The sequence below is a fragment of the Niallia tiangongensis genome (assembly GCF_044704065.1).
In the GTDB taxonomy this organism is placed as follows: domain Bacteria; phylum Bacillota; class Bacilli; order Bacillales; family Cytobacillaceae; genus Niallia; species Niallia tiangongensis.
Window position 1 is genome coordinate 1,091,885 of record NZ_CP162613.1, and the last position, 57,671, is coordinate 1,149,555.

The 57,671-nt window shown below is 35.6% G+C and carries 49 protein-coding genes and 1 pseudogene (1 of these 50 cut by a window edge); 38 read left to right on the plus strand and 12 right to left on the minus strand.

The features are described from left to right. From AB3U99_RS05310 to AB3U99_RS05320, 3 genes are all read right to left on the minus strand, one after another. Positions 1–273, minus strand: partial view of an SDR family oxidoreductase gene (locus AB3U99_RS05310; RefSeq protein WP_400246074.1) — the 5' end (the start) only. 489 nt of this gene lie to the left of the window's left edge; 273 of the gene's 762 nt are visible here — the first part of the coding sequence; the start codon lies at positions 271–273; its stop codon lies beyond the left edge, outside the window. Positions 274–329: 56 nt separating this feature from the next. Next, a complete protein-coding gene (locus AB3U99_RS05315; RefSeq protein WP_312096141.1) occupies positions 330–701 on the minus strand; it encodes a MerR family transcriptional regulator in 372 nt (123 codons plus the stop codon). A 167-nt stretch (positions 702–868) separates the two neighbouring features. Next, entirely contained in the window at positions 869–2,527 is a 1,659-nt protein-coding gene (locus tag AB3U99_RS05320; RefSeq protein WP_400246076.1) for an ABC transporter ATP-binding protein, read from the minus strand. 249 nt (positions 2,528–2,776) lie between these two features. On the opposite strand from AB3U99_RS05320, the gene AB3U99_RS05325 reads away from it, so the two are divergent. From AB3U99_RS05325 to AB3U99_RS05335, 3 genes are all read left to right on the plus strand, one after another. Continuing rightward, a complete protein-coding gene (locus tag AB3U99_RS05325; protein WP_400246078.1) occupies positions 2,777–3,529 on the plus strand; it encodes a MurR/RpiR family transcriptional regulator in 753 nt (250 codons plus the stop codon). Between the two features lie 83 nt (positions 3,530–3,612). Then, positions 3,613–5,067: a glycoside hydrolase family 1 protein gene (locus AB3U99_RS05330; protein WP_400246080.1), complete on the plus strand. Its 1,455-nt coding sequence runs from the start codon at positions 3,613–3,615 to the stop codon at positions 5,065–5,067. Positions 5,068–5,427: 360 nt separating this feature from the next. Then, entirely contained in the window at positions 5,428–5,817 is a 390-nt protein-coding gene (locus tag AB3U99_RS05335) for a hypothetical protein (protein WP_400246082.1), read from the plus strand. 212 nt (positions 5,818–6,029) lie between these two features. On the opposite strand, the gene AB3U99_RS05340 is transcribed toward AB3U99_RS05335, so the two are convergent. The 3 genes from AB3U99_RS05340 to AB3U99_RS05350 all read right to left on the minus strand — a co-directional run bounded on the left by AB3U99_RS05340 (position 6,030) and on the right by AB3U99_RS05350 (position 7,545). Next, a complete protein-coding gene (locus AB3U99_RS05340; protein ID WP_048718056.1) occupies positions 6,030–6,275 on the minus strand; it encodes an indolepyruvate ferredoxin oxidoreductase subunit alpha in 246 nt (81 codons plus the stop codon). 32 nt (positions 6,276–6,307) lie between these two features. Further along, positions 6,308–6,724, minus strand: a complete 417-nt coding sequence (locus tag AB3U99_RS05345; RefSeq protein WP_400246084.1) for a hypothetical protein — start codon at positions 6,722–6,724, stop codon at positions 6,308–6,310. Positions 6,725–6,789: 65 nt separating this feature from the next. Next, positions 6,790–7,545: a helix-turn-helix domain-containing protein gene (locus AB3U99_RS05350; RefSeq protein WP_400246086.1), complete on the minus strand. Its 756-nt coding sequence runs from the start codon at positions 7,543–7,545 to the stop codon at positions 6,790–6,792. 120 nt (positions 7,546–7,665) lie between these two features. On the opposite strand from AB3U99_RS05350, the gene AB3U99_RS05355 reads away from it, so the two are divergent. Then, entirely contained in the window at positions 7,666–9,588 is a 1,923-nt protein-coding gene (locus AB3U99_RS05355) for a right-handed parallel beta-helix repeat-containing protein (protein WP_400246088.1), read from the plus strand. Between the two features lie 54 nt (positions 9,589–9,642). On the opposite strand, the gene AB3U99_RS05360 is transcribed toward AB3U99_RS05355, so the two are convergent. Next, entirely contained in the window at positions 9,643–10,278 is a 636-nt protein-coding gene (locus AB3U99_RS05360) for a pentapeptide repeat-containing protein (RefSeq protein ID WP_400246090.1), read from the minus strand. A 127-nt stretch (positions 10,279–10,405) separates the two neighbouring features. On the opposite strand from AB3U99_RS05360, the gene AB3U99_RS05365 reads away from it, so the two are divergent. Next, positions 10,406–10,546 (plus strand): hypothetical protein, encoded by a 141-nt coding sequence (locus AB3U99_RS05365; protein ID WP_400246092.1) that lies wholly within the window; start codon positions 10,406–10,408, stop codon positions 10,544–10,546. Positions 10,547–10,897: 351 nt separating this feature from the next. Here AB3U99_RS05365 and AB3U99_RS05370 read toward each other — a convergent pair whose 3' ends face one another. Continuing rightward, a complete protein-coding gene (locus AB3U99_RS05370) occupies positions 10,898–11,158 on the minus strand; it encodes a DUF4190 domain-containing protein (RefSeq protein WP_400246094.1) in 261 nt (86 codons plus the stop codon). Between the two features lie 248 nt (positions 11,159–11,406). Here AB3U99_RS05370 and AB3U99_RS05375 point away from each other — a divergent pair, with 248 nt between their 5' ends. After that, the gene (locus AB3U99_RS05375; RefSeq protein ID WP_400246095.1) at positions 11,407–11,538 is read left to right on the plus strand and encodes a YuzL family protein; all 132 of its coding nucleotides are present in this window, start codon (positions 11,407–11,409) and stop codon (positions 11,536–11,538) included. 140 nt (positions 11,539–11,678) lie between these two features. Here the strand turns inward: AB3U99_RS05375 and AB3U99_RS05380 are convergent, their stop codons facing one another. After that, positions 11,679–12,911, minus strand: coding sequence for a helix-turn-helix domain-containing protein (locus AB3U99_RS05380; protein ID WP_400246097.1), 1,233 nt, complete (start codon positions 12,909–12,911; stop codon positions 11,679–11,681). A 202-nt stretch (positions 12,912–13,113) separates the two neighbouring features. On the opposite strand from AB3U99_RS05380, the gene AB3U99_RS05385 reads away from it, so the two are divergent. The 3 genes from AB3U99_RS05385 (at position 13,114) to AB3U99_RS05395 (ending at position 19,843) form a co-directional block, all read left to right on the plus strand. Beyond that, the gene (locus tag AB3U99_RS05385) at positions 13,114–15,357 is read left to right on the plus strand and encodes a glycoside hydrolase family 3 C-terminal domain-containing protein (RefSeq protein WP_400247966.1); all 2,244 of its coding nucleotides are present in this window, start codon (positions 13,114–13,116) and stop codon (positions 15,355–15,357) included. Positions 15,358–15,473: 116 nt separating this feature from the next. Continuing rightward, entirely contained in the window at positions 15,474–16,868 is a 1,395-nt protein-coding gene (locus AB3U99_RS05390; protein ID WP_400246099.1) for an MFS transporter, read from the plus strand. A 77-nt stretch (positions 16,869–16,945) separates the two neighbouring features. Continuing rightward, positions 16,946–19,843, plus strand: coding sequence for a family 78 glycoside hydrolase catalytic domain (locus tag AB3U99_RS05395; RefSeq protein WP_400246101.1), 2,898 nt, complete (start codon positions 16,946–16,948; stop codon positions 19,841–19,843). 209 nt (positions 19,844–20,052) lie between these two features. On the opposite strand, the gene AB3U99_RS05400 is transcribed toward AB3U99_RS05395, so the two are convergent. Next, positions 20,053–21,177: an IS4 family transposase gene (locus AB3U99_RS05400; protein ID WP_400246103.1), complete on the minus strand. Its 1,125-nt coding sequence runs from the start codon at positions 21,175–21,177 to the stop codon at positions 20,053–20,055. Positions 21,178–21,416: 239 nt separating this feature from the next. On the opposite strand from AB3U99_RS05400, the gene AB3U99_RS05405 reads away from it, so the two are divergent. The 8 genes from AB3U99_RS05405 to AB3U99_RS05440 all read left to right on the plus strand — a co-directional run bounded on the left by AB3U99_RS05405 (position 21,417) and on the right by AB3U99_RS05440 (position 28,142). Further along, a complete protein-coding gene (locus AB3U99_RS05405) occupies positions 21,417–21,872 on the plus strand; it encodes a MarR family winged helix-turn-helix transcriptional regulator (RefSeq protein ID WP_400246105.1) in 456 nt (151 codons plus the stop codon). 144 nt (positions 21,873–22,016) lie between these two features. After that, complete coding sequence (locus tag AB3U99_RS05410; RefSeq protein ID WP_400246107.1) at positions 22,017–22,955, plus strand: ring-cleaving dioxygenase; 939 nt, start codon at positions 22,017–22,019, stop codon at positions 22,953–22,955. 19 nt (positions 22,956–22,974) lie between these two features. After that, complete coding sequence (locus tag AB3U99_RS05415; RefSeq protein WP_400246109.1) at positions 22,975–23,586, plus strand: flavin reductase family protein; 612 nt, start codon at positions 22,975–22,977, stop codon at positions 23,584–23,586. Between the two features lie 25 nt (positions 23,587–23,611). Beyond that, positions 23,612–24,559 (plus strand): ring-cleaving dioxygenase, encoded by a 948-nt coding sequence (locus AB3U99_RS05420; RefSeq protein WP_400246111.1) that lies wholly within the window; start codon positions 23,612–23,614, stop codon positions 24,557–24,559. Then, a complete protein-coding gene (locus AB3U99_RS05425; protein ID WP_400246112.1) occupies positions 24,556–25,161 on the plus strand; it encodes an alpha/beta hydrolase in 606 nt (201 codons plus the stop codon). Before AB3U99_RS05420 ends, AB3U99_RS05425 begins: the two co-directional genes overlap by 4 nt. A 187-nt stretch (positions 25,162–25,348) precedes the next feature. Continuing rightward, entirely contained in the window at positions 25,349–25,960 is a 612-nt protein-coding gene (gene wrbA, locus AB3U99_RS05430) for an NAD(P)H:quinone oxidoreductase (protein ID WP_400246114.1), read from the plus strand. 316 nt (positions 25,961–26,276) lie between these two features. Continuing rightward, positions 26,277–26,594 carry a hypothetical protein gene (locus tag AB3U99_RS05435; RefSeq protein WP_400246116.1) on the plus strand — a complete coding sequence of 106 codons (318 nt, stop codon included), beginning with the start codon at positions 26,277–26,279 and terminating at the stop codon, positions 26,592–26,594. Positions 26,595–26,885: 291 nt separating this feature from the next. Then, the gene (locus AB3U99_RS05440) at positions 26,886–28,142 is read left to right on the plus strand and encodes a YeeE/YedE family protein (protein WP_400246118.1); all 1,257 of its coding nucleotides are present in this window, start codon (positions 26,886–26,888) and stop codon (positions 28,140–28,142) included. Between the two features lie 119 nt (positions 28,143–28,261). Here the strand turns inward: AB3U99_RS05440 and AB3U99_RS05445 are convergent, their stop codons facing one another. Beyond that, entirely contained in the window at positions 28,262–29,494 is a 1,233-nt protein-coding gene (locus AB3U99_RS05445) for an AraC family transcriptional regulator (RefSeq protein ID WP_400246120.1), read from the minus strand. 265 nt (positions 29,495–29,759) lie between these two features. Here AB3U99_RS05445 and AB3U99_RS05450 point away from each other — a divergent pair, with 265 nt between their 5' ends. The 10 genes and pseudogenes from AB3U99_RS05450 (at position 29,760) to AB3U99_RS05495 (ending at position 44,616) form a co-directional block, all read left to right on the plus strand. Next, positions 29,760–31,853, plus strand: a complete 2,094-nt coding sequence (locus tag AB3U99_RS05450) for a beta-glucosidase (RefSeq protein WP_400246122.1) — start codon at positions 29,760–29,762, stop codon at positions 31,851–31,853. Positions 31,854–31,967: 114 nt separating this feature from the next. Beyond that, positions 31,968–33,380, plus strand: coding sequence for an MFS transporter (locus AB3U99_RS05455; protein WP_400246124.1), 1,413 nt, complete (start codon positions 31,968–31,970; stop codon positions 33,378–33,380). A gap of 463 nt (positions 33,381–33,843) precedes the next feature. Next, positions 33,844–35,907, plus strand: a complete 2,064-nt coding sequence (locus AB3U99_RS05460; RefSeq protein WP_400246126.1) for a 5'-nucleotidase C-terminal domain-containing protein — start codon at positions 33,844–33,846, stop codon at positions 35,905–35,907. 415 nt (positions 35,908–36,322) lie between these two features. Further along, on the plus strand, positions 36,323–37,348 hold the full coding sequence (locus tag AB3U99_RS05465; protein ID WP_400246128.1) for a glutathione S-transferase family protein: 1,026 nt from the start codon (positions 36,323–36,325) through the stop codon (positions 37,346–37,348). A 12-nt stretch (positions 37,349–37,360) separates the two neighbouring features. Then, the gene (locus tag AB3U99_RS05470; protein ID WP_400246130.1) at positions 37,361–37,861 is read left to right on the plus strand and encodes a GNAT family N-acetyltransferase; all 501 of its coding nucleotides are present in this window, start codon (positions 37,361–37,363) and stop codon (positions 37,859–37,861) included. 297 nt (positions 37,862–38,158) lie between these two features. Beyond that, positions 38,159–38,683 (plus strand): YceI family protein, encoded by a 525-nt coding sequence (locus AB3U99_RS05475; protein WP_400246132.1) that lies wholly within the window; start codon positions 38,159–38,161, stop codon positions 38,681–38,683. 373 nt (positions 38,684–39,056) lie between these two features. Then, positions 39,057–40,133, plus strand: a pseudogene (locus tag AB3U99_RS05480) (Gfo/Idh/MocA family protein); the annotation flags it as partial. Positions 40,134–40,186: 53 nt separating this feature from the next. Continuing rightward, positions 40,187–40,729, plus strand: a complete 543-nt coding sequence (locus tag AB3U99_RS05485; protein WP_400246134.1) for a D-lyxose/D-mannose family sugar isomerase — start codon at positions 40,187–40,189, stop codon at positions 40,727–40,729. Between the two features lie 154 nt (positions 40,730–40,883). Beyond that, positions 40,884–44,306: a glycoside hydrolase family 2 TIM barrel-domain containing protein gene (locus AB3U99_RS05490; RefSeq protein ID WP_400246136.1), complete on the plus strand. Its 3,423-nt coding sequence runs from the start codon at positions 40,884–40,886 to the stop codon at positions 44,304–44,306. Positions 44,307–44,412: 106 nt separating this feature from the next. Further along, on the plus strand, positions 44,413–44,616 hold the full coding sequence (locus AB3U99_RS05495) for a hypothetical protein (protein ID WP_400246138.1): 204 nt from the start codon (positions 44,413–44,415) through the stop codon (positions 44,614–44,616). Between the two features lie 220 nt (positions 44,617–44,836). Here the strand turns inward: AB3U99_RS05495 and AB3U99_RS05500 are convergent, their stop codons facing one another. Further along, positions 44,837–45,025 carry a hypothetical protein gene (locus AB3U99_RS05500; protein WP_400246140.1) on the minus strand — a complete coding sequence of 63 codons (189 nt, stop codon included), beginning with the start codon at positions 45,023–45,025 and terminating at the stop codon, positions 44,837–44,839. A gap of 366 nt (positions 45,026–45,391) precedes the next feature. Between AB3U99_RS05500 and AB3U99_RS05505 the strand changes: the two genes are divergently transcribed. From AB3U99_RS05505 to cysK, 11 genes are all read left to right on the plus strand, one after another. Beyond that, positions 45,392–45,934, plus strand: a complete 543-nt coding sequence (locus tag AB3U99_RS05505; RefSeq protein ID WP_400246142.1) for a YwhD family protein — start codon at positions 45,392–45,394, stop codon at positions 45,932–45,934. A gap of 19 nt (positions 45,935–45,953) precedes the next feature. Next, entirely contained in the window at positions 45,954–47,018 is a 1,065-nt protein-coding gene (locus AB3U99_RS05510) for an LLM class flavin-dependent oxidoreductase (protein WP_400246144.1), read from the plus strand. Between the two features lie 3 nt (positions 47,019–47,021). Next, positions 47,022–47,588 (plus strand): NADPH-dependent FMN reductase, encoded by a 567-nt coding sequence (locus AB3U99_RS05515; RefSeq protein ID WP_400246146.1) that lies wholly within the window; start codon positions 47,022–47,024, stop codon positions 47,586–47,588. A gap of 91 nt (positions 47,589–47,679) precedes the next feature. Next, complete coding sequence (locus tag AB3U99_RS05520; protein WP_400246147.1) at positions 47,680–47,997, plus strand: hypothetical protein; 318 nt, start codon at positions 47,680–47,682, stop codon at positions 47,995–47,997. Positions 47,998–48,192: 195 nt separating this feature from the next. Then, positions 48,193–49,200, plus strand: coding sequence for a sugar-binding protein (locus AB3U99_RS05525; RefSeq protein ID WP_400246149.1), 1,008 nt, complete (start codon positions 48,193–48,195; stop codon positions 49,198–49,200). Then, a complete protein-coding gene (locus tag AB3U99_RS05530; RefSeq protein ID WP_400246151.1) occupies positions 49,193–50,632 on the plus strand; it encodes a sensor histidine kinase in 1,440 nt (479 codons plus the stop codon). Before AB3U99_RS05525 ends, AB3U99_RS05530 begins: the two co-directional genes overlap by 8 nt. After that, positions 50,629–52,197, plus strand: coding sequence for a response regulator (locus AB3U99_RS05535; RefSeq protein WP_400246153.1), 1,569 nt, complete (start codon positions 50,629–50,631; stop codon positions 52,195–52,197). The genes AB3U99_RS05530 and AB3U99_RS05535 overlap by 4 nt, the downstream gene beginning before the upstream one ends. A 391-nt stretch (positions 52,198–52,588) precedes the next feature. Continuing rightward, entirely contained in the window at positions 52,589–54,004 is a 1,416-nt protein-coding gene (xylE, locus tag AB3U99_RS05540) for a D-xylose transporter XylE (RefSeq protein ID WP_400246155.1), read from the plus strand. 486 nt (positions 54,005–54,490) lie between these two features. Continuing rightward, positions 54,491–55,723 (plus strand): MFS transporter, encoded by a 1,233-nt coding sequence (locus AB3U99_RS05545; RefSeq protein WP_400246157.1) that lies wholly within the window; start codon positions 54,491–54,493, stop codon positions 55,721–55,723. 258 nt (positions 55,724–55,981) lie between these two features. Further along, complete coding sequence (locus AB3U99_RS05550) at positions 55,982–56,605, plus strand: lysozyme family protein (RefSeq protein ID WP_400246158.1); 624 nt, start codon at positions 55,982–55,984, stop codon at positions 56,603–56,605. A gap of 13 nt (positions 56,606–56,618) precedes the next feature. Further along, positions 56,619–57,539 carry a cysteine synthase A gene (gene cysK / locus AB3U99_RS05555; protein WP_400246160.1) on the plus strand — a complete coding sequence of 307 codons (921 nt, stop codon included), beginning with the start codon at positions 56,619–56,621 and terminating at the stop codon, positions 57,537–57,539. The last annotated feature ends 132 nt before the right edge of the window (positions 57,540–57,671 follow it).

Here is a 57,671-nt window from a genome sequence, read left to right on the forward strand (position 1 = left end):
ACGTTGTTGAATTCCTGCGTTGTTGACTAACACATTTATTTCTGGATAGTTCGCTGTTACCCAATCGAATAGTGCGATACGGTCAGCTTCTACTGCTAGATCGCTCACATATGTAATGAGGCTAGGAAATTTTTCTTTCACCTGTTGAAGTACATCTTCTCGGCGACCACAAACAATAACTGTATTTCCTGCTTTGATAAACCGTTCTGCAAAAGCTAATCCGATCCCGGCGCTTCCACCTGTAATTAGAATAGTATTGGTTGAGAGTTTCATTTGGATTCCTCTTTTCGAATTATTTTATACTCTTTATATAGCTACTAAATTTCTTCCTATATACTTTCCTCTATCTTTTTCGTATACCGTGCTATTTTTACATCAATTCCTTTTAGGGATTCCTCCATTAACGATATTTCAGCAACTACATCTTGCTTATGATTTTCCATCATTGCAAGTCGTAGCTGAATGGTGCTATCTCCTTCTATAATCCAATCAATATATTGTTTAATCTTTTTTATAGGCATATGCGTATTCTTTAAACAGATAACTGTTCCGAGGAGTTCCATTTGATTTTCTGAAAATAACCGCCTTCCAGCTTCATCACGTTCTATTAATGGAAGCAGTCCTTGCTTTTCATAATATCTTATCGTTGATTCAGGAATATTAAATTTAGCTGATGCATCACTGATATGACAAAATTTCATTCGGAGACCTCCATTCATTGTCGACAGAACTAGTATACGACTTAAACTACGGTTTAAGTCAAGTAGTCAAATGAGGGGGCTCGTAAAATCAATAAAAAAAGAGCAAATTATTGCCCTTTCTCTTTTTCCTTCATTAAATAAATATTTGTTTCTGATTTTCTTCCTAATCATGCTAAGAAATGCACATAGGAATGTGGTCTGTGCATAAGTTGTTCGAATGAGCCGAATTCTACTATATTCCCATCTATCAAAACAATAATTTCGTCATAAACAGATAAGTTTGCTTTTTCCAAATGATGAGAAACAGAAACAACAGTTAATTCTTTATCTAGTAAGATTATTTGCTCGATTTCCTTAGCAGTTTCCCTATCTAAAGAGGATGTCGCTTCATCCATAAGAAGGATTTCACGATTTCTTAAAAAGGCTCGAGCTATTTCAATGCGTTGTCTCTGTCCACCAGATAAATTCTTCCCATCTTCTCCAACTCTATAATCTAACCCTTTATCAAAAATCACTTCGGTTAGTCCAGCCCGATAACAGGCATTCAAAATATCTGCTTCACTGTATTTCTCTCCAAGTATTATATTATTTCGAAGCGTATCATCAAATAAGAACGGCTTTTGATTAATCATGGATACGGTTTTATAAAAAGAAATTGCATCAACATCTAGAAAGTTTACACCATCAAGTTTTATCGTACCTTGATAATTTTGAATTCTCTTTTGAAGTATTTTCAATAAGGTACTTTTCCCTGAACCAGAAGGACCAGTAATAAGAATTTTTTTCCCTTTTTTTATTTCAAGGTTTAAATCAGAAAGAATCATTTTATCTCCTATTTTGTAGGTAAGACTCTCGCATGTTAATGAATCTTTAAAAGGGATTGCTTGATGATTAGTAGTTATATCGGGTGTTTTCGTCATGAATTCTTGTATTCTATCGCAAATTTTTTTTGTATTTAATATCTTATTATACTCCTCCAATGAATCAAGTGCTGGAGCAATAACCGTATTAGAAAGCTGAATAATGGCAAGAACTGTTCCAATAGTGATATCTCCTCGAGTGGCGAGGATTATTCCATATAGATTAACAAAGAAAAAGCCACAAAGCCCAAAAAAACCTACAATATTATCTGAGAGTACACGCCAATTGTTTAATGCCGTAAAACTTCTTTCTACCGTTGAATTATATGTAAAATGATCATCAGTCATTCGCTTTTCCATACCGTATCCTCGAATAGTATCTATACCTGTAAAAGCATCCTTCACTTTTCCAGTATAAATTTCATTTTTATTTGTCCAGTCTTCTGTTTGGTCAACAATTCTTTTTTTTAATAATTGTGGTACTAGACTAGGAATGATAAATACTACTATTAATAGAATAGCCATCGTACTATTAAGAAAAAAAATAGCGCTAATAGATATTAAAAAAATAATTAGGTTTAAGATAATTTTTAATATGGAGTCATAATAGTTAGTTTGAACCAATTTTAAATCGTTTAATAAAAAGGAAACATAGGATGCAGTATTCTTTTCTTGAAGTAAATCATCTGAATGAATAAAAACTTTGAAAATTCTTTGTTTTAAGCCTGTAATATTCATAAAAATTATTTGATGTACAGTAAAGTTATATAATGTTTGACTAATCATAATCAAAAAATAGCCGCTAATGGTAAAGATGATTAAATTTACAAGAGGAAGTTTATTCGCTGCTTCAAAATAATCGAAAACTTCTTTAAAAACAAATGCTTTAAAGGTATTTTCAAATGCAGCAAATGGTAGTAGAAAGATAAATATGATTATCCATTTTTTATTTATATTTTTTAACAATTGAGTCACCTTCCAGTAGGAATATTTAAAGTTATGTCATTTTAATTCTTTCCATTTCTGTATGTTAGTGCTAATTTAGTACAATTAGAAAAAAAGTAAATAATATAACAAGAATATTCATAAAATATACACAAAATAAATTATTTTGAATTTTTATTAGAAGGTGGGAATCTAACAATTACTTATCAAACTTTCAAATCCCTAACCATCCCTACAAAAATATGATACGATCATCCTGAGGTGGAAATTTTGGAACAGTTAATTTATACACTTTTAGCGTACATAAATAATTCTCTGGAAAAGGATATCAATTATTCTATTGCCAATAGTTTTCTTGAAAATATCCATCAAATCGAAGGATATTCTTTAGAGATGGCTGCGGAAGTATGTAATGTTGCCCCTTCTACGATAAATCGTTTTTGTAAGCGAATAGGCTTTCGTAATTTTTCCAATCTGCGAAACAGTGTTGCTTTTCAAGGTGGAATGTACGAGGCGAGAGAAAAACAGTTGAATGCAGATTCATTTGAATCAAAACTTAAGGAAAATGTGGAGATTATTGAAAGTATCTCAAAGGAACAACTAGAACGGATTATCCAAAAAATTCATGAATCTAAAAGGATTGTTATTTTGGGCTTTGAAAAACATCAAATTCAAGCGATGGAGCTTCAAAAACAATTATTTCTTCTTGGAAAGCTATGTGAATGCAATACCAATTTCTTTAAACAGCTGGAGGCTTTGGCTCATTTAACAGAGGAGGATATGATTATCACGATTTCTATCCAAGGGAATATCCTCACAGAAGAGTTGGCTATAAATGATAAAATAAAGGAAGCAAACGGAAAGAAATTATTGATTACATTTTCGGATTCAGAGCGATATAAATATGTTTTTGATGAGGTCTTACGCTGTGGAGAAATCGAAAATAGTGAAGTTAGCAGCTATACGTTATTACGGTTATTTGATGTGCTCGTTTATCAATATCAAAAGCAATATCCTGCTTAAAACTGGTCTAAAAGAGACCAGTTTTTTCCCTTTTGTAAGCGTATCATTATCTATAGAGATTAGAAAAAGGGAGGATATTATAAATGAAGAAAAGTGGATTTCCAGAAGGGTTTTTATGGGGGGGAGCTACAGCTGCCAATCAATTAGAAGGTGCTTATAACGAAGGTGGGAAGGGCTTGTCTGTCTTTGATATGGTTACATTCGTTCCAAAAGAAGAACGTGGCAATGATATCGAAATGGATGTCAAAAGCAAAGCTGAATTAGAAGCACTATTAGCTGGTGAAGAGGGAGATAACTTTCCAAAACGTCGCGGGATTGATTTTTATCATCGCTACAAAGAAGACATCGCTCTTTTTGCAGAGATGGGCTTTAAAACTTTCCGTATGTCTATCTCTTGGCCACGTATTTTTCCAAATGGGGACGATTTAGAACCAAATGAAGAGGGATTAGCCTTTTATGATAAAGTATTTGACGAGTTAGCTAAATATGGAATTGAGCCATTAGTGACGCTATCACATTATGAAATTCCATTGAATCTTGTGCAAAAATACAATGGATGGCTGGATCGTCGTTTAGTTGATTTCTTTGTCCATTATGCCGAAACAGTCTTTAATCGTTATAAAGACAAGGTGAAATATTGGCTAACTTTTAATGAGATTAATATTTCGACTCTTTCTCCATATATCGGTAGTGGTATTTTAATTGAGGAAGTAGAGAATAAGGAACAAGCCATTTATCAAGCCTTGCATCATCAATTTGTAGCAAGTTCAAGAGCGGTAAAAGCATGTCATGATATTATTCCAGATGCACAGATTGGTTGTATGCTAGCACGAATGGAAGTCTATCCAGAAACATGTAATCCAGATGATGTGTTAGCCGCATTAGAAGAGGATCAGAAGAATTTATTTTTCACGGATGTTCAAGTGCGCGGATACTATCCAAGCTTTATGCTAAGCTACTTTGAGGAAAATGATATTCAGATAGATATGCTGCCAGGAGATGAGGAACTGCTTTTACAACACACAGTAGACTTCCTATCATTTAGTTACTACATGTCTATGGTTGCGAGTGGAGCACCAGATAAATTAAAGGAAAAAGGAAACTTCTTCTCTGGAGTGAAAAATCCGTATTTAGAATCATCTGATTGGGGATGGCAGATCGACCCGAAAGGATTACGTATTACGTTAAAGAAAATGTATGATCGCTATCAAGTGCCATTATTTATCGTGGAAAATGGATTAGGAGCATATGATAAGGTAGAAGACGATGGCTCTATTAATGATGATTATCGCATTGCCTATATGAAAGCACATATTGAGCAGATGAAAGAGGCAATCAAAGATGGAGTTGATTTAATCGGCTATACAAGCTGGGGATGTATTGACCTAATTTCTGCAGGTACTTCTGAAATGTCCAAACGATATGGCTTTATCTATGTAGACCAAGATGATTATGGAAATGGCACATTAAAAAGATCAAAGAAAAAATCGTTTGACTGGTACAAACAGGTAATTGCTACTAACGGTCAAGAATTATAGAATTTTAAATGACAAACAGTGCTTCTTCCTTTTATGAAGGAGTACTGTTTTTATTTTTGGGGAAATAATAGCTAGTTTAATAGAATGATTAATTAATTTTTTAGAATTAATAAATAAATCATAATATATTGATATAACAAAATGAGTATGCTAAAATGTTCCAGTCAAGCCTTTTTGTGAGGGATTATTTCGTTTGTTATTCTGCTGGTAATGAATAATATTCTAAGTTTTCTAATAATACGCAACAATCTAAGAAGTGATATGATTCTATTTTTTATTTAAGTATCTACATAGGTTACATAAGCAATAACATTTTTTAGAATAATAATTATATTATATGTATATAAGGAGATGTTTTAAATGAGATATCTTTCTCTATTTATGGTAGCGTTCCTATTCTTGCTTGCAGGATGTGGAAATGCAGCAGATGAGAAAAAAGAAGAAGTAGTAAAAGAAGAGAGTAATGCAAACGAAGAAACAAAAGCAAAAGAATTAACAGATGAAGACAAGAAATATATTAGCTTATTAGAAAAAGGCGACTACCAAACAATTATTGATGAAACAATTAGTCTTGGCAGCGATGCTCAAGTGAATTTTTATTTTCTAGCAAATGCGTTTAAAGCAGTTCCAGATTATTCATTAAGCCAGACATACTTGAATAAATCGAAATATATTCCAGCTGAAATTGAAGATGAAGTGAATAAGTTAAAAGAAGAAATAGATGCTAACCTGGAAAAAGAAGGAGCTTAAGTTCTTTAATCCGATTAGATTAGGTGCTTGACCTAAATAGAAAGATTTAATGAAGAACCTTGCTAGAAAATTTCTGGTAAGGTTTTTGGTGTTGTGAAAAAATGGTTCTATGACAATATTAAAATCGAGAGTGGAATGAAGCAATTCTGTAACATTAAAAATAAAAATAACAAAAAAACAAATCAACCAAAAGAAAGTTGATTTGTTTCTCTTTAACCTTCATATGTTTTGTAAAAATCAATCGCCTTCTGGATATAGGCTTGCTCTTCCGGAGGTACTTCTTCTTCATGATAAATGGCGGAAACAGGACATACTGCTTCACATGCACCACAATCAATACAAATATCTGGATCAATATAGAATTGATCTTCTCCCTTTGCGATACAATCAACAGGACAAACATCTACACAATCCCCTGCTTTTTCATGCATACATGGTGAAGTTATAACGAATGGCATGGAATTTCCCCTCTCTCCATTTATAAATATTATTAAGATCTTATGCTGAGTAGTACTTCATTCATTCGATTTATATTTTCTCGGATCTTTACGGCACTTAAGTAATCAATCTTATCATGATAGCTTTCAGGCTGTTCCCTTTGCTCATCAATGGACATATGTTGATATTCATCAATGCCTCCTGTTGATGCTTGATAATCCTCCATTAAACTCGCTTCTAATTGTTGGACTAGATTGTTTATTCTATCCAAGCTTTGTGTCATGGAAATCGCAGTGTTGATGATTTCTTCGTCTGATTTTGTCAGTCTCTCCATTTGGCTATTCTGTTCTTGTAAATCATTTTTGATTTGCTGAAGCATAGTATCCTTGTCAGCGTCTACTTTCATATGATCCAGTATTTGTAACGTGTCGCCCATCAATATTTGCAATCTTTTTGAGGCGTTTTCCATAGAGATCCCACCTTTAAGTATTGTATCTATAAAATGTACATAAATTCTGCATAATATACATGTTCTTATGAGAGCTCTCGATACTTTCTAGGCGAAAAGCGAGTGATTTTTTTAAAATTGCGATGAAAGGATCGCAAATTATTGTATCCACAATTCATTGCAATTTCACCAATTGGCTGCTGACTATTTTTTAACTGATAACAAGCCTGTGATATTCGATATTGGGTTAGGTATTCGGTAAAAGTCATGTTCGTAATATGAACAAAAAGCTTCGAAAGGTAAGCATAATCATATTGCAGATGCTTTGCAACGGCTTTTAATGTGCAATCCTGACTATAATGGTTATCTACATAAAGCAATATTTTATGAAATACTTTCATCTTTGTGGAGTATGCAACTGGTGTTAATTTTGTGTTCTCTACTAAATTACCACATATATCATAAAGAAAACTTTTTTGACGATAAATAGAATTGAGCCCTTGCAAATTGGGTGTTTCCTTTAAATGAATCACATTGCTATCAGGGATAAAGCCCTTATAATTCATAAAAAAATGTCCTATTAATTCAGGTGAAAAAATAACAACACTAATATGGGAATGGTGGATTGTTTTAAATTCATGCATTTGGTTCGTAAAAATAAAGGCTGCATCATTTTTTTTTAGTATATACTCTTTTTGATCGACTCGGACGAATAGTTCCCCTTCGTTAACAATGATTAATTCATAGGCACGATGAAAGTGGAGAGGAAAGTTGAAATTCATGAGGGTGAATGTTTCAAAGGATTCTTTTTCTTCTACGCCGTGATTTTCGAAAAAAACCACTATCTTTTCCTCCTATCCAAAAACACTAATATTGTCTTAAATTATACTACATTTTGAATAGTAACAACTTTTTAAAGTTTCTATAATGAGGACAGAGTCACAATGAAGGAGGAAGAAAAGATGGCTGTAGAATATCACGTAGCAAAAAATGGTTCAGATCTAGGAGAGGGAACGACACAGAATCCATTTTTAACCATCAACAAGGCAGCTTCAGTTGCGGTTGCAGGAGACACCGTTATTGTGCATGAAGGGGAATATCGCGAATGGGTAAAACCGAAAAATTCGGGATTAAGCAATACAAGAAGAATTACCTATCAAGCTGCTGAAGGTGAAAAAGTAGTCATTAAAGGCTCTGAGCACATTCAAAATTGGCAGCAAGTAGAAGGTACTGTGTGGAAAACGGAACTCCCAAACTCATTCTTTGGAGAGTATAATCCCTATAAAGAAGAAATATTTGGCGATTGGATTGTCTATAATCCAGGCAGACATTTAGGGGACGTATACTTAAATGGTAAGTCTTTTTATGAAGCAGAGACATTAGAACAAGTTAAAAATCCTCAAAAGCAAACAGAAGTATTAGATCACTGGACGAAGAAGGTAGTTCCTGTACATAATCCTGATCAAACAGAGTATGTTTGGTTTACTGAGGTGAATGAAGACACAACAAGTATTTATGCTAATTTTCACGCTTATAATCCGAATGAAGAGTTAGTGGAAATAAATGTTCGAAAAGCTTGCTTCTATCCAGAAGAAACAGGCATTAATTATGTAACGGTAAAAGGGTTCGAGATGGCTCAAGCAGCAACACCATGGACACCGCCTACTGCTGATCAGCCAGGATTATTAGGTCCACATTGGAGTAAAGGCTGGATTATTGAAGATAATATCATCCACGATGCTAAATGTAGTGGCATAAGTCTTGGAAAAGAAGGCTCGACTGGAAATAACTATCGTACGAAGCGGAAAGATAAACCAGGCTATCAATATCAACTAGAATCTGTCTTCCTTGCGAGACAAGCTGGTTGGAGCAAAGAGAAGATTGGCTCCCATATCGTGCGAAATAACACCATCTATGATTGCGGACAAAATGGTGTTGTGGGGCATCTAGGCTGTGTATTTAGCGAAATCTATAACAATCATATTTATAATATTGCCTTAAAGAGAGAGTTTTACGGCCATGAGATTGCTGGTATCAAGCTCCATGCTGCGATTGATGTCCAAATACATCATAATCGTATTCATGATTGTTCATTAGGAACATGGCTAGATTGGCAAACACAAGGAACAAGAGTAAGCAGTAATCTTTATTATCGCAATAATCGTGATTTATTCGTAGAAGTTAGTAGTGGTCCTTATATTGTAGATCATAATATTTTAACAGCAGATTATGCTTTAGATAATCATGCCCAAGGTGGAGCATATATTAATAATTTAATTCGCGGAAAAATGGTCCACCGTAAAATGCTTGATCGTGCGACACCATATCATTATCCACATAGCACAGAGGTAGCAGGTTTTGCCGTTACGTATGGTGGCGATGATCGTTTTTACAATAATATCTTTGTTGGAGATGAGACGCTAGAAGATGTTGGTACAGCTCATTATAATGGCTATACAGCTTCCCTTGAGGAATATATTGAAACCGTTCACCAAGAGGACGGTGATCATGAATCATTTAATAAAGTAGAGCAACCGGTTTATATTAATCGTAATGCCTACTTAAATGGTGCGGAACCTTTTGAAAGGGAAGAGGAAAGATTAGTAGAAGATACATTTAATCCTAGCTTAAAGATAGTAGAAGAAGGAACAGAAGTATATTTATCTGTAGAACTCCCAGAGAACTTTGATAGCATTTTGGGCGAGGTGCAAACAACGCAAACACTTGAAAGAGTGCGCATTGTGGATGCTGACTTTGAAAATCCAGATGGAAGTGAAGTAGCCGTTAATACGGATTATTTAGGCGAATTACGAGAAGCTAAAAGTGTGTTAGGACCAATTAGCACATTGAAAAAAGGGAAGAATTATGTGAAGGTCTGGGGATAATGGAAAAAGCTCTAGCCAGTCATTTTTTGACTTGCTAGAGCTTTTGATGATTAATCAATCAATAATCTCCAATCCTAATAGAGCAGAAAATTGAATGGCTTGATAAGTAGAAACCTTACAGCCTCTTAAATCTGATGGAGATACCATTAATGATTGGAAAGTAGATGTACTAATGTCGACTCCATTAAGGGAGGTCCTTTCAAAATTTACCCCGTCCAAAACACACTTATTAAATTCAACGTTCTTAAAGCCACAATCGTAAAAATCAGATGATTCTACTGGTGAGTCTTGAAACCGAACTTTTTCTAATTTGGAGCTCCCAAATGCCGCTAAATTTAATAAAGAATCATTAAATTGAACATTTCTAAGCCGAGAGTCGGTAAAATCGACACCTAATAATTTACAATTGCTGAATGTACATTTGTGTATAGAAGAAATGCTCATTTTCGCGTTAGAGAAATCACAGTTTTCAAATATAACATCTGTCATGTCGATTCCAGAAAAATCAGTGTGGATAAATTTGCAATTTTTAAGAACCATTTTAGATAATCGTACTTTATTTAATACTTCATCGTTAAAGACTGAATGTTGAACTTGGCACATTTCTAGCTCTAAATCTTCCTCATATAAAATATCGTGAAAATTCCTTGCAGGTAAATCTGCTGGAATTTTTGGTGCTTCGATTTTCATATAATTACCCCTCTCCAGTTAAGTTCCTGTGTGATAACTATATGAAAAGATGGATATAATTTAAAGACTGTATTTTTTTAAGAATTTATGTACAAGTATAAAGTCGATGGAGAGAATGAGGATACAATTGGAAGTGAAAATGGGCTATTTTAGCTTTATTCGTTTTTTAGAGAGCAAAGAAATGATCCAAAAAACGCAGATATTATCCAAACCGCCAAAAATAGGAATCAATGCAAAATATGCTTTCAAAAAAGAGGCTGGGACATAAGCATTTCAACTAATAATAAACACGAACATTTATGCAATTCATATGCATTGGTGTTCGTGTTTATTGGTTTGAAAAAGGTTTAAAAACGAAGTGGAATGGAGCGGAGGACGCTCGACTCCTGCGGGAAATAGAGGAAAGGCTGAGACCCCGCAGCTGAGGAGGCTTAGCTTCCTCCCCGCGGAAAGCGAGCGTCTGTAGCGCAATGGAACGACCTAGTTTTTACACTTGACTATATTAAAAAACAAAGATAACCATCATGAGAAAGTAGCTTTATTTAAGAGCTAAATTAGAAATTTTTCGTCTTTAAATATTAGTTATTTAGTTTTGTCCCAGCCTCCTTACAAAAAATTTTCACCCCGAAATAGCCACTGAAAAGAACGCAACAATACCTAATATAGTTAAAAGTTGGAAAATAATCCCGATTACACTACATATTAAACCAGCTGTTGCAAAACCTCTCCCATTTTCATTCGTTCTGTTGATTTCATTAACTGCTTTTCTCGAATAAACAATGCTGATAATTCCTAAGATAAGACCAATGAAGGGAATTAATAACGATAATATACCAAAAGTTAACGAAATGACTGAATTAGTGTTTGTTTGATTGTCCATGGCACGCTCTGCTCCTTTCTATCCATTACTTGTTTTATTTGACTCTTAACGGGCAGTAAACATCCAAATCGCTAAGGAAAAACCCCAACTGATGGAAGTTTTCTTTATTTAATGAGTATGTTTCATGTTTATGTAATGTAATACGAATAACTGCGAATAATGTTTCAGGAGGATTTCTATCATTCTTTCTACAATGGTTCACATAACTTCATTTAATCAAGGAAAACTAATCAATGGAGGTGAATAGTATGTCAAAAAGAAAAGCAGACCCATCAACAATTGGTTTAGGCTCTACCCAACCGGAAGGACAAGGAACAACTAAAAAGGAAACGGGAAGAGCAAAGGCAGATTCTTCTCGAAAAAAACAAAAGAAGTCTTAATGATTAGTAACGAGAGCAAACAGGCGGAAGCAATTCCACCTGTTTTTGTATTTCATGTGGTGATGCTAGTCAATTTATATAGGCACCTATATTAGATAAGCGCTTTTAATCGGGGAATTTTTTTCTATTATCTTTTGCTATTATTTTTTTAACTGAAAGTTTTGAAAGCTTTTCGGGGTAACACCTGTATATTTTTTAAATGTCTTTGTAAAATAGCTTTGATCATGGAAATTAAGTAGCGTTGAAATTTTAGAGATGGAAAAATCCGAGAACTGAAGCAAAGACTTAGCTTCCTCAATTTTTGAACGTTGTATATACTCCGAAAGTGATATGCCCACTTCTTTTTTAAATAGAGAAGACAAGTAATTTGGATGCATATCATTTAATTCTCCAAGTGAAGTTAGATTAATTTCCTCATAAAGATGGTTGAAAATATAATTCAAGCAATTATTAATCGGCTTAGAATGTTTTATTTGTCGCTCTTTTCGGACACGTTCTGCAAAATCACTCATTGCTGTTATCATATAAGATTCGACACTACGGCTATCTTTTATATCTTCAATATTTTGGATATATAAGTCGCTTAATGTATATGCCGTTTCATAAGGGAGTCCTCCATCAATGGCAGCCCTTGTTGCTAAAGTAATACCAGATATCGCGAGGTTTTTTTTATGCCTCAGGTGACTTTTTGCCAAGATTCCAAAATGATTATCTTGATTAATTAGTTTCCAATTTTTTAGAAAATCTTCTTTCCTTCCTCTGGTTATGTGCTGAAGTAGTGTTTGTTCAAATATAAGCGGATGATGAAATGATAAATTTTGCCGTCTGGAAGAGATGCTAATGTATGGTTCCTCTTGTGTAAGTACAGTGATTTTTAGAGAACGGTCGTTTTCAATAATTTTATAAGGATCTAAATTTTTTTGATAAATCATGTAGTACAGATGAGCCATTAACTGGTGAAATTTTAAATTTGAAAAAACAGGAAGAGAATTATAGTAATTTAATAACGCTTCCTTTTGTAAATTTTTAAATTTATTACTTGAATCGTTTAATAGTGGTTTTAGCATATCATTCGTAATAGTTGAATTAACAGTAGGTCCAACGATTAATAAATGTTTTTCCTCGTTTTTCCTTTGAATAATAATTGTAAAAAAGTGTTCAAATAACTCAGTTGAACGATAAACAGGAAAGTTTACTGGGTCTTCCTCTTCCATTGCTAGATCAAAAAGCATCTCATTTATAGGGGAAAGTGGATTTTCAGCAAGTTGTCCATATTCAAAAATCACTTCCTTATTCATATTTAGAAGGGATAGATTGATGTCAAATAATGGATGAATCGATTGGCAGATATAATTCAAATTTTTAAATTCCATGATAACCTCCAGGATGAGAAAGGTTTTATTCAAATATCAAGAGTGTAATCGAATCCATTCTTTAAATATTACAAGAATTATTAAGATTATACCATAATTATAAAAATTGGATACGTATAATCAGTAATATAGAAAACGTTTTCTAATAAAGTTTGGAGGATTTAAATTGTTATATAGAGATTTGAAAACATTAATAGAAAAGATGACATTAGAGGAAAAAGCAAGTTTATGTTCAGGACTAGACTTTTGGCATATAAAAGGGATTGATAGATTAGGTATTCCTTCTATTATGATTACAGATGGTCCACATGGTCTTAGAAAACAACAAAAAGGAGCAGATCATCTAGGATTATTTGATAGTATACCAGCAACTTGTTTTCCATCTGCTGTGGGATTAGCAAGTACTTGGGATAAAAAGTTAATAGAAAAGGTTGGGGTTGCACTTGGGGAAGAATGCCAAGCAGAAGATGTTGCCATTCTATTGGGACCTGGTGCAAATATAAAACGATCTCCGCTTTGTGGAAGAAATTTCGAATATTTTTCAGAGGATCCATATCTTTCATCTGAAATGGCAGCAAGTCATATTAGTGGGGTGCAAAGTCAAGGTGTTGGAACGTCACTGAAACATTTTGCAGCTAATAATCAAGAGCATCGTCGAATGTCTACTGATGCTTTAATAGACGAAAGAACTCTTCATGAAATTTATTTAGCTAGTTTTGAAAACGCTGTTAAAAAAGCTCAGCCTTGGACTGTAATGTGTGCTTATAACAAAATAAATGGTAGTTTTGCTTCCGAAAATGAATATCTCTTAACAGATGTTTTGCGGGATACGTGGGGATTTGAAGGTTTTGTTGTATCTGACTGGGGTGCAGTAAATGAACGCGTTAAGGGTCTAGAAGTTGGGTTGGAGCTAGAAATGCCCTCAAGTGCCGGCATTGGAGAAGCTAAAATCGTGGAAGCAGTACGAAATGGTTCTCTTGCTGAAGAAAAGCTAAATCTATCTGTTGAAAGAATTTTAAAAGTTATCCTTATGGCTATAGATAATAAGAAGGACAATGCTAATTATGATAAGGATAAACATCATCAGCTTGCGAGAGAAGTTGCAAGAGAAAGTATGGTTTTGTTAAAAAATGAAGATGAAATTCTGCCATTAAAAAAAGAGGGCATTATTTCAGTTATTGGTTCACTTGCTAAAAAACCAAGGTATCAGGGGGGCGGAAGTTCTCATATCATACCAACTAAACTTGACAATATTGTAGAAGAAATCCAGAAAAGTGCTGGAAATAACGTAATAATTCAGTACGCAGATGGTTATGAGCTAGATAATGATGGAGTTAATGATAATTTGTTGGAAGAAGCAAAAGAAAATGCAGCCAATTCAAATCTTGCCATTGTATTCGTTGGTTTACCTGAACGCTATGAATCAGAAGGCTATGACAGAACCCATTTATCCATTCCAGAAAATCATAGAATACTAATCGAAGAAATTGCAAAGGTACAAGATAATATAGTTATTGTATTAAGTAATGGGGCACCGGTTGAAATGCCATGGATAAATAAAGCAAAAGGAATAGTAGAAGCTTATCTAGGGGGGCAAGCCATGGGAGGGGCAGTTGCTGATTTATTATTTGGCGATGTGAATCCGAGTGGCAAATTAGCTGAAACATTTCCTATGAAATTACAGGATAATCCTTCCTATCTGAACTTTCCAGGAGATGGCGATAGTGTCGAATATAGAGAAGGGATATACGTTGGCTATCGCTATTATGATAAAAAAGAAGTGGAACCACTATTTCCATTTGGTTTTGGACTAAGCTATACAAATTTTGAATATAGCAATTTAATTATTCAAAAGAAGCAAATAAAAGATACAGAAAATGTTACAGTTCAAGTTAATGTAAAAAACATCGGAGACATTTCCGGAAAAGAGATTGTTCAATTATACGTAAAAGATAATGTGAGTAAGGTTACTCGTCCTCAAAAAGAATTAAAAGGATTTGAAAAAATAGAATTGCTTCCTGGTGAAGAGAAAACCATTACATTTATGTTAGATTACCGTTCATTTGCTTATTACGATGTAGATTTACATGATTGGTATGTGGAATCAGGAGAGTTTGATATATTAATTGGGAAATCTTCGAAGGAAATAGTATTATCCGAAAAGATATATGTTGAATCGGCAAATAATAAACATCGAAAAATTCATCGTAATACAACGATAGGTGATTTGTTGGGAGATCCTTTGTTAGGACCAAAAGCCAAACCATTTATAAAGGATTTAATTAAAAAGAGCACCGTCTTTAATATGGATGCAGACCAAAATGAGGAATCGGAAATGATGGAGGCAATGCTTAATTATCTGCCTTTACGAGGACTGATTAATTTTAGTGGTGGAGCTGTAACCGAGCAAGAAATTACAACGATTATAGATGTATTGAATGAATAGAAAAAAGGTCCATGGTAATCTTGACTGGCTGCTGGATACGGCAGCCTCTATCAAGATTAAACCATATATCATTCCAAAATGTAACCGATTTCTAAATGAGATAGGAGTTGATAGAGATGAACGCTGAACAGAAAAAACTTGAGGATAGTGTAATAGAAAGTAGTAATGAAAAATTGAAAGGAAAAGAGAAATTCTCATATGGCTTAGGGAATTTAGCTGCTAATTTATTAATAACAACGGCTAATACCTTTATCATTTATTTTTATACTGAAATAGCAGGAATTGCAGTTGCGACAGTTGGAACAATGCTCATGATTGCGCGTATCTTTGATGGTGCAACTGACTTAGGAATGGGTTTACTTGTGGACAAAACTCGATCGAAATATGGAAAGGCGCGTCCATGGCTATTATGGATGGCGGTACCATATGGATTAGCTATAATAATATTATTTAGCGCACCTGAACTTGGAGATACAGGTAAAATCATATATGCATTTGCAACCTATACGCTTGCACTTAGTTTTATTTATACTGCAACTAATGTACCATTTAACTCGATGATTGGAACACTCACACAAAATCAAATAGAGCGTGGTCAACTTTCTGTCTTCAGAACTGCTTTTGGCTTTATCGGAGCATTAGCAGTATCAATGTTAACTTTGCCAATAGTAGAATTTTTTGGGGATGGGAAAAAGGGATGGACATTAATGGCGATTACGTATGGAGTTTTAGCAATAGCTATTTATCTATTTGTCTTTAAGAATACACGTGAAAGAGTGTTCTCAGAGCTAACAGATAAAGACAATAAGAAGGATACCATACCAATTAAAGAAGGAGTAAAAACATTATTTAAGAATAAATATTGGCTGATTACAATTAGTATCATGCTTATTTCCTTTATTAATTCTGGTTTAAATGGAGTTAATGTTTTTTATGCACAGTACATTCTTGGCGACTCAAATTATGTTGGTGCAATGGGATTTGCATCCTTCCTACCAATTATAGGTATGATGCTGTTTATGGGTCCACTCATGAAGAAATTTAGCAAACGTGATTTGACTATCGCAGGAACTGTTGTAACAATATTGTCTTCCTTTATCATTATGATCGATCCTACCAGTTTTACTATAGTAATGTCGGGATTAATTATAAGAGGGATTGGAGGAGCACCAATGCTAGCTGCAAGTTTTGCTATGCTAGGTGATACAGTGGATTATGGGGAATGGAAAACAGGAATTCGAAATGAAGGAATTACATTCAGTGCTGGGACGTTTGGTGAAAAGGTTGGTACAGGAATAGGAGGAATGTTACTCGGAGTTTTAATGGGGATTGGTGGTTACGTCGGTGGACAATCTACTCAAACTGCGGAAGCATTATCAGCCATTAAAGCAGTATTTATTTATGTACCAATGTTTGTTGGTGTTATTGCCATAATCTTGTTGCTTTTTTATAAACTTGATAAAGAGCACCCACAAATCGTTGCGGATTTACAGGTTAGAAAAGAGAAGTAACTATAGAAAAGATCGAATACTCTCCTACTGTATGGTATATGGAGAGTATTCGAGTATACGGAAGAGAGGTTAAATTAGTGATAATAAGTAGTTTAAAAACAAATAGTATTACAAATCCATTAGGTTTTTATTTAAAATATATTAGCTTTTCTTGGATTACAGAACAGGGAACATCGACATCAACAAAACAGGTCGCAGCAAAGGTAGAAGTGTCTAAAACGATAGATTTCCGTAAATTGATATTTGATAGTGGGAAAAGTGACGAGATTAGTAGCTTAGCATACACTCCGGATTTTGTTCCTGAACCAAGGACGCGATATTTTTGGAGAGTAACTGTTTGGGGAGATAAAGGGGAAGAGGTAGTAAGTGATGTAGCTTGGTTTGAAACTGGAAAAATGGATGAACCTTGGCGTGGCAATTGGATTACACCGAATATAGAGAAGGAATGTCATCCGATAATTCGTAAAAGTTTTGAATTATCTAAAGAAGTTACTTCTGCAAGAATATATATTTCAGGTGTAGGACTTTATCATTTTGAAATTAATGGTACTCGTGTTGGCAAGGAGTTATTTACTCCGGGTTATAATGCATATGAATTTTGGATGCAATACCAAACATATGATATAACTAATCTTTTAACAAATGGTAGTAATGCAATTGGAGTTAGCCTAGGAAATGGATGGTATAAAGGGCGTTTTGGATTTGATGGTGGCTATCACGAATTGTATGGAGAGAAGTTTGCGCTTATTGCTGAGATGATTATTACGTATGCTGATGGATCTAGTATGGTGATTGGAACTGATGAAAGCTGGAAATCCTATATATCTCCAATTGAATTTAGCGGTATATACGATGGAGAAATATATAATGCAAATAAAGAAATAGAAAATTGGTCTCAGCCATATTTTAACGATGACAATTGGTATGATGTATCAATTACTGAAATAAATACGGAAAAATTACAAGAGCGGCTAAGTCTTCCAGTATTAATTAAGGAAGAAAGAAAGCCTATAGATATTATCCATACTCCAGCTGGAGAAACGGTGCTTGATTTTGGCCAGAACATGACTGGTTGGGTTCGGCTTAATGTGAAAATCCCAAAAGGAGAAAAGATTATTCTGCAATATGGAGAAATACTTCAAGATAACTGTTTTTATAGGGAAAATCTTAGAACAGCAAAAGCAGAGTATGCTTTTATTTCCGATGGTACTGAAAGAGAAATTCAACCCCACTTTACTTTCTTTGGTTTCCGCTATGTAAAGCTTATTGGTTTTTCTAATGAAATAAAGATCGGCGATTTTACTGCCTGTGTAATTTATAGTGACCTTCAGGAAACAGGAACGATTGAAACTTCGAACAATGATGTTAATCAGCTATTTCAAAATGCGCTTTGGGGACAAAAGGGTAACTTCTTAGATGTACCTACAGATTGCCCACAACGTGATGAAAGAATGGGATGGACAGGAGATGCGCAAATTTTTGCATCTACTGCTTGTTACAATATGACTTCTTCCGCTTTTTATCAAAAGTTTATGTATGACTTACGTGAAGAACAAATTAGAATTGGTGGTTCTGTGCCGTTCATTGTGCCAACTATTAAACCAGAAAATGACCCAGGATTTGTCACTGGGCATGGCTCTTCGGCATGGGGAGATGCGGCAACAATCATTCCATGGACATTATATTTGCATTATGGAGATAAGCAATTATTAATAGAACAATTTCCGATAATGAAGGATTGGGTAGATTATATAAGAAAAATAGACGATAAATCTGGTTCTAAACGGCTATGGAAGGAAGGGTTTCATTTTGGCGATTGGTTAGCTCTAGATGGAAAAGATCCTCAAGGTATGATGGGAGGAACAGACCCTTATTATATTGCTACAGCATATTATTATTATTCAACACGACTTGTGGCAAAAGTAGCAAATATAATAGAGGAGACGGAATTATCTGACGAATACCATGCATTGGCAGATGAAATTAAAGCAGCTATCAATAGAGAATATTTTACCCAAAATGGGAGAAGTGCTATTAATACACAAACTGCATTGATTGTTGCTCTTTCCATGGACTTAGTTGCAGAGAATAAACGTTTGCGGATCGTGGAGGATTTAAAAATGAAGCTATTGGAAGATGGTTTACATTTAAATACAGGGTTTGTCGGTACGCCATATCTATGTGACGTTTTATCGAAAAATGGATTGAATGATTTTGCTTATACATTATTATTGAATGATGATTTTCCAAGTTGGCTATACGCAGTTAAAATGGGAGCAACCACAATTTGGGAACGTTGGAATTCTGTTTTGCCAGACGGTAGCATTAGTGGAACTGGAATGAACTCTTTGAACCATTATGCGTACGGTTCTATTATTGAATGGATGTATCGGCATATGTGTGGAATTAATCCAACGGAGGATGCCCCAGGATTTAAAAAGATTAGATTTGAGCCAAAGCCTAATGGTCAATTAAAGTATGCAAAGGCTACTTTGCAATCAGCTTCAGGCTTCATTGAAAGTGGATGGGAAATAAAGTCAAGCAATTCCATGACTTTTAGGTTTAGAGTTCCATTTAATACGTCTGCGGAAGTGTTACTACCATATGCAAATCGTAAAATAATTATGCTAGATGGAAAGAAACTTATAGACTGTAGCATTTATTCTAAACAAGAGGGAGACAATGTAATTTGTGAATTAACACCTGGATATTATGTTTTTGAATATATTTCAACACGAGAATACACATTATTATTAACGACATCAAGCAGTATTAAAGACTTTTTAGGAACAAATGAAACAAGAGATATCCTTTATCAGGTATTTCCAAATCTAACTGATAATCCGTTTGTTTTGCAACATATCGAAAAACCGTTATATGAACTGGCACAAGTTCCAATTGTTTCTATGTTTGTGACAGAAGATAAATTAGAAGAATTAAAAAAAAGACTAGAATTAACGGCGATTGTTAAATAGGGGAAAAATACTCCATATTAACATTGATACTTTATTGATATATTTATTTTTAATAGTTTTATTCACTAGTGTCGCATAAATAAGTTCTGAATTTTCAGTTTTAAATTCCCTCAATTTTTAAGAAAAAATGAAAACATCAAAACTAAGGTAGTAAACATCCTTTTTTTTACTATAACTTGAGACTTAACCAACAACGACTGTTACAGCCCTTATGGCACGCACTTTCCTTTGATTTTGCGTAACCAAATGTTTGCGGATTTCCAGAGAGCTGCTTTTAAATAGCGACTAATTTGTAAATAACTTCGGTCGCTATTCGAGTTCAACTGGGCCAATACGTTCAAACAATACACAATCATCGCTATATACACTTGATTGTGTACAGCTTGCTCACTATGACCATAGAACTTTTTGATATTCAAATGTTGTTTCATCCATTTGAAAAAGAGTTCAATCGCCCAACGTGATTTATAGATTTCTGCGATTTCGTCTGCACTTAAATCAAATCGATTCGTTAGTAACGTTAGCTCTTTGCCTTTTGTATCAAGTAATTTCAGTCGACGAAACACGTTTTCTGAACGGTTTTGAGTTGTACCAATCACCACCATATCATCCGATAAAACCGTGGAATGTGTAGGCAGTGTAAATGATTCAAGTACTCGTACTACGGCATTTTTGCGAAGTCTTGTGACAAAGAAATAGCCATCATCCGTCATGCGATCAAAACGTTCGTAGTCTAAATAACCACGGTCGAATACGTACATGCATTCTTTGTCGTCAATGAATATTTCTAGCTGACCTCGATCGTGTTCGATGGCATTCGTAAGCACTCCTTTATCTGGATAAGAGAAACCCTTTTCCATGAACACGAGGCGTAAGTGAAGCTTTACACCCGATTTTGTCTTTCGAAACTCTGCCCACGTATGATTGGTTAAATTAAGTGGGAGTGTACTCGAATCAATGATTTTCAGTGGTGTCGAAATCTTTCTTCGTTTTTCAAAATCTGTTTTCTTGTGGATTTGGGCGACCAAATCTAAAAAAATCGTTTGAAAGAACTCAGTTGGAATTGTATTGATTCGTCTTCCTAATTGGGAGAAGCTAATCGAGTTCAACCCTGTAGCACATTGCAAATCGTCTGAAAATACAGCGTCACTCAAAGCCCGTAAACTCTCGGTTTCATGGAGCTGCGCATACAAAAGTAATTTCAAAAAGGAAGCCATATAAAGCTTCTTTGTATAGTAGTTTAATTGATGTGTTTTCACCTGTTCTTCTAATAATGTCTGATTAAGCGGTGAAAACCATTGTTCAAATGATGTTTTTCGTGTAAACTTATCCATGCGTATGTCCTTTATTGTGGATTTGGATAGGTTACTACCACCAAACCATTATAAAGGATTTTTTTATGGAAAAATCAAGTTGCAGAAAATTCAGTTTTAAAATTTGTGTTGAATTATTTTAGAGCGACACTAGTGAGTTTTATTACATTTTAAAATGTAATTTATCAACACAGTTGACAACTTCAACTGTGTTGTTATATAATTATCTCGAATTCAAGATAATTGAAAAGGAGATTATCATGGATAATAAGGAATTATTAACATATGATGAAGATTTATCTTTAAAGGTATTTGTCGTTTTATCGAGAGCTTTGCAATCGATTAAGAAACGAGTAGAAGAAGATATAAAGTGTCTTGGCCTAAATCCAACAGAGTTTTCTGTTCTTGAATTAATCTACAGCAAAGGGGAGCAGCCTATTCAAAAGATTGGTGAGAAAGTGCTGATTGCAAGTAGTAGCATTACTTATGTTGTAGATAAATTAGAGAATAAAAAATTAATAAGAAGAAAGCCATGTCCTAAAGATCGCCGAATAACTTATGCGGTTATTACCGAAGAAGGAACCGAACTAATGGACAAAGTCTTTCCAAAACATAAAGCAGCGATGAGAGAGATATGTGGCGGACTGGAAACAAAAGAAAAAGAAATGCTGATTGAACAGCTGAAAAAACTAGGTCTTCATGCACAAAGTATGTAATTTTTTTAAAAAATATATCTCGAATTAATAATATTTTAATTCGTACTAATAGTAACATTTAATGAAAATCACATAAATGATTTTCTATCTATTATCTAATATTAACTAATAAGCAGAATGATAAAAGAATGGGAGTGAATAGAAATGACGAAAAAAACAAGTGGAATTCACCATATTACAGCCATCGTAGGTCATCCACAAGAGAACGTTGACTTTTATGCAGGAGTATTGGGATTACGTTTAGTAAAACAAACAGTCAACTTTGATGATCCAGGAACCTACCATTTATATTTTGGAGATGAGGGGGGAAATCCAGGAACAATCATTACTTTTTTTCCATGGGTTGGTGCACGCCAAGGTGTAATTGGAGATGGGCAAGTTGGAGTAACCTCTTATGTTGTTCCAAAAGGTGCACTTCCATTTTGGGAAAATCGATTAGGAAAGTTTCATATTTCTTTTACCAAAACAGAGCGTTTTGGAGAAACGTACTTGGCGTTTACTGATCCTCATGGATTATTGCTAGAAATTGTGGAAAGAGAAGCAGGAAAAAACAATAGCTGGCAATTTGGCGAGATATCGCCTGAACATGCAATTAAAGGATTTGGCGGCGCTACTCTTTTATCCAAACAACCAGATAAGACAGCGGAAGTTTTAGAAAAGGTAATGGGATTTGAAAAGGTTGGAGAAGAAGGAGAATATGTTAGATTCCGTTCTTTCAGCGATATTGGAAATGTCATTGATCTTAAAGTAACTACAGGTAGTAGTGGTTCAATGGGTGTTGGAACCGTGCACCACATTGCTTTTAGAGCAGTGGATGATGAAGATCAATTAGATTGGCAAAAGCATGTTTCAGCAAATGGATATCAGGTTACACCAGTTCAAGACCGAAACTATTTTAACGCAATCTATTTTAGAGAGCATGGGGAAATTCTTTTTGAAATTGCAACAGATCCTCCAGGCTTTGCAATTGATGAATCCCAAGAAAAAATGGGAGACAATTTAATGCTGCCAAGTCAATATGAGCAATATAGAGAGCAGTTAGAACGAAGATTAATACCAATTGAGGTAAGAAATCTCGATTAACTTTGTAAAGGATGATTTGATGCATTCCATTGACCCAAATACGATTTCTGAAAGAGAAAATTATAAATTTCTAATTGGAAGCATCGTTCCAAGGCCAATTGCCTTTGTTACTAGTTTATCAGAAGAAGGCGTCTTAAATGGAGCTCCTTTTAGCTACTTTAATATTGTATCATCCAATCCTCCGATGGTTTCTTTATCAATCCAGCGTTCCAATGGGAAGCAAAAGGATACAGCAAGAAACATTTTAAACAAAAAGGAATTTGTTATTCATATTGTGGATGAACAAAATGTCGAGCAAATTAATCAAACGGCAGCAACCCTTTCTCCAAGTGAAAGCGAGATAGAATTGGCGGGCTTAACACCAATTGAAAGCAGAAAAATCACTGTGCCTGGCATCAAGGAAGCAAAAATTCGGTTGGAATGCGTGCTAGAACACGCATTAGAATTGGGGGATAAACATGCCCAGCCTGGCTGTGATTTTCTTATCGGTAGAGTGGTACAATACCATATCGAGGAAGATATTTACGAGGAAGGCAGAATTAATCCAAGAGGGTTAGGTGCAGTCAGCAGATTAGCAGGAAATGATTATGCAAAAATTGGAGAAATCTTCACAAAAGAAAGACCAAAATAATTTCTTTGAAGGGGGGAGGATAAGGATGGCAAAGTCAGTAGGGATTCATCACATTACAGCTATGGTAAATGATGCCCAAAGAAACATTGATTTTTATGCAAGTGTTCTTGGATTAAGATTAGTGAAAAAAACGATTAATTTTGATCGTCCTGAAGTATATCATCTATATTTTGGGAATGAAACTGGCAATCCAGGCACAGTCATCACCTTCTTTCCATGGGAAAAACAGTTGAAGGGCAGAATTGGCACAGGGCAAGTTGGGGTTACAAACTATGTCATTCCAGTTGGTTCCAGTGAGTTTTGGGAAAGGCGGCTTCAACGGTTTGCCGTGGAAGTGGAAAGTTCCAGTAGATTTGACGAAAAGTATTTACAGTTTACTGACCCAGATGGACTTCTCATCGAATTAGTAGAACGAAAGGAAGGGCCACTAAATAATTGGCAAATAGGTGATATTCATTCATCTGTTGCGATTAAAGGATTCGGCGGGGCAACGTTAAATTCTGCTCAGCCAAATAAAACCGCAGAAGTGCTTGAAGATATATTAGGTTTTACATGTGTTGGAGAAGACGCCGGGTATCTGCGTTTTTCATCTGATTCATATATAGGCAATGTGATTGATATAAAATTATCTCCAACCGTTCGTGGTCTCATGGGAGCAGGTACGGTCCATCATATTGCTTGGCGTGCAAGAGATGAACAAGAGCTTCAGCAATGGAGGTCCACTCTAATAGAAAAGGGATATTATCCAACAGAGCTTAAAGACCGAAACTATTTTAAAGCATTATATTTTCATGAAGAAGGCGGCATCCTCTTTGAAATAGCTACAGATGGACCTGGATTTGCTGTAGACGAACCATTAAGCAATCTAGGGGAGAAGCTTATGCTACCTGATTGGCTAGAGGAAAAAAGAACGGAGCTTACAGCTTCTTTGCCCAATGTGCAAGTTGGAATTCTTGAGGAGGAGAAAGAATGAAACATATTTTCAATAAAGGAAAAGATCCCAAAAAGCCCACATTATTGATGCTGCATGGGACAGGTGGATCAGAATTAAATTTATTGCCTCTTGCAGGGATGATCGATGATGAAGCTTCTGTGCTAAGTGTGCGCGGAAATATTTTAGAAAATGACATGCCACGTTTTTTCAAGCGTTTAGCAGAAGGTATCTTTGATGAAGAGGATTTAATTTTTCGCACAAAAGAATTAAATGAATTTCTGGATGAAGCTGCCAAAAAATATGAATTTGACAGAGATAATGTTATTGCAATTGGTTATTCTAATGGTGCTAATATTGCAGCAAGCTTATTATTCCATTATCAGGATGCGTTAAAAGCAGCGATTCTTCATCATCCAATGGTTCCGAGAAGAGGAATTACTCTTCCTGATTTAACAGGAAAAGGAATATTTATTGCAGCAGGTACAAATGACCCTATTTGTTCACCAGAAGAATCAACAGAGTTACAATCATTGCTTGCGGCTGCCAATGCCAATGTTGAAATGCATTGGGAAAATAAAGGCCATCAACTAACAGCACAAGAAGTTGAAGCAGCTGCTAAATGGTATGCGACATTCGTTTAATAGCTAATCTAGTTAAAAGAGAAATAACAATCATAAATTTCTAATAATAGGGAATAAGAAGAACAGCTAACATTGAAATATCCTTTCAGTGGAGGTGGCTCTTATAAGTTTCCGTTAATAAATAAAAGCAGGTGTACTTATGGGATTTTTAAACAAATTATTTGGAAAATCAAAGGAGATGGAAAGCATGTCAAATGTTAAAGTAGCAGTCGTTTTTTATAGTATGGGTGGAACAAACTATCAACTAGCACAATGGGCAGCAGAAGGAGCAAAAGAAGCAGGAGCAGAAGTTAAAGTAGTAAAAGTACAAGAATTAGCTCCACAAACTGTTATCGACAGCAATGAAGCGTGGAAAGCAACTGTGGATGCAACAAAAGACGTTCCTGTTGCATCATCAGAAGATATTGAATGGGCAGATGCCATTATTTTCAGCGTTCCTACACGATTTGGTACAATGCCATCTCAAATGAAGCAATTCATTGATTTACAAGGTGGATTATGGGCAACAGGAAAAACGGTTAACAAAGTAGTGAGTGCGATGACTTCTGCTCAAAATCCACATGGTGGTCAAGAAGCAACATTATTGTCTCTATATACTTCGATGATGCATTGGGGGGCAATTATTGCTACTCCAGGTTACACAGATCCAGTTCTTTTCGGAGCAGGTGGAAATCCATATGGAACAAGTGTAACAGTTGGACAAGACGGTAAAATGATTGAAGACGTTCAAGGAGCTGTAAAACACCAAGCAAAACGTACTGTTACAGTTGCTGAGTGGGTTAAAAAAGGAAATCAATAATATCTAAGATGTGGTAAGAAAATAACAGGAGTAGTAATGGTTATGAGTTCGTTTTTTGAGTTCAAAAACTAAATATACAAATACAATTAACAGTCCAATTCGTATCTGAATTGGACTTCTTCTATTTTAGGTTACTTTATTAAGATATAAGTGAATCCTCACCTCAATTCTTAAACATTATGCCTGTTTCACAGAAGTTATTGTCAGCCTGTTAGTACGTAAGATAAATAACAAGTTTTGTAAATTAGTAAGAAAAGGTAATGACAACGCAGGTTCTTTTAGTGTAAAATTACACTGTAGTTAGGGGGGTGAGAAAATGAAAAAAGTCTATAAACTGTTAACGAGTTTAGCGGTTATATTATGTATTGTTTTTGCATATGTACAATATAAATTCATTTCTACTGAAAATGCAGTTGAAAAATATTTAATAATTACCGAAAAACATACGAAAGATACCATAAAAAAAGACTCTTTTATAGCCAATTTACCTGGAAATAAAAATTGGATGGTATCTGTAAAAATCAAAGGAGATTCTAAAACTTATTTTTATTTTTTGAATCGTAATGATAAAGTTGTTTTGGAATCTTATGTGGAAAATGGAGTGGAACATGTTCTAAACCAAATAATGAATTAGAGAGAGGTAATTCTTTCAAAATGCTTGGGAAATATAAGCTCCAAGCATTTTCCTTTGCTAATGAACCTAGTAAGTTGTTTGTTAATAGAATACGAATTGATATATGTGGGACACCGTTTATTCGAATTTTGCATATTAAAATCGAACCCGTTATAATAATGAATTTACATGAAAAGGCTTTATTATCACAAAAATAAAAAAAGGGAATTTTTTATATTGACACTAAGTTAAAATAACTTTATGATGAAAAAAGTAATTCCGACTATATTAATGGGGAAAGGGTGTTTTAGAGTGGAAACTTCAGCAAACGTTCAATCTACTCAAAATGCAAAGAGTCTACCTGAACATCAAAAAGGACTAAAGGCTCCTCAGATGCCTTTAATCATCGGTGGACTTATTGTTGCAGCAATTCTACTAGTCTACTTAATAATGACACAAAAGAGTATGCAGCCTATATTATTGGTTTTAGGTCTTTTACTTGGTTATACATTGTTTCATGCTCGTTTTGGCTTCACATCAGCATTTCGCAGACTTGCATCAGTTGGTAATGGGCAAGCATTGCGTGCGCATATGCTAATGTTAGCAGTGGCAGTAACGTTATTTGCACCAATCTTAGCATACGGCATTTCATTCTTTGGAACAGGAGCAACAGGTTATGTATCACCAGTTGGTGTTAGTCTTGTTGTCGGTGCCTTCATGTTTGGAATTGGAATGCAGCTAGGCGGCGGATGTGCATCCGGTACCTTGTATGCAGTAGGCGGGGGACGTTCCGTTGCGTTTGTAACGCTATTATTCTTCATCATTGGTTCAACAATTGGAGCGGCTCATCTGTCATTTTGGACAGATGATCTACCATCTTTTGCACCGATTTCATTAGCAACATCAACAGGTCTTGGCTATGGTGGAGCTTGGCTTGTATCAATCATATTATTTGGGGTAATTGCATGGATTACGTTGGTTGTGGAAAGAAAAAGAAAAGCACCAAAAATGGCTCCACTTCCAACAACAACAGGCTGGAAACGAATTTTCCGCGGTTCTTGGCCATTATTTGCAGCAGCAATCGTGTTAGCTGTACTTAACGCTTTAACATTAATGACTCGTGGTACGCCATGGGGAATTACCTCTGCTTTTGCCTTATGGGGTTCAAAAGTAGCGCAATTCTTCGGAATGGATGTAACGAGCTGGGGATTCTGGCAAGGAGCGAATGCACAAGCTTTAGAAGCATCTATTTTTGCAGATTCAACTACAATCCTTAATTTTGGAGTAATCCTTGGTGCCTTTTTAGCATCAGCTGCAGGTGGACTATTTAAATTTTCAAAAGTGACACTTGGAAATGTGCTTGCATCGATTATTGGTGGTTTACTAATGGGGTATGGCTCACGTCTAGCATTTGGCTGTAACGTTGGTGCCTATTTCGGCGGTATCGCATCATTCAGCGTACACGGTTATGTATGGGGAATTCTTGCTTTAGCTGGAACGTTCGTAGCCTTATACCTTCGTCCATTATTTGGACTTTCTGTACCAAAGTCAAAAGATTCATTCTGTTAATGATTGGGTAGGCATCAACTTTTGTTGGTGCCTACTTTTTTAATACTAAAATTTATGAGGTGATTTCCTTCATAAAAGTAATTCTATGTATCAACTAAGGACAATGAAGTATGGTGTTCTTATTGTTGCAACCGATACTGTTTAGGAGTAATGCCTTCGATGCGTTTATAAGCTTTAATAAAATGGCTTTGATCATGGAAGTTTAACTGATTGGCTATTTCTGTTATGGATAAGTCGGATTTATCTAGCCATGTTTTGGCCTCTTTTACTTTTTCTCGAAGAATATAGTCGCTAATCGTTAGTCCGACCTGTTTTTTAAATAATCGAGAAAGATAGCTTGGATGAAGATGTACATGGTCGGCTAGTGAGTCTAATTCTATTTTCTTATAAAGGTGATTGTAAATATATTGTTGGACAGAAACAATAGACTTTGAGTAATTTTGTTCCTTTAATTCCTTTACACGTTTGGCGTATTCTAAATAAATTTCTTTCGATAGGGATACCAAGTTATTAAATTCAGGATCATCCTCAATCCTCTGAATGAACATATCACTTATTGTATAAGCAATTTCGGAATGCAGACCACCGTCCATAGCTGCTCTGCTAGCAAGAGCAACTATGGTGATAGCTAAATTTTTATCATTTCGAACCGGATTGTTTTTGGTAACCGTACCTACTCCTTCAAAAATCACAGGAGAAGAAAAAAATTCTTTTACTTTCTCCGTAAGACCTTCTTTTACTAAATGATATAGTTTCTTTTCCTTTAAATTATCATGATGTAAATTTTCTTCAGCCCTTTTCTTTGCTAGCATAAGATCCATATCTAAATCAAAGGATAGGAATGGTTTTGATGTACCATCCTCTTGAATGATTTCGGAGGTGTCAATTCCTTTTCTAAAAAGTAAGAAATAAAAGAGCTGACCGATTCTAGCTAGATCGAACACAGTATAAATAGGCAAAGAGACTAAATAGGTTTGGAGGGGATCCTTTAAGTAACGAGGTACTTTGTGCATTTCGATAAATTGATACAAAATTTTATCCCTTAATTTTCCCATTAAACAAGGTCCTATTAGAAAACTAAGCATTTGTCCTTCCTGGTTCTTAGAGTACATACATAAATAGTACTCAAGGCCATTAGTCGTTTTAATGATTGGAATATCTAAAATTACTTCTGGAATTTTCAGCAGCTGTAAGTAAAGATCTTGTTGGTTTACTAGTGGATGTTCACGTGAAAAAGGAGAATATATTTTTTTAATGACACCATCTATTCCTAAAAGAATGGGCATTTTAGTATGTTCCTGCATAATCGAACAAATAAATTTAAGCTCTTTTTCATTTATAGAAAGATTCATTAAATCACCCGCCAACAAGTAATTTATTTACTGTTTATATTAAAATAATACAATATTTTGATTATGAAAACCTTTACAATTTAATTACAGAGAGGAAAAAAATTAATTGGGGGAAGGAGTTGGTTTGCTTTATTCCGCATTAACTTGCCTTTAACAGTCTTATTTCTTCAACTAACATTCCTATGGGATGAAAGGAACTGTGGTTTAAAGTCTGACTTTTTTAAGTAATACCATACTTAAGGTGAAAAAGGAATGGAGGATAAAAATGAAAGTGGATAAGAAATATCGATTAGCGTACGATACGAAAGCAAAAGAAATTGTAAAGCAACTGTCCTTAGAAGAAAAAGTCTATTTAATGAGTGGAAATATAACACTAGCAGATATGCAAGAGGATTTTAAAAAAGGAAAGCACTATAATGAAACCCCGTATGAAGCAGGAGGAAATGAACGATTAGGCGTTCCAGCGATGAAATTTATTGATGGACCTCGAGGAGTAGTGGCTGGAACAGGAAAAAGTACCTGTTTCCCTGTATCCATGTCAAGGGGGGCAACATTCGATAAGGATCTAGAAGAACGTATCGGGAAAGCTATTGGAAAAGAAATTCGTGCATATGGCGGTAATCTATTTGGTGGTGTTTGTATTAACCTGCCTCCAAATCCAGGCTGGGGAAGAAGCCAGGAAACCTATGGAGAAGAATCCTTTCATTTAGGAATTATGGGGTCTGCTTTAGTGAAGGGTGTTCAAAGTGAAAATGTCATTGCCTGTGTTAAACACTATGCCTTTAATAGTATGGAAAATGCTAGATTTAAGGTCAATGTAAAAACGGATAAGCGTACAGAGAGAGAAGTCTATTTATCTCATTTTAAAGAGACGATTGATGTAGGGGCGGCGAGTGTGATGAGTGCTTACAATAAGTACCAAGGACCTCATTGTGGGCATAATGACTATCTATTAAACCAAGTATTAAAGGATGAATGGGACTTTGATGGCTTTGTAATAAGTGACTTTATTTGGGGAATTCGCGATACAGTTGAAGCCGCAAATGGTGGAATGAATATAGAAATGAACGATACGCACCAGTTCGGTGAAAAGTTAATTGAAGCTGTTAAAAATGGACAGGTAACGGAAGATAAGATTGATGATGCAGTGATTCGTATTATTCGTACTTTACTTGCCTTTACGGAAGCGGATGACAAAAAATACGAACAAGAAGTGATAGGCAATAAAGAGCATATTTCTTTAGCATTAGAGGCAGCTGAGAAATCCATGACATTGATAAAAAATGAAAATCGGACTCTACCATTATCTAAATCTGAAGTAAAGCGTCTTGCCGTCATTGGAAAGCTCGGAGAAAAAGAGAATATTGGGGATCACGGTTCTAGTCGAGTTTATCCTCCATATGTTGTAACTCCTTTAGAAGGAATAAAAAAAATCATCCCAAATGCTGAAGTGATTTTTGATGATGGTAAAGATTTAGCGAAAGCAAAAGCTTTAGCAGCCTCTGTTGATGCGGTCGTTTTTGTAGTAGGCTTCAACCATGATGATGAAGGAGAGTTTATCGAAAACACCCAGGATGATCAGAATTTAACAGCCATAGGAGTTGAGTTTGATGCAGTTGGTGGCGATAGAAAAGAATCACTTGGTCTTCATGAAGATGAAGTGGAACTAATCAAAGAAGTCGGACCAGTTAACAGAAATTCAGTAGCTGTGCTTATCGGCGGTAATATGATTATGATTGAAGAATGGAAAAAGGATGTTTCATCCATCTTAATGGCCTATTATCCTGGAATGGAAGGTGGGACTGCTATTGCAAAAACAATTTTTGGAGAAGTAAATCCTAGTGGTAAGTTACCATTCGTAATACCTACAGATGAAAAATATCTTCCACAAATTGATTGGTTAGCAGATGAAATTACGTATGATTACTATCACGGCTATACCAAGTTAGAGAAGGAAGGAATCGAGCCTTCCGTACCTTATGGATTTGGATTATCCTATACCAGATTCAATTATTCAAATGTTGCATTTGAAGTAAGGGATGAAAATGTGATTGCTCGATGTGATGTAACAAATACTGGTGACCTAGTAGGAGATGAGATTGTTCAAATGTATGTGGGATTTGAACATTCCCAAATTGATCGACCAGTGAAAGTATTACGTGGTTTTGAAAGAATTACTCTTATACCTGGTGAAATAAAAACAGTGGAAATTTCTTGTTCACTTGATAAACTCAAATGGTTTAATCCTGAGAAAAGTATATGGGAACTAGAAGAAATGGATTATGAAGTCTACATTGGTAATAGTAGTGCCGAGCAAGATTTAATGAAAGGAAAAGTAAGTGCCTTTGTTACAAAATAATAGTTTTAGAGAGAACTAGAATCTGTGGATTCTAGTTCTCTCTAAAAGATGAATGTAAGCGTATTCTGATGTAGTGCTGGTATCACATTTGTAATCAAAATGGGAGTGAATTATATGGAATTAACAACTAATACTGTTAAAAAAGAAAAAATAGTAAAACCATATAAACTGAAACTGCACGAAAAACTTGCTTTTGGATTAGGAGATTTTGGAGCAAATTTTAGTTGGACTTTTATCGCCTCCTTTATGACTATTTACTTAACTGATACAGTTGGGATGGCAGCTGGAATTATTGGTACCATTATATTAATAGCACGCCTTTTTGATGGATTTTCCGATTTGTTTATGGGAAATATTATTGATAATACAAAGGCGAAAATGGGGAAAGCAAAACCGTGGGTATTCTGGACAGCGCCTCCATTAGCAATCTTAACATTTTTGATATTCAATGTTCCTAACTCATGGGGTAACACAGCACAAATCGTTTACGTGTCAATTATCTATTTATTAATTTCGGCTGTGTTTTATACTGCAAATAATGTAGCTTACTCTTCATTAACTTCCTTTATGACCAAAGACCCTGAAGAACGCGTATCCCTAGGGAGTATTCGATTTATATTTGCTATCGCAGGTGTATTATTGATTACTTCATTTACGATGTTACTAGTAAATAACTTTGGTGGGGGACAAAAGGGATGGACGTTAACAGCTTTAATTGCTGCACTTCTTTGTGCACTGCCATTGATGACCACTGGATGGTTTGTAAAAGAACGAAATATCGCGGAAAAAATAGAGGACGAGAAAAAGACATCATTTGGTTCTACCTTCAAGGTATTATTTAAAAATAAATATTTTATTTTAGCCATTCTTTTATATGTCTTTATTTATTTAGCTATGACAGGCAATGGCGTTCAAGTATATTATGTAACATATATATTTGATAATCCAAATTTAATGGGTGCTATAAGTTTATCGTCCATGTTACCATCTATTTTAGCCTTAATATTTGCTCCAAAAATTGTCGGGAAATTTGGATTAAGAAAAACATTAATGGCTGGATTACTTTTATCCCTAATAGGATCTGTTCTTTGTTGGATTTTCTCAGAAAATGTAACGTGGCTATTAATTGGTTTAATCATAAAATCTATTGGTACAGGACCGTTAGTTGCAGGAGCAAGTGCAATCGTTGCAGATGTTGGAGATTTAGTGTATTGGAAGTCAGGGGTTCCCGTGCAAGGCTCTGCTTTTAGTATTACAAGTGCAGGAATGAAAATCGGGCAAGGTCTTTCTTCTGCCATGGTTGGTTGGATTCTTGCTTTAGGCAGTTATGTTCCCAATGCTATAAACCAGCCTGAAAGCTCGATATTTGCGATGAAATCTTTATTTATATATATTCCGTTAGTTGTTACTGTACTAACTGCTATTATAGTTGGATTATTTAATCATGAAAAATATATGCCACAAATTCGCTTGGAAATTGAAGAGAAAAAAGTAGGAGAGTCAAGAAATAAATCAATTATGTCATAAATCTCATATGAAAACTAAATAAAACAAAAGTGGAGTGAACTTATCAAGAAGTAATCTTTATTTAAACTGTAGAGATTATTATAAATAGTTTCACTCTATTTTTTACTGTTGATTTATTTTAAGAATTTATAATAGGGCCTTTTTGTATATTTTTTCAGAAAATTCTTTCAAAAGTATAGATATTGAAATAATAATTTTCTATACTAGTTAATGTAACAACCATGTAAATTGAAATTTTCACAGTTGTAGTTATGTTATATAAGGAATAGGAGGTGTTATTTGCAGGGGGGAATATTTTCTTTTTTTATGGTTTTTACAACGTTAGTTTAACAGAGATTTACAAACGCTTAATAGCAGGTTAATAGAGAGTTTCTACAATAAGGGAGAATAGTTGACAAAAACAGTGATAAATCGAGTAGCTTCATGTGCGGTCAACGTACTAATTTGGGGGGGTAACTGTTTAATGAAGAGGAAGAACCAGTTTGCAATTTTTTTAAGCGCTTTTACAACACTTGCACTTATAGTATCTATTGTTTTGCCAGCTAGTACATACGCTGAGGAAAATAACGATAGCTTTAAGCTAACTATTATGCATATGAATGATACTCATGCACATGCTGATCTATTACCAAATATGATTACAGCAATAAAAGATGTTCGGGCAGAAGATCCTGAAGCGTTACTATTTGATGCAGGGGATGTTTTTTCTGGTACATTATATTTCAATGAATTTCATGGAAAAGCAGATTTAGCTCTATTAAATATGATGGATTTGGATGCGATGGTCTTTGGAAATCATGAATTTGACTTAGGATCTAGTGAGAATGCTCATAAATCCTTATCAGAGTTTGTTTCCGCTGCAAAATTCCCACTACTTGGAACGAATGTAGATTTTTCCGGTGATGCATTTATGAATAAGCTTGTCAAAAATGAGTTTACTGATTCACCAGAAGATGGAAAAGTTTTTGATGGTATTGTGAAAGAAGTAAATGGAGAAAAGATTGGAATTTTTGGTTTAACGACAGAAGATACGGCGAATATTTCTAGTCCTGTAAATGTAAAATTCTTAAACTATATTAAAGAGGCAGAACGAGCTGTACAAGCATTTGAAGGTATGGGAATTAATAAAATTATTGCCGTAACACATCTTGGTTATGATAGCAACCCTGATTTTGGAAACGATTTACAGCTAGCTACGTATGTAGATGGAATCGATGTAGTAGTTGGAGGACATTCTCATACACAGTTAACTGAGCCAGTTGTTGTAAAACAAGATGAGAACGGTACAGAAAAAGATCCAACTGTTGTTGTTCAAGCATATCAATATTCGCAATTATTAGGTAAACTACAGGTGGAGTTCGATGAGAATGGTGTAGTTATTGGACAAGCTGGACAGTTAATTGATGTTGCTAGTAAAGAAGCAGATTCAAAAGCAGTTGAAGTTTTAGCTCCATATAAAGAAAAAATAACCCAGCTTTCTACACAGGAGTCTGGAGCAATCGCTAAGAAAACTCTAGCAAATCCACGTCTTACGAATAGTGATGTAAGTGTCCGTGCAAATGAAACGGAATTAGGAAATTTAGTAACAGATGCAATGCTTGCAAAAGCAAAAGAAAGATATCCAGAAACAGTAATTGCATTCCAAAATGGTGGCGGAATCCGTGAGGCAATCGAGGAAGGTCCAATTACAGTTGGAGAAATCATAGCGGTGCTTCCATTTGGAAATGACCCAGTAGTTGTGGAACTATCTGGTGAGGAAATTAAGCAAATTCTTGAGCATAGTGTAAGTCAAGCTCCAGCAGAAAGCGGTGGTTTTTTGCATGTAGCTGGCATGAAATTTACGTATGACAGCACAAAAGAGTCTGGCTCTCGTGTTGTATCCATGTATGTAAATGTAAATGGAGAATTTCAAGAGATCCAAGCAAATCAAAAATATCTAGTAACAACAAATAACTTTACTGCTAAAGGCGGAGATGGATTTGACGTATTCGCTAAAGCTTATCAAGAAGGTAGAGTCCAAGATATTGGAGAAATTGATTGGGAACAGCTTCGTAAATATATGGTAGAGGATTTAGGTGGAGTGGTCGATCCTGTCCTAGAAGGACGCATTACTGATTTACTAGGGGCAGATTTAGAAGCGCCAGGGGATGAAGAAGGAGAAGTTACACCAGAGGAACCAGAAGCAGAAAATCCTGAAACAGAGGAACCAGAAGTAAATGATCCAGAAACTGGTGGCAATGTAGACGATAGTAACGATACAGATACTTCAACGGATGAAACAGGTTCAGAATCTGATGATGATAAAACGAACAATGGAGACGAATCTGGCATTGGAAATGATACTGATACAGAGCAGGATGTTAATGTTAATCATGGCTCTACAGAAATAGCTTCAAATATTTCTGGAGGAAATGCTCTTCCGAATACAGCTACAAGTATGTACACAATGCTATTAGTTGGAGGTATTTTACTAGTAGCAGGTATTGCATTCCTTATATTTAGAAAGGTGAAGTATTCTAAGGCTTAATTAATAAAATCGCCCTTTTGTAAAGTAATAATTACTTTAACGGAAGGGCGATTTTTATTTTAATGGTTAAAGGAGAAAAGGTAACAGAGGAGGGATCTCAGAGCCCGTCATAGCTTTGAAAAGGAGGAAAAGGTAACCAGAGGAGCATCATCCGTTTCCACATCGGATTCAAGTAAAGTTGAGCTATATGGAGATACTATTTTTCTATTAGAAGATGAGGCAGAAAAGAGTGTCATCATAGAATCACTAGAGAAATATTAATGAAATCCCCATATTTAATGACTGGTAAGCGGAAAATTCTGATAATATAAATAGTAGGATTTACTATAAATATAGATGACCTCTATCTGTCTAAGTTAAACAAAGGTAAGCCACAGGATGAATAACAAATCGGAATAGGGAGAGGGGAGATAAAATGAAGCAAAAGGAACAGTTAAATAGCTGTGAAATAAATGCTGAAGTGACGAAGAAGCCTCAAGAAATTAGTAGTGACGGTTCATTCAAGCGACAGATTAATCAATTTGCTGCACCATTTGGTTCCAAACAAGGAGAACTGCCAATTGAGGCAGGGCGTTATCGATTAATTTGGTGCCCGGCTTGTCCATGGGCACATCGAACTGTTATTGTTCGAAAAATACTAGGTTTAGAAAAAGCGATTAGTTTAGGTACTGTAAGTCCATTAAGACCAAGAATTACGAGAGTTGACTGGGAATTTTCCTTGGATTCTGGGAATGTTGATCCAGTCCTAGACATACGCTATTTAAGCGATATTTATCAAAAAACGGATCCTGCCTATACTGGGCGTCCAACGGTTCCGGTAATGGTGGATGTGCAAACACAGGAAGTTGTTAACAATGATTATTTTAAACTAACACATTACTTTGAAACAGTTTGGGCTCCTCTACATAAAGAGAATGCACCTGACTTATATCCAGTTGAATTGCGTGAAGAGATAGATGCATTAACGGAGAAAATCTTTCATGATGTGAATAATGGCGTATACAAATGTGGATTTGCTCAATCACAGGAAGCATATGAACTAGCTTATCATGCATTGTTTGCTAGATTAGATGAATTAGAGGAGCGACTCTCTAGTAAACGCTTTTTATTTGGTGATTATATTACAGATGCAGATGTTCGTTTGTATACAACACTAGCACGATTTGATGCAACCTATTTTTCTGCTTTTAATGCGAATCGAAACTTAATTCGGGAGTTTCCTAATCTATGGGGTTATGCAAGAGATTTATATCAAACACCAGGTTTTGGTGAAACAACAGATTTTGAATCCATTAAGCGTCACTATTTTCAATCTATTACAATTAGTCCTGATAAGGAAGAAGTAAAAATTTTACCTAAAGGTCCAGATGAATTGATTTGGAATACTTCTCATGGTCGGGAAAAACTTAGTAAGAAACAGGAAAAGTTTTTAATAAGGTAGGTGTAAGCAATTATGATTATTCGAAATGCGAGAAAAGAAGAATTGCCACTCATTCGTAAACAACGATTGGAGGCATATGACGAGCATGAAAAGTCAGTTAATGAGAAACATTGGCAAGCGTTAAAACAAACTGTTCAGACGGATGTCGATATGCAGCCTGGAGTAGAACTACTTGTTGCAGAGATTGACGGACAGTTAGTTGGAAGTGTTGTCTTATTTCCTCAAAAAGTAGATGCATATGAAGGAAAGGTAGAAGAACTTGATTACCCTGAAATTCGTTTATTGGCTGTACCCACTGAATCACGCGGAAAAGGGGTTGCTACTGCTTTGATTAAAGAGTGTTTTACAAGAGCAAAAGAAAAAGGAAACAGCCATATTGGATTGCATACGGGTAGTTTTATGGGGAAAGCAATTCGCTTATATGAAGGACTAGGATTTGAACGATTACCAAAATTTGATTTTGAGCCAATTAATGATGGAATTATCGTTCGTGCCTATCGAAAAGCGCTTTAAATTAGATAGAGTAAAGGAAACGAAACGATACCTTTTTTGGGGAGGAGAATTTATTATGGGAAAATTTCCTTCCTAAAATTCTAAAAAATTTTTTTCCTCAAAGTATAGACAAAACAAATAATTGTGTGTAAAATTATCTTTAATTAGAGATAATTTATTTCAAAGTAATTTATCGATAGCAATCTCTAATCAGTTTACCTTGGAATTTTTTATAAAGGTCAAGGGGAAACTAATTTTTTCGAATAAATATCTTGAATTCAAAGTAAAAAACAAAAGAGAAATGGGAGGAATTTTAAAATGGCAAAATGGACAGTAGATCAATCACATTCTAGCGTAGGATTCGAAGTAAAACATATGATGGTTTCAAAGGTAAAGGGGCAATTTAGTTCTTATACAGCAGACGTAGAAGCTGCAGATTTAACAGATCTAACAACAGCTAGCATTGCATTTAAATTGGATATAGCAAGCATCAATACACATAGCGAAGATCGTGATAACCACTTAAAATCAGGTGATTTCTTCGATAAAGAAAAATATCCTACAATTGATTTTAATTCAACATCTATTACAAAAGATGGGGATGACTATAAAGTAACAGGTGATTTAACAATTAAGGACGTTACCAAGCCAGTTACATTTGATGTAGAATTCGGCGGAAAAGGCACAAACCCATGGGGCGTAGAAGTTTACGGTTTCGAAGCAGAAGCAAAAATCAACCGTGAAGATTTCGGACTTACTTGGAACGCAGTACTTGAATCAGGTGGCGTATTAGTAGGAAAAGATATCAAAATTAAAGTAGAGCTAGAAGTAAACCCAGCATAAGGAATCCAAAGAGACGGTTCTTATGTATCTGAAAGGATGCATGGGAATCGTCTGTTTTTTTATAAAAAGAAAAGGTTTACAATTTAGCTTGAAAAGAAAGAAAATTCTTCCTATAATAAAGATTTGAAAGTGTTTATTTATTTTTCTGTTTAGCAGGAAAAAATCTACAAAGAAATGTAATCGTTATCAAATTGATTTTTTGTTATTTTCCTCTCTTATACTAGTTTAGTATTTTATTATTTCCATCAAGATAGTACTAAAAATAGTTTCGTTTCATTTCCAATAAAGCAGCTCAAGTTTCCTTCTATAAAATCTGTATTATCCATAAGAGTAACAATACAAATTAAATTAAATATAAAGGAGTGGTTCATGGATGATTAATGTGGCCATCATTGGCTTAGGTACAATTTCCACTGCTCATATTAAGGGGTATTTACAGTTTAAGGATGAATGTAAAATAGTTGCGCTTTCCGAGATTTATAAAGAAAAGGCATATCAAGTAGCGAATGATTTTCAGTTAGATGTTGCTGTATATGATGATTATAAAAAGCTTTTAAAACGATCAAATATTGATTTAGTATCTGTTTGTACTCCGCCATCTACACATGCGGAAATCGCGATTGCTGCGATGAATGCAGGAAAGCATGTATTAGTGGAAAAACCAATGGCTTCCTCCATCGAAGAATGTCAAGCAATGAATAAGGCCGCGAAGAAGAATAAGCGAATTTTATCCGTTGTTTCCCAAAATCGCTTTACCAATCCAATGATGAAATTGAAACAAGTGTTGGATACAAAATTAATGGGACCGATTGTACATACACAGGTTGATTCTTATTGGTAGAGAGGGTATAGCTATTATGATTTATGGTGGAGAGGAACTTGGGAGAAAGAAGGTGGGGGATGTACATTAAATCATGCTGTACACCATATCGATATTTTGAGGTGGCTAAATGGAATGCCAACAGAAGTAACGGCTGTTGCAAGTAACGTTGCTCACGATAATGCAGAGGTGGAAGATATATCTATTGCTATCTTGAAATATAATAATGGATCGTTAGCTCAAATTACAAGCTCCGTGCTACACCATGGGGAGGAGCAGCAATTAATTTTCCAAGGAAAAAATGCTCGAATATCTGCTCCTTGGAAGGTGAAAGCGTCAAAATCAAAGGGAAATGGATTCCCAGAAGATGATCCAGAATTAGAAGAAAAATTTCAACAAATGTATGATCGGCTGCCATCTATTCCTTATGAAGGACAGACAGGTCAAATTCATGATGTACTTCTAGCAGTGAATGGAGAAAAGACGTTGTTAAGCGATGGAATTCAAGGACAGTAAACCCTTGAGCTAATCAGTGCTATTTATCAGTCAGCACATACAGGTAAAGCAGTTAAATTACCATTAACAAAAGAAGATCCCTATTTTACTAGGCAAGGAATTCTTGAAAATGCAAAGCAGTAATGATTCTCCTCAAAACAACAATCTTTTTGGAAAGGATGTTTAATATGTTGACTAAAACAATCTATCAAGAAGTACAAAAGCGTACCCTTGAATTATTAAATCAGTCAGGAATTATTTTAAGTGAATCAGAGCAAACAGCAATCGAGGTAGCTGACTTTGGGCTAGATCAATTAAATACACAAGGATTACAGCTAATCACCTATATCAATAATAATCATTATTGTGCTAAGGAATTAGTGTTATTTCCTAATCAAACTTGTCCAGAGCATAAACATCCACCGATTAATAATAGTGCAGGGAAAACGGAAACCTTTCGATGCAGATTTGGTAAAGTATATTTATATGTGGAAGGGGAGGAGACAGCGAATATAAAAGCATCTGTTCCAGAAGCTAGCAAACAATACTACACCGTCTTTCATGAAATAGAATTGAATCCTGGTGATCAACATACAATCCCTCCTAATACTCTTCATTGGTTCCAGGCAAGTGAAGAGGGGGCTATCGTCTCTGAGTTTTCAACAACCAGTCGGGATGAACACGATATTTTTACCGATCCAAATATTAAGCGTATTCCAGAGATAAAGTAAGCAGAGGGATGGTTCTATTGCTTTCTTTTTGAAGCAATAGAACCATCCAAAAGTTTTGTTTTTTCTTCAGTTAATAAAATGTAAGCGATTAATACAATCTTTCCTAGTTGAGAAAGGTGCATGCAATTAACGAAAAAAAAGGAGCCACTCTTACATGAATACGAAAATGCTATTTAATGACGAATGGGAATTTGCAAAAACTAGTTTAGAGGTAAAAGATTGTAGAAACTTAGACTTTGTGCCAATTGATTTGCCACATGATTGGCTTATTTATAATACTCTCGATCTCTATGAATCTAGCATTGGCTGGTATCGCAAAAGCTTTACCTATTCAAAGCATCAAGGCAAACAGGTGGTGCTATGTTTTGAGGGTGTATATATGGATTCAATGGTGTATGTAAATAATACGTTTGTTGGAGAATGGAAAAATGGTTATTCCTCGTTTGAGCATGATATTACAGCGGCTATGGTGGATGGGGAAAATAACATACTTGTAAAGGTTGTATATGAAAGCCCCAACAGTCGATGGTATTCAGGAGCTGGAATTTACCGAAACGTTTGGCTTAAAACGAGAGAGACCAATCATCTCGTTACGGATGGAATCTACATCACAATGAATCAACAGGATACTTGTTGGCATGTTGAAGTCGAGACAGAATTAGCGCTCGATCAAGATGTGCAGCTCACCCATGCTATTTTTTTCAAAAATCAAAGAATAGCAGCAGTCTCCGAAACGATAGGAGCAGGAACGGAAAATATGGTAATTAATCAGCAAAAGCTTATTGTCGATCATCCATTGCTTTGGAGCACAGACGAGCCCCATCTTTATCAGCTTCAAACAGAATTACAAATTATCAATCCGGAATTAAAGACAGTAGAAACTGTTACACAAAACATTGGCTTTCGAAGTATTATTCTGGATTCAAAGCAAGGTTTTCGTTTAAATGGCAAAAGAATGAAGCTAAATGGCGTTTGCGAGCATCATGATTTAGGCGCATTAGGAGCTGCATTTCATAAACAAGCTTTACAAAGAAGGTTTGAAATATTGAAAGAAATGGGTGTGAATGCAATAAGGACAGCCCATAATATGCCAGCAAAGGAATTAATGGACTTAGCTGATGAGATGGGCTTTCTCGTGGTATCAGAATCTTTTGATATGTGGGAAAGGCCAAAGACGAAGTATGATTATGCACGATTCTTTAAGGCGTGGGCACCAATCGATGTGAAAAGCTGGGTAAAGCGAGATCGAAATCATCCAAGTCTTTTGATGTGGAGCATTGGGAATGAGATTTATGATACACATGCAGATGAGCGAGGGCAAGAAATAACAAGAATGGTAATGGCGGAAGTACATAAATATGATCCGAAGCAAAATGCCTGGGTGACGATTGGCTCTAATTATATGCCATGGGAAAATGCTCAAAAATGTGCAGATATTGTAAAGGTAGCAGGCTATAATTATGGCGAAAAATATTATCATAAACACCATGAGGAACATCCAGATTGGATTATATATGGAAGTGAAACCGGATCAGTTGTCCAAAGTCGGGGGATTTATCATTTCCCCTACGAAAAATCAATTCTTGCAGATGACGATGAACAGTGTTCGGCCCTTGGAAACAGCTCCACTAGCTGGGGAGCAAAGTCAACGGAAGCTTGTATTATAGCAGACAGAGATGCAGCATTTTCCCTGGGAACTTTTATTTGGACAGGCTTTGACTATATTGGGGAGCCAACACCTTACCATACGAAAAATGCATATTTTGGTCAAATTGATACAGCTACTTTTAAGAAGGATTCCTTCTATATTTATCAAGCGGCATGGACAGATTACCGGAAAAAGCCGATGGTGCATCTTTTTCCATATTGGGATTTTAGCGAAGGGCAAATGATCGATGTCCGGGTATGCTCAAATGCGCCAAAAGTGGAATTACAGCTTAATGGCAATACGATTGGTACCCATGCTATCGATCATCAACGGGGAACAGAGCTTGTAGGCTGGTGGAAGATTCCTTATGAAAAAGGGGAGTTAACAGCCATTGCCTATGATGAAAAAGGTAATATTATCGCAACTGATACAAAAAGTTCTTTCAGTGATGCGAAGAAAATTTGCTTGAAAGCAGATAAACAAATACTGAATGCAAATGGAACCGATATTGTTTTTGTGGAAATTGCAACAGAGGATCAGAATGGAAATCCAGTCGAAAATGCTACAAATCGTGTAAGTGTAAATGTTACGGGTGCAGGGCGCTTGGTTGGTCTAGATAATGGGGACAGTACGGATTATGATCAATACAAAGGGGTAAGTAGAAGGTTGTTCAGTGGCAAGCTAATGGCAATGATTGCTGCAACCACTGAACCTGGAAAAATTCAAATAAAGGTTACCTCTAAAGGACTAGATAGTGAAATCTTAGAGCTTGAATCACTTCCAGCAAAAGAAGCTGAACTAGTTGGAATTTCATCTGACATGAAAAATACAGAAACACCAATAGAAATGGGAACAGAAGAAGAAATCCCTCTTCGTAAAATTGAAATTATTAGTGAATCTGGGCAACTATTTGATCAAACTAGAAAAGAGATGTTCGTACATGCCAAGCTATTTCCGGCAAATATTTCTTATCAAGAAATAGAGTGGAGCGTTGTAAACGATGCTGGTATTGAATCGAATATTTCGAAAGTTGAAGTCGATGGAGATAAGGTAAAGGTCGTTGCTTTAGGAGATGGAGAATTTCGTCTTCGCTGCACGAGTAAGAATGGTACGGATAAAACAAAGCTTATTTCTGAGCTAGAGTTTAAGGTATCTGGTCTTGGAAAAGCTTATAAGGATCCATATGGATTTATCTCTGCAGGTTTATATGACTACTGCAAAGGCGAGGTTACCAATGGAAATGAACGAGGAGTCGCCACTAGTAGGGATGGTGAAACGCAAGTAGGATTTCGCGAAATCGACTTTGGAAATTATGGCTCGGATAAAATGACGATTCCAATTTTTGCATTATCAAATGACGAGTATCCAATCCAAATTTGGGAGGGTATACCGGATGAAGAGGGAAGCGAGCTAGTAGCGGATGTGAGTTATCAAAAGCCATCTAAATGGAATGTTTATCAGGAAGAGACATTCCAATTGTCGAAAAGACTCCGAGGAATTAAATCGATTTGTTTTGTTTTAGAGCAGAAGGTCCATATTAAAGGTTTTTATTTTGAAAAGATAAACCAGGCGTTTGAACGTAATTACGCGTCTGAGTGTAACCACATTTATGGGGATACCTTTGAAGTAAAAGAAAGTTGCGTAGAAGGTATTGGCAATAATGTATCATTAGCGTTTGAGCAATTTGATTTCACAGAAGCAGGCGCAACAAAGCTCATTATTTCAGGGAAATCGCCCATCGAAAAAAATACCATTCATGTACGTTTTGCAAATGAAGAAGGTGAAAGCAATCAAATGGTTGAATTTCTTTACTCAGATAGCTATGAAGAACGAGTATTTGATTTAGAGAAAATAACTGGATTGCAAAAAGTCACATTTGTCTTTTTACCAGGGAGCAATTTTGATTTTGAATGGTTCCAGTTTAAGTAATGAGGGATTTAAGATGAAGCTTACCGTTAAGGACGGTAGGCTTTGTTGTGGTGGAAAAGAGATTTTTATAGGTGGTGGGGCTGAAAAATGAAGGGGATGGGAGAAGATGGCGTTCATTAAGGGGATAAAAACCAAAAACCGGAGAGCGTTGAAGAAAGTGGCGTTCATCAAGCGGATGAAAACCAAAAACCGGAGAGCACTGTGTGAAAGTGCGTTCATCAAGCGGATGAAAACCAAAAACCGGAGAGCGTTGAAGAGAAGTGGCGTTCATCAAGCGGATGAAAACCAAAAACCGGAGAGCGCCGTGTGAAAGTGGCGTTCATTAAGCGGATGAAAGCCAAAAACCGGAGAGCGTCGTGTGAAAGTGGCGTTCATCAAGCGAATGAAAACCAAAAACCGGAGAGCGCCGTGTGAAAGTGGCGTTCATTAAGCGGATGAAAGCCAAAAACCGGAGAGCGTCGTGTGAAAGTGGCGTTCATCAAGCGAATGAAAACCAAAAACCGGAGAGCGCCGTGTGAAAGTGGCGTTCATTAAGCGGATAAAAACCAAAAACCGGAGAGCGCCGTGTGAAAGTGGCGTTCATCAACCGAATGAAAGCCCAAAACCTGAAAGTGCCAGAAAAAAGCGGCGTTCATAAAAGCAAATGAAAACCCAAATAGAAACACCACCCAAAAGTCCTTTATCAACACTACCCAGTATTTACTATCCACGAGAATCATACATAGCCTCCTTAAAAGAAAGACAAAATATACAATGGACTTAAACAAATGCATAATATCTTCACTATACATAGGAATCGTTTCCTAGCAAGCTGAATAATTGCCATAAAACGTTATAACCCTTAATATTACTATCAAGACAAGTTATTTTATAAAGGGATAATCATCATCATCCTGAAAAGAACGTCAATGAATTTTCTAAATGGAAAAAAGTATCTAGAAATTCTAAGCGTAGGAAAGAGGCTTGTAAAATACATGTCAGTACAAATTTATGTACTGGCTATTCGCAACATTTCTCGTTTAAAACGAGAATATAACTTAAGAGTAAGGAACCAATAATATCGAAAGGAGGATAGCATTAAAAATATGGATAACAAAAAAGAAGGATCAGCCAAGCAAAACGCACAATTTAATATTTTACGAAATGACCCTACAAAAGGCGATGGTGGTTATGGAGTAGGCTCTATTTCTTTAGAGAATGTTACACCTATTATCATCGATAGAGAAACACAAGAAGTATTTATAGATATGGGTGCCTTGCATGGTAGAAGCAAGGTGGAGAAAAAGGTGTTTTTTAAGAATGTGACGAAAGAAGAAGTGCAAGATCTAGATCCACATAAATATTGGGTTATTTGGATTGCGCTAGACAGAAACCAGAAAGGCGTTCACTATTCTGGGGCAGGAGCTTGCGAAATTTTAGTTGCAAGGCAAATGAAAGAAGGAAGTAGAAGGATTTTTGGCTATAAGTCAATGCCTGAGCATGTAAATAGTCTTGATAAAGCAATCAAAAGAAAATTTGCATTAGACATCTTGGATGAAGAATCCAAGCAAGGGTTAAAAAAATTCCTTGTTGATTTTAATAGTGAATATTGGGAGAAATCACCTGAGGAATTGAAAAATAGTCTATAAGAGGAAAGGTGAATTAAAATTGAAAAAATATGGAATAGATTCAAGCAAAGGTTTAGAGTTTGGAATATACACATTAGGTGATCATTTGCCAAACCCAGTCACAGGAGAGAGGGTTTCTGCGGCAGAACGTGTATATGAAATCATCGAATATGCAAAATTAGCAGATCAAGCGGGACTTGATTTCTTTAGTGTTGGGGAAAGTCATCAAGAATATTTTGTTACACAAGCGCACTCCGTTGTTTTATCAGCGATTGCGCAAGCAACGAAAAATATTAAAATCGCTAGCTCCTCCACGATTATTAGTACCTCCGATCCTGTTCGAGTCTATGAGGATTTTGCGACAATTGATTTAATTTCTCAAGGTCGCGCAGAAATCATTGCTGGTCGTGCTTCAAGAGTAGGGTTATTTGATTTGTTAGGCTATGATCTTCGTAATTATGAAGAATTATTTGAAGAAAAATTTGATTTACTGATGAAAATTAATGAAGAGGAAGTAGTCAATTGGAGCGGAGAATTCCGTGCACCATTAAGAAATGCACATGTTTTGCCACGCCCTAAGAATGGCTTTATTCCGATTTGGAGAGCAGTTGGGGGAACACCAGCTAGTGCGATAAGAGCAGGTATTGCAGGAGCTCCAATGTTTATGGCTCATTTAGGCGGTCCAGCATCTGTATTTAAACGTACTGTAGATGCCTATCGTGAAGCAGCGCGAAACAGTGGGTTTGACCCAGCAGAATTACCAGTAGCAACAGCAGGATTCTTCTATGCAGCAGAATCGTCTCAACAAGCATTGAAGGATATGTATCCGCATATTAACGAAGGCATGAAAAAAACAAACGGAGCTGGATTCCCAAAACAGCATTTTGCACAGGGAGTAGATCCGCATAATATTATGAATATTGGAAGCCCGCAGCAAATCATTGAAAAAATTCTTTATCAACATGAAATGTTTGGTCATCAACGCTATATTGCGCAAATTGACTTTGGTGGTATGCCATTTGAAAAAGTCATGAAAAATGTTGAAATCATTGGTTCTGAAATCTTGCCGGCTATTAGAAAATACACAAAAAAATCGGAGGCATAAAAAATGAAGATTGTTGGATTATCTGGTTCGAAAGTCGGATCGAAAACAAGAATAGCAATGGATTACACAATGAAAGCTATAGCAGAACATTATCCAGAAGTGGAGATAACGTTACTCGACTTAAAGGATTATGATATTCCATTCAGTGATGGAAGAAACTACTTAGAGTATGAAGGGGATACTGGATATGTTACCAAAACATTAATGGAAGCTGATGCCATTATTTTTGGAACACCGGTTTTCCAAGCATCCATTCCAGCTACGTTAAAAAACATTTTTGATTTATTGCCTCAAAATGCTTTTCGCGATAAAGTCGTTAGTATGTTAGTTACAGCAGGTTCTGCGAAGCATTATTTAATTGTGGAGCAGCAATTAAAACCAATCTTGGCTTATATGAAAGCACAAATTGTGCAAACCTATGTATTTATTGAGGAAAAGGATTTTCATCGAAAAGAAATCACTGATGATGATGTCTTATTCCGTATTGAACGATTAGTGGAAGATACAATTGTATTAACAGAGACCTTTACGGAAATAAAAGAAAAAAAGGAAGCAAAATACGATTTTTAATGTAAAGTTTTAGAAATAGAAATCATTTTATGATGCTATACTCAATTATTATACATTTTAGTCTAATAAGTATTTTAAAAGGAAGGGTAGAATGGAAGAACTAGAAGGAATTGTCGCCATTCAGCGGGATATAGGTTCAGATGTATTAGTAATAAATGATATGTCTTTATCAAAATATTTCATGGACTATAACGGGGAACAGATTTCTCTTTCTATTGTTTGTGGAAATGAGAGAACTTATACGTATGAAGGAACAGCAGATATTTTTTACTTTGAAGGGAAACAGCATTATTATCGAGGTACGAAATATGTAGATGACTTCTTTATTGGTGACATGGATATTCGGGAGCTATTAGAACAACATGAAAAGGAGTTAGTAAAAATAACCCTTTCAAAAATAGACAATTAAGGAAAAGCCAGCACTTTTAAGTGGAAAAGTGCTGGCTTTTCTATAGCGGGTTAGAAAAAATAATTATTGATAAAAAAAATAAGGGTTAAAAATTTTCTTTCCTATTCCGTTTCCAGCTATATTTTTGTTCATCTGTTTCAAATGTATGTTATCATCAACGTAAGAATACACTAGTTGCGTCATTTGGAGGAACATATGAAACATACCTTTTATTATACTATTATAATTATTGCCTTTCTGATAGCGGTTGCATATTCCCTCTATTGCTATAGACAGGCTCAAATTTATGATAAGAAAATGCTAGCAGTTATTTCAGAGGAGTCCCCTTTACCAAAATATCATTTTGCCTTAATTGGAGAGGAAATGGACCATGATTATTGGCGTTTAGTGGGGGCTGGGGCAAAAAAAGCTGCGTTAAAGAATGATGTTTTTGTTGAATATGAAGGACCAAAGCGGTCGAACCCAGAAGAACAATTAAAACTTTTAGATATGGCGATACAGGCTAAAGTTGATGGCATTATTGTGCAAGCGCTTAACGATAATTTTACACCACTGATTAACAAGGCCGTTAGGGCAGGAATCCCTGTTATTACGATTGATACAGATGCACCAGAAAGCTTACGCAATGCTTATATCGGCACAGATAATTATTTAGCTGGTCAATTGGCAGGGCAAACATTAGTGAAGGATACTGGCGGAAAAGCAACAATTGGTATAATAACCGGTGGGTTGGATAATGCCTATAATCAGCACCAATTAAGAGTACAAGGATTTAAAGATGCAATAGCTAATGTAGATGGAATTAAGATTATTGCAATAGATGAATCAAATCTAACAAGAGTACAAGCAGAAGAGAAGGCTTACAAGATGCTGATAGAGCATGAGGACATTACCGCATTTTATGGCACAAGTTCATTAGATGGAATCGGAATAGTTGCTGCAGCAAGATCATTAAATAAGCAGGATGACTTATATGTTATTTCATTTGATGCATTAGACGAAAATATCGAATTGTTAAATAAAGGGGATATAAATGCTATTGTGGCCCAGCAGCCTTTTGAAATGGGAGAAAAAAGTATTGAATTAATGTTAAATCTCCTAAAACAGAGGTCTATTTCCGTTGTGAATCATACGAATGCAGCAATCATTCATCGTAAAGATTTAGAGGAAGTTGTAGAGAAAAAGGGGAATGCCCATGATTAAAATTCGTACGAAGCTACTGATTTATTTTGGTGTAATTTTACTTTTGCTGTTGCTTTTATTTTGGATTCGAGAACATAGCAATCAACAAGTAAAGAAGCTATATGATGAGAATATGGAATATTTTTTCTTATTAAATGAAATCACAAAGGAAACGAATCAGACTTATCAATCGCTGCAAATTTATGTTCATGAACCATTAACGGAAAATTTAGCCTTATACAAGGAAGAAATAGAAATGTTCAACAGGTTACAGCAACAGTTTATTGCGATTGAAAAAGAAGGAATCCCTAAGAAGAATCTAGTAAATATGATGGTTAATTTCCGAGAGCAAACGGAAAAAACAGTTAATGGAATCGAAAACCAAGATATCCAACAATATTCTAGTTCCTTAAAGGAAGTAGAAAAAACATCGAGCTATATTCATGAGAAAGCACTTGATTTAATTGATGAAAAGCTTACTGAATATCAAAAGGTTTCCTTTTTATTAGATGAAAAAATTGTCCATACGAAAAATATGGGAACTACGATTCTTTTCTCCATAATTCTATTGAGTATTTTATTTGCACTATGGTTTTCCAATGGAATTACGAGAACCATTGGACGTTTGACAAGAGAAGCAAAGGAAATTTCAGCAGGAAGATACGACGGGGCAGATATCGTCGTTTCTCAAAAGGATGAGCTTTGGTTTCTAACGAAAACATTTAATGAGATGAAAAAAAATATTTTAGAGTCGGTCAGTCAAATAGAAGAGAAAGCTAGATTAGCTCAGTTACTGAAGGAAATGGAATTAAAGAGTCTGCAAAATCAAATTAATCCTCATTTCCTTTTTAATACACTGAATACTATTTCGAAAACTGCTTATATTGAAGGGGGAGATCGAACATGCGAATTAATCTCGTCTGTTTCGACCTTACTTCGTTATAATATTGGCAGTCTTGATCGTCAAACGATATTGAAGGATGAAGTTGTAATTGTGAAGGAATATTTTTTTATCCAAAAAACACGTTTTGGCGGAAGAGTGGAATTTATTGAAGAGATCGACCCAGCTTGTTTATCGATACCGATTCCATGCCTTACCTTGCAGCCGATTATAGAAAATGCATTTATACATGGTATTGAAAGTATGGCGAAAGGGGCTACAATTACTTTATCAATTTATGAAAAAAATGAAAAAATATGGATAGAAGTAAGGGACAATGGAGTAGGGATGGATCAGGAGACAATCGACCGATTAATGGACTTGAGAGAGGATAGAGAAAAATCAGTAGCGAAAAAGGGCTCAGGTCATTCTACTGGAATTGGGATGAGTAATGTGATTAAGAGGATTAAATTATTTGATAAAGAAAGTCAGGTAAAGATACGCTCATCCCTTGGAGAAGGAACATCTGTGATCATTAGCTTGAATAAACATGGAAAGGGGGCTTATTCGTGATAAAAATAATGCTAGTAGACGATGAACCGATTGAAAGAGAAGGACTGAAGCTCATGCTTAGCCGAAATCGTTCTAATTTTGAAGTCATTGCAGAAGCGGAAAATGGGAAAGAAGCAGTCGAGCTTGCCATTACCCATAAGCCAGATTTAGTATTTATGGATATCAAGATGCCAGAATTTGATGGGATTGAAGCGATAAGACGAATACATGCCTCTGATCCAACTATTAAATATATAATGGTTTCTGCATTTGATACATTTGATTATGCACGGGAAGCAATGAAATTTGGAATTAAAGAATATTTACTTAAACCAAGTAAGGTTTCGGAGGTACTAGAGGCTTTTGATGGTATGGCAGAAGAGATTAAACAGGAAAAACAAGAGATGATGATGAAGCAAGAAATCCATCATCGACTTGAGAGAGTCAGTTCTGTTATTGAAATGGAATTTATCGTATCTTTTATTATGGATTATGTCTATGAATTTAACCAAGAAGAGTGGGATGAATGGCTGGACCTTGAACAGAAGAAAGGCTTTGTCGCCGTGTTCTTCTTTGCATCAGAGAATCAGCACCCAAGTAGAGAAGCGAAAAACCATTGGTATCGAATATTAAAGCAAGCGTTACAGGAACAAAGTCTGCAATGCTTGGTTGGACCGTTAACAGGCTTCCAAGTTCCGATACTAGTTTTAATCAATGAAAATGAGCAACCAGATAGGGAAATAAGAGATGATTTTTCTCGAAAGATTATTCATGATGTGCAATATCATCTTGAACAGTGCCATATATATGCAGGGGTGGGGACGCTTGTTTCAAATGTTCAGCAATTTTCTGATTCCTATAAAGAGGCTATCTATGCGTTGGAGCTTGTTCACAGCCATCCAAGTGCAGCCTATATGACTTATAATGATCGAGTGAAACAAAAGCGAAAAGAATTAATTCCCTTCGAGGTGGAAAAAGAATTGCTGGATGCGGTAAAGAAAGGGGATATTCAAAAAGGATTGCAAATGTTCGAAACCTATTTTCAATCCATTCAGCAGGCCGCTGATTTTCAACTAAGAATGATTCACAAAGCAATCGAGAATTTCTTCATCGTCTTAACTCGATCTATGAAAGAGCTAGGTTTTGATGAGGAAATCGAGACGAGTTTAGGTAAATTTGATAACCCTATGCAAATAAAAGAGGCAGCAAAAGCACATTTATTGGTCGTTATAAAACGTCTTGGAGAATGGCGATCAAATGGGATACGCGCACTATTGTTACAAGCAAAAGACTATATGGATAAAAATTACTATAAAACTATTTCGCTAGAAGAAGTTGCTGAACAAATTGGAATAAGTTCCTATTATTTAAGTAAATTATTTAAAGAACGATTCCAGGTAACGTTTATTGACTACTTAACGAAAACACGATTAGAAAAGGCGAAAGAGCTATTATTAGATCCTAATGTGCCATTAAAGGAAATTGCATTAAATATTGGCTACAAGGATCCAAACTATTTTAGTAGAGTATTTAAAAAAGAGACGGGAATGAGCCCAAGTGAATATCGAACAAAATATCAGCAGTAAAAACAGCGATCATTGGTCGCTGTTTTTTTAGTTTAGATTGGTTGCTAAGCGGTGCTTAACAATCTTTTTTTCAGCAAAGGCTACATTCCTTAAGAAATCAAAGAAAAGTAAGGGTTTTACAAGAAAGTCTAGGTAATAACAAAAAAGTGAAGATGAAAGTGCTATCAAGAATGCGCTTTCGTGATAATTTAATAGTATGAAATGAATGAAATAAATGCTTTGTTAGATAGAAATGAAAACGGAACTACTTAGGTGTTGTAATGTTAGGAGGATAGTAGACTCGGTATTTACTAAAGAGATTAAAAAAAGTGATTATTATTAGCAGAAATGAAAAGGCTACCAGTAATCAAAAGAGGGGAGGAAAGAAGGAGATTATGTCTCTTTCAAACATATGGTAAATAAAAATAGTTATTTTTATATTGTACTAATCACGTTGGTTGCAACACTTGGAGGCTTGTTATTTGGTTATGATACAGCAGTAATTTCTGGGGCAGAAGGATCACTCCAAGCCTATTTTTCAGAAGGATTAGGACTTAGTTCCCTTGTACATGGAATTACCGTATCAAGTGCTTTAATTGGTTGTATAATTGGTGGATTTATATCTGGTTACTTCGCTACGAACTTCGGGCGGAAATATTCCCTTATTATTGCAGCAGTCCTATTTTTAATCTCAGCTCTTGGATCTGCGTTTCCTGAATTTTTGTTTTTCACAAAAGGGGAACCAACCTATGCTCTTCTCATTACTTTTAACATCTATCGAATTATTGGGGGAATTGGTGTAGGGTTAGCTTCAGCCATCTCACCTATGTATATCGGGGAAATGGCACCTCCTAAAATTAGAGGTACCTTGGTTTCTTTAAATCAATTTGCGGTTATCTTTGGAATGCTTGTTGTTTATTTTGTAAACTGGGGCATTGCAAAAGGGCAAACAGTGGAATGGCTAAATGACATTGGTTGGCGCTATATGTTCCTTTCAGAATCAATACCAGCAATATTATTCTTAGTTTTATTATTTACGGTTCCAGAAACACCACGTTATCTTGTTTCAAAGAATCAGGATGAGAAGGCAATGTCTGTTCTGTCAAGAATATATGAAAAAACAATGGCGAAAGCGACTATGTTTGAAATTAAGGCATCCTTTAATGAAAATAAAAAGAAAGCAACTTTGTTTACTTTTGGTAAGAAAATTGTAGTGATTGGAATCTTATTATCGGTCTTCCAGCAATTCGTGGGAATCAATGTAGCTTTATATTATGCACCACGTATTTTTGAAAGCATGGGTGCGGCAAGAGATGCTTCTATGTTCCAAACGATTATTATGGGCCTAGTAAATGTTGTGTTCACTCTTATCGCCATCTTTACGGTTGATAAATTTGGACGTAAGCCGCTATTAATTATTGGTTCTGTTGGGATGACGGTTGGTATGTTTGGGGTAGCGGCTATGGCTTTCTCAAACAAAATTGGAATTGCAACATTGATTTTCATCATTATTTATACTGCATCCTTTATGATGTCATGGGGACCAGTAGTGTGGGTACTAATCTCAGAAATCTTCCCGAATAGAGTTAGAGCACAAGCTGTTGCAATTGCGGTAGCAGCACAATGGGCAGCAAATTACTTTATTTCTTCCACCTACCCTGCGATGATGGAGGTAAGTGGTGGCTTAACCTATTCCTTCTATGGAATTATGAGTCTATTATCAGCACTATTCATTTGGAAGTTTGTTCCTGAAACAAAAGGTAGATCATTAGAAGAATTAGAGAAGATTCTCGTTAATTCACAGAAAAAGGAAGAAGATGTAGCGTAAGACAGTCGATTAAAAAAGCAGGGGATGGAGTCCTCTGCTTTTTGCTATTTATTAGGACAGTAAACAGGTTTGGCTGATAAAATAGAATTTTGGTTGAAAAGTAATCTGATTTAACTGATAAGGTGAATGTAATTGTTAATTAATTCTTTTTTTTACCTAAAAAGTATTTTTTTACATAATTTATCTTGTAAGCGATTGTAAATATTGCTGTGTGTATGATAAGATTAAATGGAATTAGAAATGAAACGGAGGTTTTCCTTTTGACAGCATCAATGAGATTAAGATTCCCCATTTTCAACGTTAATTAAATACGTGTGGATGTTCTTCTTATAAGAAGAATGGGATTGGTCTGTCTATTTATTGGAAACCTGAATATATGGTTAATAAAAAGAGGGAAGAAACCAAGTCTTCGCTCTTTTTTTCTGCGCTTTTAAGATATAGATAGACTTATTCTAACTAATCAAAAAATGAATGTGAGGTTTATGGATGAGTACAGTTAATAATAAAAAAGAAAATTGGTATCGGAATATCGTGTTATTTCTTAGTAGCCAGACGATATCCTTGTTTGGATCGTCGCTTGTACAATATGCGATTATGTGGCATATAACGTTAACGACAGAATCTGGCTTAATGATGACGTTATATATTCTTTGTGGATTTCTTCCGACCTTTATTTTGTCGCCAGTAGCTGGTGTTTGGGCAGATCGCTATAATCGGAAACTGCTGATTATGTTATCAGATGGTCTTATTGCATTTGCTACATTGATATTGGCTATTCTCTTTTTAATGGGATATGATCCGATTTGGCTGCTTTTTGTAATGGCAGCAGTTCGAGCATTTGGAACAGGGATTCAAACACCATCTGTTGGTGCGATATTGCCACAAATTGTTCCAAAGGATAAGCTGACAAAGGTTAATGGTGTTAATGGTAGTATCCAAGCGATTATAATGTTCATATCACCGATGGTTAGTGCTGCTTTATTAACCTTTGCATCCCTTGAGACGATCTTTTTCATTGATGTTGTAACAGCAGCCATTGCTATCTTTACTTTGCTTGCCTTTTTAAAGATTCCAGCTCATCAAAGGGCGACGGAAGCACAATCAACTAGTTATTTTAGTGATTTTAAAGAAGGACTGAAGTATGTAAATAATCATGCCTTTTTGAAAAAATTCTTTTTCTTCTTTGCGATTTTCTTCGTGCTAATGGCACCTGCAGCATTCCTAACTCCATTGCAGGTTACTCGCAGCTTTGGAGATGATGTCTGGCGATTAACTGCCATTGAGATTGCCTTTTCGATTGGAATGATGGTAGGGGGAGGAGTCATCGCATCATGGGGTGGCTTTGAGAATAAAATAAAAACAATGACACTTGCGAGCATCATTATGGGAGTTTGTACGTTTGCACTCGGGATTATTCCTTTGTTTTGGATCTATTTAGTTTTCATGGCACTATTTGGTTTGGCTATGCCAATCTTTAATACGCCAACAACTGTGTTATTACAGGAGAAAATAGAAGAGGGGTTTTTAGGAAGAGTTTTCGGCGTAATGGGGATGATTTCTACCTCTATGATGCCGATTGGAATGCTAATATTTGGCCCAATTGCAGATTTCATTGAAATAGAATGGCTATTAATAGGAACTGGAGCGTTTATCATTGTCTTGTCCATTTTCTTAGGAAGAGACAAAGTACTTATTGAAGCAGGAAAGCCTGCTGTTTAGGAATCGCCTCAGGATTAATGGGAACGATGTAAAAATGTGAATTCGCGAAAAGTATTTAGACTTGGCTAGCCCAGTTCTTGTTGGATTAGCTAAGTCTTTTTTGCTTTTGAAAAGAGCAATTTAAAGGGAATTTGGAAAAGTTCTCTTTCGCAAGGAATGAAATTCGCTATTGTTTCTTGTATAATTAATAAATGTATCGGCAACGGTAAAAAATCAGGAAACGTTTAATTGATTTTTAAGCGTCAACGAGGGATTGGAATGAAGAAAAAAAGAAAATCTGCAACGAACACAATTATTGTCTTAATAATGGTTATATATTTTGGCTATTTATTTACTAATAGTACGATCAAACAAAATAATGAACAAAGATTATTGAAATACTTACCGGAAATTTCAAATGAGCTAGAATCAAATGAGTTAAACGCAGAGGAGCTAGCACCAATTTTACTTGCAATCATGGATCAAGAAAGTCATGGAAAAGGAAATGATCCGATGCAATCCTCTGAATCAGCAGGTCTTAAAAGAAATGCAATTGAAGACCCTTCAGAAAGTATAAAGCAAGGAGTTTTTCATTTTGCTGAAATGTACAAGTATGGCGAGAAACAAGGGGTCGACCTTGAGGCAATTATTCAGAGCTATAATATGGGACCAGGTTATATTGACTTTATTGTCAGTAACAATCAAGTCGAACATAGTGAGGAAACGGCAAAGACCTATTCAGAATATATGGTGGAACGATCACCAACGCTTTATACATGTAATAATGACAAGTTCAATTTTAGATACCCATATTGCTATGGTGATTTTACTTATGCAGAAAAAGTAACATCTAGGGTGGAAGAAATGAGCAGTATGATTGAAGAATATGCTCGGAAATTATAGGAGGAATATAGAAATGAAGCTTTACAAATCTGTACTTGAATTAATAGGAAATACCCCAACTGTTCAACTAAATCGAATCCCCGAAAAAACTGGGGCGGAAGTGTATATAAAGCTAGAATCTTTTAATCCTGGTGGTAGTGTTAAAGACCGTGCTGCTTTAAATATGATCGAAAGTGCTGAAAAAGAAGGAAAGCTTATTCCAGGAAAAAGCACCATTATTGAGCCGACATCAGGAAATACAGGGATAGGAATTGCAATGGTAGCAGCGGTGAAAGGCTACCATTGCATTATTACGATGCCAGATAATGCAACAAAAGAGCGAGTACAAATTTTAAAAGCATATGGGGCAGAGGTTTATTTAACACCGGGAAGCAGACGCATGCAAGGAGCGATTGATGAAGCGAATCGTTTAGCTAGTGATATTGCTGATAGCTTCATTCCAATGCAATTTGAAAATCCGGCCAATGCTGATGCTCATCGTGGAACAACAGCTGTAGAAATTTATGAAGCTTTTGAAGGCAAGTTAGATGCACTTGTATTAACTGCTGGTACAGGTGGAACCGTTACTGGTGTCGGAGAAGAATTAAAGAAATTGATTCCGGGTATAAAAATATATGTAGTAGAGCCATTTGGTTCTCCAGTATTATCAGGTGGGAAACCAGGACCACACAAAATTCCAGGGACTGGCCCAGGATTTATTCCTAAAATCTTGAATCGTGACATTTTTGATGAAGTGTTACTGATTAAAGATCCTGATGCGGAAGTCATGGCAAGACGTCTTGCAGCGGAAGAAGGCATTTTTGTAGGAGCATCCGGTGCTTCAAGTGCACATTTTGCTGTGGAGATTGCAAAGGAACTTCCCCTGACAGCTAAAGTGCTTTGCTTAGCACCAGATACAGGGGAGCGCTATTTATCATCGGATTTATTTGTTTAAGCTGTATTTAATGGAAATGGGTAGTCCTATATAGGGGGGCTGCTCTTTTTTGTTTTAGAGTGAGGAATTAATGGGCGTAATTGGAGTTTGGCTCATATATTGGAATTATGGCTCATATGTAGAAGAGTTTGG

What these genes read in the sequence shown, in the direction of transcription:
- AB3U99_RS05315 (WP_312096141.1), bottom strand. Translation starts at nt 701, where the DNA reads ATGAAATTTTGTCATATCAGTGATGCATCAGCTAAATTTAATATTCCT.
- AB3U99_RS05330 (WP_400246080.1), top strand. Translation starts at nt 3,613, where the DNA reads ATGAAGAAAAGTGGATTTCCAGAAGGGTTTTTATGGGGGGGAGCTACA.
- AB3U99_RS05335 (WP_400246082.1), top strand. Translation starts at nt 5,428, where the DNA reads ATGAGATATCTTTCTCTATTTATGGTAGCGTTCCTATTCTTGCTTGCA.
- AB3U99_RS05340 (WP_048718056.1), bottom strand. Translation starts at nt 6,275, where the DNA reads ATGCCATTCGTTATAACTTCACCATGTATGCATGAAAAAGCAGGGGAT.
- AB3U99_RS05345 (WP_400246084.1), bottom strand. Translation starts at nt 6,724, where the DNA reads ATGGAAAACGCCTCAAAAAGATTGCAAATATTGATGGGCGACACGTTA.
- AB3U99_RS05355 (WP_400246088.1), top strand. Translation starts at nt 7,666, where the DNA reads ATGGCTGTAGAATATCACGTAGCAAAAAATGGTTCAGATCTAGGAGAG.
- AB3U99_RS05360 (WP_400246090.1), bottom strand. Translation starts at nt 10,278, where the DNA reads ATGAAAATCGAAGCACCAAAAATTCCAGCAGATTTACCTGCAAGGAAT.
- AB3U99_RS05370 (WP_400246094.1), bottom strand. Translation starts at nt 11,158, where the DNA reads ATGGACAATCAAACAAACACTAATTCAGTCATTTCGTTAACTTTTGGT.
- AB3U99_RS05375 (WP_400246095.1), top strand. Translation starts at nt 11,407, where the DNA reads ATGTCAAAAAGAAAAGCAGACCCATCAACAATTGGTTTAGGCTCTACC.
- AB3U99_RS05380 (WP_400246097.1), bottom strand. Translation starts at nt 12,911, where the DNA reads ATGGAATTTAAAAATTTGAATTATATCTGCCAATCGATTCATCCATTA.
- AB3U99_RS05385 (WP_400247966.1), top strand. Translation starts at nt 13,114, where the DNA reads ATGACATTAGAGGAAAAAGCAAGTTTATGTTCAGGACTAGACTTTTGG.
- AB3U99_RS05390 (WP_400246099.1), top strand. Translation starts at nt 15,474, where the DNA reads ATGAACGCTGAACAGAAAAAACTTGAGGATAGTGTAATAGAAAGTAGT.
- AB3U99_RS05400 (WP_400246103.1), bottom strand. Translation starts at nt 21,177, where the DNA reads ATGGATAAGTTTACACGAAAAACATCATTTGAACAATGGTTTTCACCG.
- AB3U99_RS05405 (WP_400246105.1), top strand. Translation starts at nt 21,417, where the DNA reads ATGGATAATAAGGAATTATTAACATATGATGAAGATTTATCTTTAAAG.
- AB3U99_RS05410 (WP_400246107.1), top strand. Translation starts at nt 22,017, where the DNA reads ATGACGAAAAAAACAAGTGGAATTCACCATATTACAGCCATCGTAGGT.
- AB3U99_RS05415 (WP_400246109.1), top strand. Translation starts at nt 22,975, where the DNA reads ATGCATTCCATTGACCCAAATACGATTTCTGAAAGAGAAAATTATAAA.
- AB3U99_RS05420 (WP_400246111.1), top strand. Translation starts at nt 23,612, where the DNA reads ATGGCAAAGTCAGTAGGGATTCATCACATTACAGCTATGGTAAATGAT.
- AB3U99_RS05425 (WP_400246112.1), top strand. Translation starts at nt 24,556, where the DNA reads ATGAAACATATTTTCAATAAAGGAAAAGATCCCAAAAAGCCCACATTA.
- wrbA (WP_400246114.1), top strand. Translation starts at nt 25,349, where the DNA reads ATGTCAAATGTTAAAGTAGCAGTCGTTTTTTATAGTATGGGTGGAACA.
- AB3U99_RS05435 (WP_400246116.1), top strand. Translation starts at nt 26,277, where the DNA reads ATGAAAAAAGTCTATAAACTGTTAACGAGTTTAGCGGTTATATTATGT.
- AB3U99_RS05445 (WP_400246120.1), bottom strand. Translation starts at nt 29,494, where the DNA reads ATGAATCTTTCTATAAATGAAAAAGAGCTTAAATTTATTTGTTCGATT.
- AB3U99_RS05450 (WP_400246122.1), top strand. Translation starts at nt 29,760, where the DNA reads ATGAAAGTGGATAAGAAATATCGATTAGCGTACGATACGAAAGCAAAA.
- AB3U99_RS05455 (WP_400246124.1), top strand. Translation starts at nt 31,968, where the DNA reads ATGGAATTAACAACTAATACTGTTAAAAAAGAAAAAATAGTAAAACCA.
- AB3U99_RS05460 (WP_400246126.1), top strand. Translation starts at nt 33,844, where the DNA reads ATGAAGAGGAAGAACCAGTTTGCAATTTTTTTAAGCGCTTTTACAACA.
- AB3U99_RS05465 (WP_400246128.1), top strand. Translation starts at nt 36,323, where the DNA reads ATGAAGCAAAAGGAACAGTTAAATAGCTGTGAAATAAATGCTGAAGTG.
- AB3U99_RS05470 (WP_400246130.1), top strand. Translation starts at nt 37,361, where the DNA reads ATGATTATTCGAAATGCGAGAAAAGAAGAATTGCCACTCATTCGTAAA.
- AB3U99_RS05475 (WP_400246132.1), top strand. Translation starts at nt 38,159, where the DNA reads ATGGCAAAATGGACAGTAGATCAATCACATTCTAGCGTAGGATTCGAA.
- AB3U99_RS05485 (WP_400246134.1), top strand. Translation starts at nt 40,187, where the DNA reads ATGTTGACTAAAACAATCTATCAAGAAGTACAAAAGCGTACCCTTGAA.
- AB3U99_RS05490 (WP_400246136.1), top strand. Translation starts at nt 40,884, where the DNA reads ATGAATACGAAAATGCTATTTAATGACGAATGGGAATTTGCAAAAACT.
- AB3U99_RS05495 (WP_400246138.1), top strand. Translation starts at nt 44,413, where the DNA reads ATGGCGTTCATTAAGGGGATAAAAACCAAAAACCGGAGAGCGTTGAAG.
- AB3U99_RS05500 (WP_400246140.1), bottom strand. Translation starts at nt 45,025, where the DNA reads ATGATTCTCGTGGATAGTAAATACTGGGTAGTGTTGATAAAGGACTTT.
- AB3U99_RS05505 (WP_400246142.1), top strand. Translation starts at nt 45,392, where the DNA reads ATGGATAACAAAAAAGAAGGATCAGCCAAGCAAAACGCACAATTTAAT.
- AB3U99_RS05515 (WP_400246146.1), top strand. Translation starts at nt 47,022, where the DNA reads ATGAAGATTGTTGGATTATCTGGTTCGAAAGTCGGATCGAAAACAAGA.
- AB3U99_RS05520 (WP_400246147.1), top strand. Translation starts at nt 47,680, where the DNA reads ATGGAAGAACTAGAAGGAATTGTCGCCATTCAGCGGGATATAGGTTCA.
- AB3U99_RS05525 (WP_400246149.1), top strand. Translation starts at nt 48,193, where the DNA reads ATGAAACATACCTTTTATTATACTATTATAATTATTGCCTTTCTGATA.
- AB3U99_RS05530 (WP_400246151.1), top strand. Translation starts at nt 49,193, where the DNA reads ATGATTAAAATTCGTACGAAGCTACTGATTTATTTTGGTGTAATTTTA.
- xylE (WP_400246155.1), top strand. Translation starts at nt 52,589, where the DNA reads ATGGTAAATAAAAATAGTTATTTTTATATTGTACTAATCACGTTGGTT.
- AB3U99_RS05545 (WP_400246157.1), top strand. Translation starts at nt 54,491, where the DNA reads ATGAGTACAGTTAATAATAAAAAAGAAAATTGGTATCGGAATATCGTG.
- AB3U99_RS05550 (WP_400246158.1), top strand. Translation starts at nt 55,982, where the DNA reads ATGAAGAAAAAAAGAAAATCTGCAACGAACACAATTATTGTCTTAATA.
- cysK (WP_400246160.1), top strand. Translation starts at nt 56,619, where the DNA reads ATGAAGCTTTACAAATCTGTACTTGAATTAATAGGAAATACCCCAACT.